The sequence below is a fragment of the Vreelandella zhanjiangensis DSM 21076 genome (genome assembly GCF_000377665.1).
Classification (GTDB): Bacteria; Pseudomonadota; Gammaproteobacteria; order Pseudomonadales; family Halomonadaceae; genus Vreelandella; species Vreelandella zhanjiangensis.
Window position 1 is genome coordinate 580,272 of record NZ_KB898647.1, and the last position, 49,148, is coordinate 629,419.

Consider the following 49,148-nt stretch of genomic DNA (forward strand, 5'->3'; position numbering starts at 1 on the left):
CACTTCTTTGATTGTTGTCGATGAGGCGGAATTTCTTTTCGAGGGTTTCAAAAGGCAGGCCGTCAAGCCGACCTTTTTCAATCAGCGAGAGCAGTTGGTGCTTGTCGAGTTGGTCAGCTCCTTGCTGCCAGTAAAGCAGCTTGAAGTACGCATCGATAGCTTCCAGCGCGAGCGGATCGTGGCTATGCTGGCGTAGCACTTCGCGGGTGGCTTGGGCAAACTGTTTTAGCTCGGGTGGCGGCGCCCACTCTTCATTGGCCGTTGCAAAAATACGCACTTCGCTTTCTTCGGCGCTTCGCTTATCTTCCCGATTACAGCGACCGGCGGCCTGAGCGATGGAGTCCAGGCCCGCTTCGGCGCGCAGCACTCTCGGAAAGTCTACATCGACGCCGGCTTCAATTAATGATGTAGAAACAACGCGGCAAGGCTTGCCTTCTTTAAGCGTTTCACGAATATGGTGTAATACCTGCCGTCGATGAGCAGCACACATGGCGGTAGTCAGATGAAAAGCGCCTGGCTGGTCGGCGATGGATTCATATAGGACTCTGGCATGACGGCGGTTATTGACAATGCACAGCACCTGTTCAACCGCTAACAGTTCGTCACGTAATTGCGCGTCATCCAGGCTGCCGATATGCCGCACCGTCACTCGCTGTAAGTCTCGGTAGAGTTCTTTGGGGTGGGGGGCTAGTTCCTCGACGTTTTTGAATCCACCTGCGAAGCTATGTTCTGGGTCATCGGTCTCAATAAGCGCGGGTTGGGTGGCAGTACACAGTACGATACTGGTGTGATAATTCAGCGCTAGTTCATCCAATGCAGCAACACTTGGTCGAAGCAAAGGCAGGGGCATTGTTTGGGCTTCATCTAAAATAACAACGCTGCGAGCAATATTGTGTAGCTTACGGCAGCGCGATGTTTTAGCGGCAAAAAGGCTTTCCAGAAATTGCACCGACGTCGTCACTATGATCGGTGCATCCCAGTTTTCGCTGTCGCGTTTGAGTTTGTCGAGACTCGTTTTATCGCCTTTAGTGGTTTTTTCAGCCTCGAAGGTGCTGTGGTGTTCGAGTACGGCTTCAGCGCCATATTGGCCTAACGCATGCCGAAAAACGGCAGCGTTCTGCTCAACGATACTGGTAAAGGGAATGACATAGATAATGCGATCCATGCCATGGGCGATGGCATGATCTAGCGCGAAGGCCAAGGAAGCTAGTGTTTTGCCGCCGCCTGTCGGTACGGTGAGAGTAAAACATCCTGGTTTGGTGTCAGCTTTTTGGCGCACCTCACGCAGAATATGCCCGCGTAATCGATTGATACCTTTTTCAGTATCGAAAGTTTCCAGGTGTTCATTAAGCGCTTTGCGAAGCTGCTTTAAAGACGCCCCCCCGCCGCGAGGATGCGTTAAGCCGGTTTCATGCCGTGCATAGAAAGTTTCGGTATCGATATAGTCCGCATCCACCAAACACGAGAAAAGCATTCTAGTGAGAAAAGAGAGCTGAAAGAAAGCGCGCTCTGGAAGTTGTGTGAATGTGCTTGGAGGGGCTGGTTCTGCTGGTAAAGTGAGCGCATGTTGCCAAGCGCTGTCTATGGCAGGAATCTCAGCGTTAAGGCGATCGTCAAGAGACGAGCGCTCGCCTGAGTCACGCCCATTGGCAAGCCCTGCATGATGACCAGCAATGCAGTAAGCCAGCAGGTCGCCCACTCCTTTACGAAATTGCTGTTTAGCAATAATCGCGCCCGCTGTAGAGTGATCAACTCGTTCCGGGAAGCCTTCCAGTCGTCGCTGGAAAGGTACGCTGTATTTGCCCAAATCATGCAAAAGGCCTGCCGCATAACCGGCATCGGCCATGCCGAAACGCTCAGCGCGTGTTGCGGCCATCTCTGCAACGCACTTTAAATGGTCATCTAAGGCTTGCCAGTTTTGCTTACCCACTTCTGGGAGTGAGTGGGCGTAAAAATGGACGGTCTCTGGTGGCATTCTAATGGCTCATTATGATTAATTGTTTTAGTTACCTTAGCTTTAAAGTAAGGGCTTTTGCTATGAAAAAATGCTTACGTTTTGGAAGTCTCCACTTCTCCCTAAGACCCCCATAGCCCCATGCCACGCTTTTGCCTACAATAGGTGGCTTTGATGCAGGCGTTTGGCGCCGTGTTTAACTGAATTCAGGCCAAGGGATAACTCATGCTCGATCCGAAACTGCTGCGCGGTGATCTGGACGCGGCTGCGCAACAACTAGCTCGTCGCGGTTTCATGCTGGATAAAGAAGGACTTCAGTCGCTGGAGTCGCGCCGCCGTGAATTGCAAACTCAGACCGAGCAGTTGCAGAGCGAGCGCAATACGCGTTCCAAAGCCATTGGCAAGGCCAAAGCGAATGGGGAAGATATCCAGCCGCTGTTAGATACCGTGAGCGATCTGGGCGAACGCCTCGATACTGCAAAGCGCGAGCTTGCTGAGGTGCAGGCCGAGTGGGATGACGCCGTCAGCGGAATTCCTAACCTACCCCATGAAAGCGTGCCGGAAGGCAAAAACGAAGATGATAACGTTGAGCTGCACCGCTGGGGCACGCCCCGCGAGTTTGATTTTGAAGTGCTCGACCATGTCGATTTAGGCAAGAAATCCGGCTATCTGGATTTCGAACTGGCGGCCAAACTCACCGGTGCCCGGTTTGCCGTCATGCGTGGGCCGATTGCTCGGCTGCACCGTGCACTGGCTCAGTTCATGCTCGATACCCAAACCGAGCAGCACGGTTATGAAGAGTGCTACGTGCCGTATATGGTCAACAGCGACTCGCTGATGGCAACTGGTCAGCTGCCGAAGTTTGGCGAAGACCTGTTCAAGCTTAATGATGAGCGCGAGTACTACCTGATTCCCACTTCAGAAGTACCGCTCACCAATTTTGTACGCGATGAAATCATCGATCAGGCGGCGCTACCGATGAAGCTTACCGCGCATACGCCATGTTTTCGTAGCGAGGCAGGCTCTCATGGTCGCGATACCCGCGGCATGATTCGCCAGCATCAGTTCGATAAAGTGGAAATGGTGCAGATCGTTGAACCTGAGAAGAGTTACGCGGCCCTTGAAGAAATGCGCGGCCACGCTGAGGCGATTTTGCAGGCTTTGGAGCTTCCGTATCGGGTCGTTACCCTGTGCACCGGTGATATGGGCTTTGGCGCAGCGAAAACCTACGATCTGGAAGTTTGGCTGCCCAGCCAGGAAACCTATCGGGAAATTTCATCGGTTTCTAACTGCGAGGACTTTCAGGCGCGGCGCATGCAGGCGCGTTTCCGCGATCCGGAAATGAAGAAGCCTCAGCTTCTGCATACGTTAAATGGTTCAGGCTTGGCCGTAGGCCGCTGCCTGCTGGCGGTTCTTGAAAACCACCAGCAGGCGGATGGCTCGGTGATTATTCCTGAGCCGCTACGTCCGTATCTGCGTGGTCAGGAGCGTCTGGCCCTTTAAGGGTCCACTCCACGTTTACCCCGGCATCAATACGAATGGTGCCGGGGCTGTAGTCACTTTGCGCACCGCTACTGGCAGCGTCGCTTTCCGCACGCATTGCCATCATGCGCGGCTGAAAAATCGGCGACTGCGTCTCTTCAATACGCTGAACATTACCCAGTTCGGCTTCCAGGGTACTCGCCATCAGGTCAGCTTTGTGGCGGGCCTTCTCGAGTGCTTTTACCAAGGCTTCATCGGTCGCGGCATCTCTATCCTGCAGATCGAACTGTACGCCGTCTAACGCGTTAACGCCTACTCCGATAAGCGCGTTGAGTACTTCACCCAGTTGATCAAGGTCGGTTAGCTCTACGCTGAACGGACGCTCAAGACGCGTGCGCTGGAGCATTTCCTGATCACCATTTTCGCTGCGCGGTGCCGCTACGTGGTCAGGGTAAACATTCAAAGAACCCGCGTTAATCGCACGCCGCTCAATACCTAATGCTTCGATGGCAGTGATCAATTCACTGGCACGGTTTTCAAGGCGCTCACGAGCTTCGCCTAACGCTTCGCTGTCCGTGTCTTCCATTGACGAGACGGCGGGAGTGTTTTCCCACAGTCTAGCGGTGAGCGTAGCTTGGTCTGGTTCAACTTCGACCCAGGACTGGGCCTGGACGCTCAGGCTTGGCGGAGTGGGTGGCGCGGCAAAGGCAAGTGGTGTGCTGAGTAACGCCAACAGCGCGCCACTTAATAGGCCATAGCGAAAACGCGGTAAACGTGCCGGTGTTGGGTTCATAGAATTTCCTTAATGAATAGCAAAGTAGGATGGTGTCATCACAGTGTAGACGTTGCTTGGAATAGTAGGAGAAGCGAAAGTTCCTCTTTAAAGAGACGACGTAAAACAGTTGCTTATTGCTTGCACGGTTTGTGCAATGTCCTGATTGCAGCCATTATGTACGGATAACTAGCTAAGGATGAGGCTATGGCAAATTTGTCGGATGAGGATTACCGAAGTATTCCCTTGCATGCCACGTTGGCGCTCGCCGCGCTGGTGATCATTATTGCGGGAATGAAAATGGGCGCGGATCTTTTAGTGCCTTTACTGCTGGCGGTGTTTATCGCCGTGGTGTGTACCTCTCCAGTGCAGTGGCTGCATCGCTGGGGCCTTAGCATGCGGATGTCAGCCTTCTTGACCCTGATGGTTTTACTGGTTTTTCTATCGCTTATAGGTGTGCTGGTGGTGAATAGCTTCAGCACGTTTGTGGCAGCGCTACCTGATATAGAAGAACGGCTATACGAACACTACTGGAATTTGCTCAATACCCTGGCCATGCACGGCTTTGCGGTTGACCCTGATCAGCTAAGCGCCGTTTTTCAAATGGATGAAGAGGGCTCGTGGATCGCTACTCTGCTGGGCGAGCTGGGCAACTTGATCATGCAAAGCATCATTGTAGGGCTGCTGGTCATTTTCATGCTGTTTGAGACGCTTAATTTTCGACAGAAAGTTTCCCGTGCCCTTGAGAATCCCGCGCCCAGCTTAAAACGTTTTAGTGAATTTAGTTTGACGCTTAAGCGCTATCTGGCGGTTAAAACGGTCATCAGCCTAGCGACCGGAGTGTTGGTATGGCTCTCCTGCATTATTGTAGGGGTCGATTTCCCTTTGCTTTGGGGAGTGTTGGCATTTGGGCTTAACTTTATACCCAATATCGGCTCAGCGCTGGCGGCTATTCCACCGGTACTGCTGTTGCTGGTTGCCCAGGATGGCGGGGTGTTCCAGGCGCTGTTACTCGCCTCAGCGTATCTGGTCATCAATTTTGTGCTAGGTAACTTGATTGAGCCGCGTGTCATGGGGCAAGCGCTGGGGCTTTCAACGTTTGTGGCGTTTCTGTCACTGGTGGTATGGGGATGGATTTTTGGTGCGGCGGGGATGCTGCTTTCGGTGGTATTGACCATGACGCTCAAGATTGCCTTGGATAGCCATCCGCAGACACGCTGGATCGCGCACTTTCTAGGCCCAGGCAAACATCGTACCGGCCGCTATCTGAGCCAGCGAGATGCAGGTCGCGCGCCGTGGAAACGAAAAAATAGTGATCAACACGAAGAGCATCTTAAAAAAGAAGGGGATAGCTAGTTAAATAAGTGGGAGCTAGCCAAAGAAGGTTAGTAGAAGATGGTTAGTAGAAGATGTTTAGTTGAAGAAAGGAAAGGCCGCGTGGCCACCGCCGGTGATAACGGCGGTGGCCAAATTCATCAAGCGTTCTGGTCGATGAATTGCGTTAGTTGAGACTTGGATTGAGCGCCTACCAGCGAAGCGACTTTGGTGCCAGACTTGAACAGCATAACGGTAGGTACACCGCGTACGCCTTGTTCAGCGGCGATTTCCGGCGCATCGTCAACGTTAACACTGACGACTTTCAAGTTGTCACCGCGCTCAGCAGCCACTTCGTCGACAACCGGTGCCATAACTTTACACGGGCCACACCAGGGCGCCCAGAATTTCAGCAGGACAGGCTGTTCGGCATTGAGGACTTCTTGCTCAAAATTGGCGTTGGTAACATCAACATTATTAGCCATTTGCTTCTCCCGTTTGCGTTGCTCATGCAGTTTCGTTGCCTCAAATGGAGCAACGGTCATTACGCGATAATCTGCTTACTTTCATCGCGCCAAGTCGGCAAATGGTAGCGGGCGCGGCGATTGCTGGCAAATATACTCGACTGATTTGTTAGTAATGTAAGAAATTAATAGATGCTAATAGACGCTTTCTTTTATAATATAAGTGAATTATAAAAATTTTTTTTATTCTAAATAATGCTTTATGGCGAGCGGAAAAGGCGGTATTTGCGTAAGAGAACCTGCCTGCGATCAGTATAGAAAATGAGGTGACGATATGAAGCTACAACAACTTCGCTATATTTGGGAAGTTAACCGGCACAATTTAAATGTTTCGGCCACCGCTCAAAGCTTGTTTACCTCGCAGCCTGGTATTTCCAAGCAGATACGGTTGCTAGAGGACGAGCTTGGTGTAGAAATCTTTGCGCGCAGCGGAAAGCACTTAACCCGCGTAACGCCTGCTGGCCAATCGATTATTGATCTGGCGGGCCAGATGCTCAAGCTCAGCGAAAATATTAAACAGGTGGCCCAGGAGCATAGCGACGAGCGGCGGGGCAGTTTGTCAATTGCCACGACTCATACTCAGGCACGCTATGCGCTACCACCTATCATCAGCGAGTTTACGCTGAAGTATCCGGAAGTTGCGTTGCACATGCAGCAGGGGACGCCCAAGCAGATTGCCCAGATGGTGAGCGAGGGCCAGGCGGATTTTGCTATCGCCACCGAATCACTGGAGCTATTCACGGACCTAGTGCTCTTGCCTTGTTATCGCTGGAACCGCTGCGCTTTAGTGCCTAAAGATCATCCGCTCGCCTCACTGGACGGACCTTTAACTCTGGAAGCATTGGCTGAGCATCCGCTAGTGACGTACGTGTTTGGATTTACCGGTCGCTCGCAGCTTGACGATGCGTTCAAGGCGCAGGGGCTGACTCCCAACGTGGTGCTTACCGCTGCCGACGCCGATGTAATTAAAACCTACGTGCGCCTCGGCATGGGCGTGGGTATTGTGGCGCATATGGCCGTCGACGATACGTTGGATGAAGATCTTGTGGCGCTGGATGCAAGCCACCTGTTTGCTAGTTCGACAACCAAGATCGGCATTCGGCGGGGCACCTTTATGCGCGGCTATATGTATGACTTCCTGGCGCGCTTTGCACCGCACCTAACCCGAGACCGGGTCGATGAGGCGTTAACCGCTGGCCCGCGTTTTGAGCAGGCGCTGTTTGAAGGGATCGATCTTCCCGAGCATTAACCTGGATAAGCCTGATTAATTAAAAAACTCACTTAGCCAGCGGCGCTTGTGTCTGCTAAATAGCAGATAAGTCGATAGCTAAGTGAGCGGCTTATATAGTGCTTAAGCTAGCGCTTTAGAATAGTCCTGAAGATTAGTTCTGAAAATTAGTTCTGAATATTAGTACTGTGATTGGTGCTATAGATTAGTGCTGTAAGTGAAGCCCGCACTCGCGTTTCTCTTCCACTTTGGTGGGGTCGAAATAGTCAAAGTTATTGGGCAAGTCATGGGCTTGCAGGTATTCGTACATCTCTTTGGCTGTCCAGTGTAGTAGCGGGGCCACCTTCACCAGGCCATCGCTATTGCGGCTAACCGGCTGCATCTTGGCACGTTCGGGCGTGTCTTCCGCACGCAGTGCCGTGAACCATGCGTCGGGGCGCATTTCGCTCAGCGCACGCTCAAACGGCTCGATTTTGACCTCTTGAGTAAAGGCTGCGTGGCGCGGGTCATCAATACCCGGCATAGGGCCTTCTAACGCTTCGCGGTGCGCCCGAGTGCGTTTGGGCAGAAAGCTCACCATGTTCAGATTCAGGCGCTTAATAACCGCGTCGGCAAACTGATAGGTTGCTTCGGTGTTATAGCCGCTGTCCATCCATACAATCGGCATATCTGGGCGTACCTGGGTGACCATATGCAGAATAACCGCTTCAAAAGGGCGGAAGTTAGTCGTGCAGATAGGGCGCTCGCCCTGAGTCAACGCCCACTCAATAAGTGCTTGTGGGTTATTGCTCAGATCGCGGTTGATCGCTTCAAGCGATGAAGACATGTCGCCTCCTTGTCATGTTAATGAGCCATACGGCTAGGCTATCAAACTGCACGCATATTCCCCCAATACCGTTTGGTTTGGCTTTTATATTCCTTTTTGATTTAAAAGCTGCGCTGTTTATGTCAGCGAATTAATAAGATGGCGGATCTTATCCAGCGTCTCGACATACTCTTCATCAAGTGTCGAGTCAGCCACCAGCCCGCCGCCGCCCCACACGTGAAGCCTCCCGGCATCCGCCGCCAACGTACGAATGGTAATAGAGGTGTCCATGCTGCCTCGTATATCAACGTATCCCATGCTTCCGCAGTACACGCTGCGCTGACAAGGCTCAAGCTCGGCGATAATCTGCATGGCGCGAACCTTGGGCGCACCGGTAATCGACCCGCCGGGAAAGGCCGCCGCTAATAAAGCAAGCGGTGAGGCGCCGGACGCGAGCTGTCCACGCACTACGCTCACCAGATGATGCACATTAGGGTAGCTTTCCAGCTTGCAGAGTTGGGGCACATTGATACTGCCCGGCTTACATACACGGCCCAGATCATTGCGCAGTAAATCAACAATCATGACGTTTTCAGCACGATCTTTAAGGCTGCTGGTTAGATCATTGGCCAGGGCAAGATCCTCATCAGCCGTAGCGCCCCGTGGTCGGGTGCCTTTTATAGGACGAGCCTCAACCGCGCCATTACTGCTTTTGATAAACCGCTCGGGTGAAAGAGAGAGAACGGCCTGCTGGCCCCAAGCCATGAAGCCTGAAAACGGTGTGGGCGTGGCTTTGCGTAAGCGTAAATAGGCTTGCCATTCATCGCCCTGATAGGCGGCAGAAAAGCGCTGGGCAAGATTAATCTGATAACAGTCGCCCGCCAGAATATAGCGCTGAACGGCCTTGAAGCGCTCAGCATAATCGCTGTGATTAAGCTCGGCTTGAAAGGGTTCGGTCAAGACAAAAGGCACCCGTTTGGGCGGTGCCTGGCCTAGCCACTCCAGAACCTGCTCTCGACGCTGCGCGGTGGCTACCAGCCACGCCTGCTTTGCTACGTGGTCAAGGGTGATGCACCAGTCATAAAGACCCAGGCGGGCCTGAGGAAGGTGAGTCACCTGAGGTTGTGGGTGGGTCGCTAGTGAGCGCCCAAGGTCATAGCCCCAGTAGCCTATCAGCCCGCCCATAAAGGGCAGCTCGCTATGTAAAGCGTGTTGATCAACCTCCGCAGCCTGTAGCGGTAGCTGATTTAACAGCCACTGCTGCTGAGCAAAGCAATCGCCTGGCGGCAGGGCTGCTATATTCAGCTGCTCACTCGCGAGCACTGACTTGCCCGCGGCGTCCACTTCCAGCGTCGCTAAGGGATCGCTGCTCAGAATATCATAGCGACCCTGAGCGATGGGGCGGCCACTATCCAAAAGTACCGCACCTGGGCGTTGGCGAAGCGCATCAAACAGCGCTAGCGGGTCAGAAGAATAGGGCAGAGTAAATATCGACAATGCCGTGGTCATGGAGCAAACGCCTCGCCGGTAAAAAGGCTGCTCATTTTAGAGGGCGTTGCAGGTCGACACCAGCAATGTAATCGACGTGCTTTTCACGGGTTTAGCGAGATTGTTGACACTGATGAAGAGGATAGACTTTTTGTGTACAACCAAAGAGGCATAAAATCGCCAGTATTCTATGGTTGACGCTAGAAAGACGCACAGCTAAAGTTTGGATACTTTCCTAATTGTCGACAATTTTCCATGAGCTCACCCATTAGCGCCCCATATTCTGTTGATTCGTCGCTTGAAATGGCGCCGCCTGAAGTGCGCACGCTAGCGGAGCGGGTATTTCATCAACTGCAAAGCGATATTGTCCGTGGTGTTCTAGCACCGGGGAGTAAAATTACCGAACCGGGGCTTTCCAAAACCTACGGTATCTCTCGCGGTCCGCTACGTGAAGCCATGCGGCGCTTGGAGTCTCACCGGCTAATTGAGCGTGTGCCGCATGTCGGCGCGCGCGTGGTCAAACTCTCAATGAAAGAGTTGATTGAGCTGTTTGATGTCCGTGAAGCGCTGGAGAGCATGGCGGCAAGGCTGGCCGCAGAACATATGTCTGCAGAAGAAATACAGGGCCTGCGCGATGTGCTGGCCCTGCATGAAGGCCAGGCCGATTTAAAGCGCGGCGAAGCTTACTACCAGCGCGAAGGCGATCTCGATTTTCATTACCGCATTGTACAAGGCAGCCATAACAAGATGCTTATGAGTCTGCTGTGCAACGACCTGTATTATCTGGTTCGCCTTTACCGCACGCAGTTCAGTGCCAGCGGCACGCGGCCCCAGCGTGCCTTTGTCGAGCACCACCGGATCGTGGATGCGATTGAAGCGGGTGATGCTGAACTTGCCGAGCTATTGATGCGTCGCCACGTCAGTGCTTCGCGTGCCAACGTTGCTGACCGCTATGCCGCGATCCTCAAACAGCAATCTTCAGAATCATCATCCAAGCCATCATCAGAGCCTGCTGAGTCATCCGGCACGCCATCCACTACCTGTCAGGAGTAACACTAATGCCAACCCTCTCCCCCGGCGCCCGTTTCAAAGCTGCTCTGGAAGCCAACCGTCCGCTTGCCATTCTGGGCACTATCAATGCCTATACGGCAATGATGGCAGAGCGCGTGGGCCACCAGGCTATCTATCTTTCCGGCGGCGGGGTCGCAAATGCCTCCTTCGGCCTGCCTGATCTAGGCATGACCACCATGAACGATGTGGTGGAGGATGCGCACCGGATTTGTGGTGCCACCGACTTGCCGCTGCTGGTGGATATCGATACTGGGTGGGGTGGGGCGTTTAATATTTCACGTGCCGTCAAAGAGATGCAGCGTGCTGGGGTTGCAGCTGTTCATCTGGAAGACCAGGTTGCGCAAAAGCGCTGCGGCCATCGGCCCAATAAGGCAATCGTTTCTCAAGAAGAGATGGTTGATCGTATCAAAGCCGCCGCAGATGCTCGCATAGACCCTGACTTTTATCTGATTGCCCGCACTGACGCGTTTCAGAAAGAGGGTCTTAATGCCGCTATTGAGCGCGCCAATGCCTGTGTCGACGCGGGGGCTGATGCCATCTTTGCCGAGGCCGTGCATACCCTTGCAGATTATCAGGCGTTTTGTGATCGAGTCGATGCGCCCATTTTGGCCAATATTACCGAGTTTGGCGCAACGCCACTGTTCACTCAGGCAGAGCTTGGCGATGTCGGCTGCCGCATGGTGCTTTACCCGCTCTCCGCGTTTAGGGCCATGAATGCAGCAGCGCTAAACGTTTACCAGAGCATACTGGATAACGGTCATCAAAAAGACGTGGTCAGCACAATGCAAACACGCGATGAACTTTACGATTTTCTTAACTACCACGATTTCGAGCAGAAGCTGGACGCTTTGTTTGCCGAGCGAGGCAGCGACCAGTAACCAAGCTGCTATTTGATTACAGACGTTAATACATACTTAAAATAAAAGTAGCGACAGGAGACACACCATGGCTGATAAACCCGTGACAGGTGCAGGACTGCGTGGCCAAAGCGCCGGTACCACCGCGCTATGTACAGTAGGTAAAACCGGTTCAGGTTTGACCTACCGTGGATTTGATATCAAAGAGCTTGCCGAAAAGGCTAAATTTGAAGAAGTCGCCTACCTGCTCTTGAAGGGAAAACTGCCCAATCAGTCAGAGCTGGATCATTACATCCGCAAGCTAAAAAGCCTGCGTGGGTTGCCCGAGGCACTCAAGACTGTGCTGGAGCAGATCCCCAAAGACGCCCACCCGATGGATGTCATGCGGACCGGCACGTCAATGCTGGGCAATCTTGAAACCGAAGAGAGTTTTGACGAGCAGCAGGACGTTGCCGATCGTCTTTTGGCCGTCTTGCCGTCGATTATCTGCTACTGGTACCGCTTCTCTCACGACGGCGTGCGTATTGATACTCAAACCGACGATAACTCGGTAGGCGGTCATTTCCTCAACATGCTGCGCGGCGAGCCGGCCTCCGAACTGCATGCACGGGTCATGAACGTTTCGCTGATTCTGTATGCCGAGCATGAGTTTAACGCCTCTACCTTTACCGCCCGGGTGTGTGCCTCCACGCTTTCCGATATGCACTCCTGTGTTACCGGGGCTATCGGCTCTCTGCGCGGGCCATTGCATGGTGGCGCGAACGAGGCGGCGATGGCGATGATCGAGGATTGGCAATCGCCTGAAGAAGCCGAAAGCAAGATCATGGGTATGCTTGAGCGCAAAGACAAAATCATGGGCTTTGGCCACGCGATCTATCGCGAGTCTGATCCACGTAATGAGATTATCAAGCACTGGTCTAAAAAGCTGGCCGACGATGTAGGCGATACGGTGCTTTATCCCGTATCTGAAAAAGTCGAAGAAGTGATGTGGCGCGAGAAGAAGCTGTTCTGTAACGCAGACTTCTTCCATGCCAGCGCCTATCACTTTATGGATATCCCCACCAAGCTGTTCACGCCGATTTTCGTGATGTCCCGGCTTACCGGGTGGGCTGCTCATGTGTTTGAGCAGCGGGCCAATAATCGGATTATCCGTCCCAGCGCCGACTACATCGGTCCTGAAAAAAGCGAATGGGTCCCCATTGAGGCGCGTGATTAATCAGCGTGCGGCCCGGCAGCTTGCTTGCCGGGCGTTTTTTTAGCTCCCTTTTCATGAGTTTGCTTGCTATGAATAGCCAATATCGTCAACCACTGCCAGGCACCGAGCTTGATTACTTTAATGCGCGCCAAGCCGTTGAGGATATTCAGCCAGGGGCCTACGCCACACTCCCTTACACGTCACGCGTGCTGGCAGAGCAATTGGTACGCCGCTGTGATCCTGCGCTGCTGACGGATGCGCTTAAGCAGCTTATCGAGCGCCGACGCGATCTCGATTTTCCGTGGTACCCGGCACGCGTGGTGTGTCACGATATTTTAGGCCAGACGGCGCTGGTTGACTTGGCCGGGCTGCGCGATGCTATCGCCGAGAAGGGCGGTGACCCGGCCAAGGTCAACCCCGTTGTGCCCACTCAGCTGATTGTTGATCATTCGTTGGCGGTAGAGCACCCAGGCTTTGAAGAGGGTGCTTTTGAGAAAAACCGTGCCATTGAAGATCGGCGCAACGATGACCGCTTTCACTTTATCAACTGGACCAAAACGGCCTTTGAAAATGTCGATGTCATCCCGCCTGGCAATGGCATTATGCATCAGATCAATCTGGAGAAAATGTCGCCGGTAGTGCAGAACCGGGACGGCATTGCTTACCCCGATACCTGTGTAGGCACCGATAGTCATACCCCCATGGTGGACGCGCTCGGGGTCATTTCAGTCGGCGTGGGTGGCCTGGAAGCTGAGAGCGTCATGCTTGGGCGCGCTTCCATGATGCGCTTGCCGGATATCGTCGGTGTAGAGCTGACCGGCAAGCTGCAGCCGGGAATCACGGGTACCGATATGGTGCTGGCGATCACCGAGTTTCTGCGTAAAGAGCGCGTGGTCGGTGCCTATCTGGAATTTTATGGCGAAGGCGCCGATGCGCTGACGGTCGGCGACCGTGCCACGATTTCAAACATGACGCCCGAGTACGGTGCGACGGCGGCGATGTTCTATATCGACAGTCAAACCATCGATTACCTGAAGCTCACCGGTCGTGAAGATGAGCAGGTGGCGCTGGTAGAAACCTATGCCAAGCACACCGGTCTCTGGGCCGACAGCCTGACGCAGGTTGAGTATGAGCGGGTGCTGAGCTTTGATCTTTCATCGGTCGCGCGGACGCTGGCAGGGCCTTCCAACCCGCATGCGCACCTGCCGACCTCCGAGCTTGTTCAGCGCGGTATCGCGGTAGGGCTTGAGGCTGCTCGCGAAGAAGAGAAAGCCGGTAAAATGCCCGATGGCGCGGTTATTATTGCGGCCATCACCAGCTGCACCAATACCTCTAACCCGCGCAATATGGTGGCGGCTGGGTTAATCGCGCGCAACGCCAACCGGCTTGGCCTGTTGCGTAAACCCTGGGTAAAGTCATCCCTGGCGCCCGGTTCTAAAACAGTCAAGATGTACCTGGAAGAAGCTGGCTTGATGAATGAGCTGGAGAACCTGGGATTTGGCGTAGTTGCCTATGCCTGCACCACCTGTAACGGCATGTCTGGCGCGCTGGATCCTGTTATTCAGCAGGAAATTATCGACCGGGACCTTTACGCCACGGCGGTGCTTTCCGGTAACCGCAACTTTGATGGGCGGATTCACCCCTATGCCCAGCAGGCCTTTTTGGCTTCGCCGCCGTTAGTGGTTGCTTACGCCATTGCGGGCACTATCCGCTTTGATATTGAAAAAGACGTGCTGGGAATCGACCAGGAGGGAAATCCCGTTACCTTGAAAGATATCTGGCCAGCGGATGAAGAGATTGATGCCATTGTAAAAGCATCGGTGAAGCCCGAGCAGTTCCGCCAGACCTATATCCCCATGTTCGATATTGATAAAAGCGCGCGTGCCCAGGTTAATCCGCTATACGACTGGCGCCCCCAGAGTACCTACATTCGTCGCCCACCTTACTGGGAAGGCAATATGGCGAAAGAGCGTACCTTGAAAGGCATGCGGCCGCTGGCAATCTTGCCGGACAATATCACCACCGATCATCTATCGCCTTCCAACGCCATTCAGCTTAATAGCGCGGCGGGTGAGTACCTGGCGAAAATGGGCCTGCCCGAGGAGGACTTCAACTCCTACGCCACTCACCGCGGGGACCATCTCACCGCTCAGCGCGCGACCTTCGCCAACCCCAAGCTGTTTAACGAGATGGTCCGCGATGCCGATGGCAGCGTAAAGCAGGGGTCTCTGGCACGGGTCGAGCCTGAAGGTGAAGTGACACGCATGTGGGAAGCTATCGAAACCTACATGGCGCGTAAGCAGCCGCTGATCATTATTGCTGGCGCCGATTATGGTCAAGGGTCCTCGCGGGACTGGGCTGCCAAAGGCGTGGCGCTTGCCGGCGTGGAAGCCATTGCGGCGGAAGGTTTTGAGCGTATCCACCGCACTAACCTGATTGGTATGGGCGTAATGCCGCTGGAGTTTGAGCCGGGAACCACGCGCACGACATTAGGCCTGGACGGCACCGAAACCTTTGATGTTGAGGGGGCTGTCTCGCCGGGCGCGATGCTGACGCTGGTGATCCATCGCCAAAACAAGGGTAGCGAGCGCGTAGCGGTCAAGTGCCGCCTGGATACCGCTGAGGAAGTATCAATTTACGCCGCCGGTGGTGTGCTGCAGCGCTTTGCCCAGGACTTTCTCGAGTCAACGGCTGCTTAAGTGCCGGGTTGTTTTTTTGGAGTGAACAGGATGACTGATGTAGCCAACGCCCGCCATGTGCCGCAAATAAAAATTCCCGCTACCTATATGCGCGGCGGCACCAGCAAAGGCGTGTTTTTTAAATTAAACGATTTACCCCAGGCCGCTCAGATGCCGGGCGAGGCGCGTGACAAGCTGCTGCTGCGTGTGATTGGAAGCCCCGACCCGTATGAAAAACAGATTGACGGTATGGGCGGCGCGACCTCAAGCACCAGTAAAACGGTCATTCTTTCTAAAAGCCACTCGCCTGATCACGATGTGGACTATGTGTTTGGCCAGGTGTCTATCGATAAGCCCTACGTTGATTGGAGCGGCAACTGCGGCAATCTTTCGGCGGCGGTAGGCCCATTTGCCATAGCGAATGGCCTGGTTGATCCGGCACGCGTGCCTGAAAACGGTGTGGTCGAAGTGAGAATCTGGCAGGTAAATATCCAGAAAACCATCGTATCGCAGGTGCCTATCGTGAATGGGGAGGTTCAGGAGACCGGCGATTTCGAGCTGGATGGCGTGACCTTTCCCGCCGCCGAGATTCCCGTGGCCTTTATGGACCCGGCTGACGGCGAGGGGGCGATTTTCCCCACCGGCAACCTGAAGGATGACCTGGATGTGCCGGGCGTGGGTATTCTGAAAGCTACCCTTATCAATGCAGGTATCCCCACGGTATTTATTAATGCCGCTGATATTGGTTATCGCGGTACCGAACTACAGGAAGCCATCAATGGCGACAGCCAAGCGCTAGGCATGTTCGAGACTATTCGTGCCCATGGCGCGGTGCGTATGGGGCTGATCAGTGATATCAGCGAAGCCGCCAGCCGACAGCATACGCCCAAGGTAGCGTTTGTTGGGCCGCCGGTTGATTACGTCGCATCGAGCGGTCAGGCCGTTAACGCTGACGATATCGATCTGGTGGTGCGGGCGCTTTCCATGGGTAAATTGCATCACGCCATGATGGGCACCGCCGCCGTGGCAATTGCCGCCGCCGCGGCCATAGAAGGTACGCTGGTTAACTTGGCGGCCGGGGGCGGCAAGCGTCAGTCGGTCACGTTTGGCCATCCTTCGGGCAGCTTGCGTGTGGGCGCTGAAGCCAATCTGATTGACGGGCGTTGGCAGATTGATCAGGCCATTATGAGCCGCAGCGCACGTGTACTGATGGAGGGTACGGTACGCGTGCCGGGCGACAGCTTCTAATCCAACGCATTGATCGGGAGGCGACTCCATGAACGTCATAGCAGAGATAAACGAGCGGCCAGAGTACGATGATGAGCTACAGCTAATCGCTGATTATGCGCTGAGCTTTGATACTCCCTCACCGGCAGCACTGTCCACGGCTCGCTACTGCCTGATGGATACGCTGGGCTGTGGGCTTCTGGCGCTGCGTTTTCCAGAATGCACCAAGCATCTTGGCCCGCTGGTAGAAGGCACCCAGGTTCCATTTGGGTCGCGTGTGCCGGGCACTTCACTACGCCTTGACCCGGTAAAAGCAGCCTGGGATATCGGCGCAACTATCCGCTGGCTGGATTATAACGATACCTGGCTTGCTGCCGAGTGGGGGCATCCTTCTGACAACCTGGGCGGTATTTTGGCGGTTGCCGATCATCTGTCGCAAAAGCGGGTTGCCCAAGGGGATGCGCCTCTGACGATGCGTGATGTGTTGCACGCCATGATCATGGCGCATGAAATTCAGGGGGTGCTGGCCCTGGAAAACAGCTTCAACAGAGTAGGGCTTGATCATGTACTGTTGGTGAAAGTGGCTTCAACGGCGGTAGTTGCCAAGCTAATGGGCGCCACGCGTGAGCAGCTGCTGGCCGCGCTTTCCCATGCGTGGGTAGACGGACAGAGCCTGCGCACCTACCGGCATGCGCCGAATGCCGGGTCACGCAAAAGCTGGGCGGCTGGCGATGCCACTTCCCGGGCCGTTCGCCTGGCGGATATGGCGTTACGCGGTGAGATGGGCATCCCCAGCGCGCTCAGCGCCCCGCAATGGGGGTTTTACGATGTGTCCTTTAGTCATAGCAATAAAGACCTGAGCCTTAAACCTGAAGCAGAGCGGCGCCTGCGTTTTCAGCGTGAGTTTGGGTGCTATGTTATGGAAAATATTCTATTCAAAATCGCTTTCCCGGCCGAGTTTCATGCCCAAACTGCCTGCGAAGCGGCCGTGCTTTTACACGCTCAGGTAAAAGAGCGCTTGGCTGATATTGAGCGCATCGTGGTTACCACGCATGACTCAGCGCTTCGGATAATTTCCAAAACCGGGCCGTTGGCTAACCCCGCTGACCGCGATCACTGCCTGCAGTACATGACGGCCGTACCACTTATTTTCGGTACGCTGACCGCTGAACATTATGAAGACAGCTTTCATGCGGCTCATCCGCTAATTGATGTACTGCGCGACAAAATGGTGGTCGAGGAGGATAGCGGCTATTCTGCGGATTACCACGACCCGCAAAAGCGCTCTATTGCGAATGCTGTGCAGGTATTTTTCAGTGATGGCAGCTCAACCGACAAGGTCGCAGTGGAGTATCCAATAGGGCATCAGCGCCGTCGTGAAGAAGGTATGCCGCTCTTGGTCGAGAAATTTGAGCGGCATTTAGCCACACGATTCCCAGCCTCTCGCTGCGAGATAATCAATCGGCTGTGTAACGATCAAGAGGCGCTTGAAGCGACGTCGGTGGATCAGTTTATGACACTTTGGATGATTTAAAGCGTCATGTGGCGGATGGCCCATCATAAAAACACCCGGTGCGGCTAGGCGCTACCGGGCTGTTCTGGTCACTCGGACTAATTACTCATCTAAAGTGATTTGGTCACGCATTCGGTCCACTGTGGCTTCGCCTAGACCGCTAACCCGGGTGAGGTCATCAATACTTTCAAATTCACCGTTCGCCTCACGCTCTTTAATGATCGCTTCGGCCCTGCTTGGGCCAATGCCGGGAAGCTCAGCGAGTAGTTCGGCATCAGCGGTATTAACGTTAATGGGCGCAACTGACTGAGCCAGTGCTGCACCCGCGAAACTTAAGCTCAGGCTAAGTGCTGCTGCGGTTAACAGGCTTTTTAATGTCATATTCATTAAGTGAAATGTCCCTTGATTTATATAAGATGAATGGCAATGCCGAACATTGTTTTTAGCTATGTTTTAGCGATGCGCCTTCACTAACCTATCGCGTTAGGGGGTGTCTTGATGTAAGTAATGTACGACGCTGTTTGTAAGATTTTGACTAGCTAAATGTAGTAAATAGCTTACAAGCAGCGTCTGCGTGGCTGGTATAATGTAAGAAAATGAGTCTGGAGTAGTGTTGTGTCTGAGTCCCCGTTGATTATCGCGCTTGATTATCCCTCCCTGGATGCCGCCCTTTGTATGGCCGACCAGCTTGACCCCAAGCGGTGCCGCTTGAAAGTCGGCAAAGAGCTATTTACCCGCAGCGGCCCGGCGGTACTTGAAGCGCTTCACGGACGCGGCTTCGATGTGTTTCTGGATCTTAAATTTCACGATATTCCCAACACTGTGGCGGGGGCGGTTCAGGCTGCGGCAGAGCAGGGTGTCTGGATGGTTAACCTGCATGCCAGCGGCGGTCGGAAGATGATGGAGGCCGCTGCAGAAAGGCTTAGCCAGCACGGTTTAAAAACCCATCTTATTGCGGTGACCGTTTTGACCAGTCAGCAAGAGAGCGACTTGCAGGATATCGGCTTGAGCGTTTCGCCGGCAGTGCAGGTCGAACGCTTGGCGCGTTTGACACAGCAAAGTGGCTTGCAGGGGGTAGTGTGCTCAGCACAGGAGGCTTCGCGCCTGAAGGAGCTTTGCGGGGAATCATTTTTGAAAGTCACGCCAGGCATTCGGCCAAGCTTTGCCGCAGCCAACGATCAGCAGCGCATCATGACGCCCAGTGAAGCCATGCAGGCAGGCAGCACGCACTTGGTGATTGGTCGCCCCGTCACTCAGGCATCTGACCCAATGGCAGCCCTGGCGGCTATAGAAGCCGAGCTTCAGATTCAGTAGTCCTTACTCGCCTTCAACACCGGTAATCGGCTTGATAGTGCCCCAGCGACGGCAGCTGGGGCATTGCCAGGAAAGGGCGTCGCTGGCAAAGCCGCAGCGCCTGCATTGATGGCGCGGGCGATCTTTTAACAGCGCGTCCGTGTGATATTTAAGCAGCAGCAGACGCGTGTCAGGTGAAGTTCTTCCGCTTAGCCGCTGGCTTTCAAGGTAAAGATCCAACAAGTAGTCCAGCCCGCCTAAGCTTGGCGCATCACGCAGCCACTCGCCGGTCCGCTCAATGGCACTGTCCACACCGTCGCGTTGGTGGATAAGTTCACCCAGCATAATTATGACGCTGGTGTAGGGGGCTTGACCCAGCAGACGATATAAGTGTTTTTCAAGGCCGGCGATATCATCGTTGCGGACATACGCCCGCTGAAGAGCAGGGAGCATGGTCGGGATATGGGCAGCGTCCTGCTGAGGAATATGGTCTAGACGCTCTATTGCACGCCCATAATGACCGTTATCCATTTCAAGCTCGGCGAGTAGCAGCGTGGCGCGAATACAGCGCTCATCAAGCTGTAACGCCTTCTTAAGATGCTTTTTGGCTAGGGCGCGGCTGGACTGCTCAATTTCTTCCAGCGCCAGTTCGCAAAGCCAGTGTGATGCCGGACGTCGCATGCCCGGATGCTGCTTCAATATGGGCTGGATCACATCAAAGGCGTTTTGCCACTCTTTTTCGCGCTCCAGCAAATCTACTAAAAGCTGTTTAGCCGCATAGCGATACGCCTCATCGGAGGACTGCTCAAGCAATGAGCGCAGCAGGCGCTGAGCACGGTCATGCACGCCCAAGGCAATAAAGTCGCGGGCAAGTTCAAGCTGAATGTGTTCATTAGTGCTGCGAGATAGCGCCGGGCGGGCTAACAGGTTCTGGTGAATACTCACCGCTTTGTCGGCCTCGCCGCGGGTGCGGAAAAGCTTGCCCAGCGCAATATGGGTATCCACGGTATCGCTGTTAACGTCGAGAGCATTGATAAACGTATTGATGGCTTCATCGGGCTGCTCGTTGAGCAGGTAATTTAACCCGACGAAATATTCGCGTGACAGGTTCGAGGAGGGGGCTGCTGGCGCTTTATGGTGTCGGCGGGTGGTGTGGCGAATACCCAGCCCAAAACCGATAGCAATCGCTGCCAACAGCAACCCCAGCAGCATGAAATCATGCATTTACGCTATTTCCTTGAACTCCTGAGTGCGTAAACGATCAAGCTCTTTGCGCTGCTGCTTGTTGTGACGCTCACTGCGCGCAAGCTTGGCTTTTAGCCGTACATATACGCCCATCATGGCGAGCATGCCAATGATCACACCAAACGTTAAAGTTGCCAGCAGCCATACAGAGAGCGAGACGGGCGGTAGTTCAACCCAGATCAGATTCAAGGCAATCGTTTGCTGGTTATTGACGGCAAATAAAATGCCTACCAGTAGCACCACCAGCAAAATAATGGCAAGAATCAGCCCTTTAATCCAACGCATGAGAGTTTCCTAGTCAGTGACGTTCGCAGAATAGCCCTATTGTGTATGAGTCTTGGCGCGACGTCATCCCACAGACACAGATTGTCTTTTCATGGGCAGTCATGCTCGGCGTTAGTAGCCTAGCGCTCGGCTGGCATCCACCTGCTCACGTAGCTCCTTGCCTGGCTTGAAGTGCGGTACATATTTGCCGTCTAGATCAACTGGATCACCGGTTTTAGGATTACGTCCGGTGCGTGGCTCGCGGAAATGGAGTGAGAAACTCCCAAAGCCACGTATTTCTACACGTCCGCCACTTGAAAGCGCATCGGTCATGTCATCCAGGATGATTCTTACCGCCGTTTCTACCTCTTTGGCGGATAGCTCCGGTTGACGCATCGCGATTTGTTCGATTAGTTCAGATTTTGTCATCGGTTGGCTCCCTGCAAACGGTGAAGGCTGTAGATGGCTACTAACCTCGATAACCTCAGATTCAGCATACTGTGCAAATCGATATTAAACAATTCAGATAAAACAAGGTACTAGATTGAATAACAGCATAGGCGAAGCTTGGCGCTGGCGCGACCCTTTAGCTTAGGTATACTGGCGTTTCATTTACACCAATCAAAGAGGCTGACCTTGAACGACGATGCATCCCCAGCAGCCGTGATGCGTAAACGGCTTTACTGGCATTCACGCCGCGGCATGTGGGAACTGGATCTCTTGTTGATCCCGTTTTTAGAAAAATGCTTTGATACACTGAGCGAAGAAGATCGGCTCACCTATGAACGGCTAATCGCAGAAGAAGATCAGGATCTGTTTGTTTGGCTGATGCACCGTGAGTGGCCGGAAGATCCCGCGTTGCGTCGCCTTGTCAAAATGATCGTTGAACATGCAGAAAACACCAATAACTCTGCCTATCGCACCCTCTAAAGTTGCCGCGTTACTCCAGTTTGGCTTGGCACTCGGGCTCTGTTCACTGTGTTACTGGGTATTGAGTGGATGGGGGCTGGGATTATGGATAAGCAGCGGCGCTACTCTTCTGGCAGGCTTTTTACTTTGGCGCGCCTTTTATGCCCAGGTAAGCGGCGTGCTTTATCTGGCCAAGCGTGATGATCACTTATACGGCCATTGGCAGCAGCCGTATGGCGAATTAAGCGATGAGTTGGTAGTGCGCTGTGATTACCTGGGGCCTTGGCTGATCGGTTTGTGGGTTGGCCCCGAGCGGCTTTGGCTGTGGCCGGATAGTTTACCGCGCCACAGCCATCGGATGCTGCGCCGCTTATGCCACCGTGCCGGGCGTTAAGTCTTCAAGCGTAAGGCGTGAGGCCGCCGGAGCAGCGTGATGCGACGGCCAGTCGGTTGAGTAGTGTAGACCGCGTGATTCGCGCCGTCTTAGGGCGGCGATTACGGTTAGGCGCGCCAGCGTAAGAGCCTGACGCAGCCGTACGCATTCTTCTTGTTCCTGACTCTGGCCATTTTCCAGGTTTTCCAGGCGCGTCGATAGCAAGGTTAACTGCTCGTAGGCAGCGGTTAATCCGGCATTGCTGCGTACAATCGAGACGTACTGGCTCATCGTGGCACGCAGCTCGTGACGCCATTGAACCATAAGATGCTTTTCGTCAGCGGTTAATGGGCGAGTGGGCGGCTGTGCTGGCGCAAAAGCCGGTGCTTGCCACGCATCAAGGCTTCGTTCGCGCAGTGCGCCTGCACAGCTGCGCGCATATACCAGGCATTCCAACAATGAATTGCTCGCCATACGATTGGCGCCATGCAGGCCGGTGCAGGCAATTTCCCCCACGGCGTACAGCCCCGGCACGCTTGTTGCCCCATCGCAATCCGTGACGACTCCTCCGCAGCTATAGTGCGCTGCTGGTACCACTGGAATCGGTTGCTGAGTGATATCGATGCCTCTTGAGGCGCAGTGGGCGAGAATAGTGGGGAAGTGGTGGCGGATGGCTTTCTCCCCAAGATGGCGGATATCCAGCCATACATGACCTTGGGTGCCTTGCTGAATCTGAGTGTCAATCGCTCGGGCGACCACATCGCGTGGGGCCAGCTCTGCGCGCTCATCTAAAGCAGGCATAAACCGTTCGCCGGCTTCGTTGATTAAGTAACCACCTTCACCACGTACCGCCTCGCTGATCAAAAAAGCCGGACCCTCGGGGTCATACAGGCTGGTCGGATGAAACTGCTGAAACTCCAGATTCATTAAGTCGGCGCCAAGTTCGGCTGCCATCACCATGCCTTCGCCACTGCTTGGGGCTGGCGTGGTGGTATGACGGTAAAGCCCGCTGGCACCCCCTGTGGCTAGCACCGTGTAATGCGCCGTTAGCGTTTGAGGCTGGTGGTGATCATCGAGCCCGTAGGCGCCCGCGCAGTGCCCCTGACTATTTTTTAATAATCCTAAAATAGTCACATCGCGTCGCTGGGTAATATTGGGATGAGTTGCGACTTTGTGGAGGAGCGTATCTACTACCGCGCGTCCGGTCGCGTCATCGGCATGAATGATCCGTCGTGCGTTATGCCCGCCTTCACGGGTCAAATGATACGGGTAGCGGGCGTTGGGGGCAGGGTCGGGCGTAAAAGGCACGCCCTTATCGATCAGCCATTGAATGGCGGCAGGGCCGTGGGTAACGGTAAAACGGACGGCCTGCTCATCGCATAAGCCGTCACCGGCTACCAGCGTATCGTGTATATGCGCCTGGAAGTCGTCATCAGGGGAGAGTACCGCGGCAATGCCGCCCTGAGCCCACCGGCTTGCGCCTCTATCATCTTGGCTTGGGTTTACCAGAATGACCGATAAATGGTCGGCAACTTCCAGGGCGAGGGTTAATCCTGCGACCCCGCCGCCAATAATTAATACGTTGGGTGTTGGCGTGCTCATGCGGCCCGCTCCTTATTCTTTATCTGGCGCTGCGCAGCATAAAGGCAGGCATCATAGCGTGGCCATTAGCCGTTGACGATGTATAGACGCAAAAAAATCCGCGTCGATCTAAGTGATCTCGCAGACAATAAATTCATTGAGGACATATAAACAGTGGTGCCCGGAGCCGGACTTGAACCGGCACGGAGTTACCTCCGAGAGATTTTAAGTCTCTTGCGTCTACCAATTTCGCCATCCGGGCAGTGCAGTTGGTGCATCTTGCACTTAACACAAAAGTGGAGGCTGGAGTCGGAATCGAACCGGCGTACACGGAGTTGCAGTCCGCTGCATAACCACTCTGCCATCCAGCCTAAAGAGTCGATGGAGCGAGAAAAGAGATTTGACCGGGCTGGCGATCCAGCTCTCGACCCTACCTGCTTTGCCACACTATCCAAGTTGGAGCGGGAAAAGAGATTCGAACTCTCGACCCTCGCCTTGGCAAGGCGATGCTCTACCACTGAGCTATTCCCGCTCGACTCGAGGGCGAATTATACGCATCGTTGCGAGCTTGTCAATCAACAATGTCTTAAACATCACGCCCAAGTAATCAATTGCTTACATGGAGCGGCTAAGGTGTGGCCAGGCAGCTTTGAGATATTGAATCATAGACCAGAGTGTCAAGGCCGCAGCGACATACAACACCACCACACCCAGTGGGGCGATTTCATGTGTGGGCGGCAACGCCAGAAGAATCAGCAAGGCCACCATCTGTAGCGTGGTTTTAAGCTTGCCGATCCAGGAGACCGCGACCAGGCCGCGCTTACCCATTTCTGCCATCCATTCGCGTAGGGCGGATATAACGATTTCACGGCCAATGATGACGAGTGCAGGTAAGGTCAGCACAAGCGTATCGTAGCGCTCAATCAGTAGCGCTAGCGCCACCACCACCATCAATTTATCGGCCACTGGATCTAGAAAAGCCCCAAAGGGCGTTGACTGATTCCAGCGGCGGGCAAGGTAGCCGTCCAGCCAGTCTGTCACTGAGGCCGCTGCAAACAGGCCCGCAGCAAGTGGCATACTCCAGTTGTACGGCAGGTAGAACAGCACTACTAAGAGTGGAATAAAGGCAACTCTTGCCAGTGTAAGTATGTTGGGAATATTCATCGCGGGCGGCGATCCTTACCGGAGAGTCATTAAATTCGAAATGTAGGGTAGGGACATTCTATCCCCCTTGGCGAGCAGCATCTATGCCCAAAGCGGGTTTATCCATTAAGGGCCAGATAAATACTCTCTGCCAGCGCGGCGCTGATCCCTGGAACGCGCGATAGCTCGGCACGGCTGGCCTTCTGGACGCCCTGTAACCCGCCGAAGAAGCGCAGCAGTTCGCGGCGCCGTTTAGGGCCGATGCCGGGAATGTCCTGCAGGGTAGACGTACGTCTGGCTTTATCGCGCTGGGCGCGGTGTCCTGCAATGGCGAAGCGGTGTGACTCATCGCGAATATGCTGAATAAGGTGCAGGGCCGGGGAGGCGGGATCCAGCGGCAGAGGGTTATCCGGTGTTTCCAGAAATAGCGTTTCAAGCCCCGCTTTGCGCGTTGTGCCTTTGGCCACACCTAACAAAATAATATTGCTGATAGCGAGCTCATTAAGTACCTCGCGAGCCATGTTGAGCTGACCTTTACCGCCATCGACAATTAAAATATCCGGAGCTATGGCTTCGCCGCTCTGAACACGTTTCAAACGGCGGGTAAGCGCCTGCTGCATGGCGGCATAATCATCGCCAGCCGCCACCCCTTCAATACGGAAATGGCGATAGTCGCTCTTGCGCGGGCCCTGATGATCGAACACCACGCAGGAGGCCACGGTCGCTTCGCCCTGACTATGGCTGATATCGAAGCACTCAAGCCGCTCGGGCATCGATTCAAGCTTCAGAGCTTTCTGAAGGGCGGCAAAGCGCTGGGTCAGCTGGGTATGGTTAGCCAGTTGAGATGCCAACTGCTGTTCGGCATTGGTCATGGCGAGCTGCTGCCATTGGGCACGATGCCCACGCACCTGGCTGGTGACGCGAATGCGTTTGCCTGCCTGTTCCGTTAGAGCGTCGGCAATCAGCTCGCTATCGTCCAGCGTGTGACTGGTAATGACTTCGCTGGGAACATTATGCGGCTGGCCAAAATAGTACTGGCTGACGACTTCGGTCAGCAGGGCTTCTGGAGTAAGGTCCAGGCCATTCTTAGGCGCATGATGGCGCGCGCCCAGCATGCGGCCATCGCGCACGCTTAATACGGATACTCCCATGGCGCCAGGGCGCTGGGCGAGGGCGAAAATATCCGCATCGCCGCTCTCGTTATCGACAAACTGGCGCTGCTGGAGCTGACGCAACTGCTGTATCTGGTCACGAAGACGTGCCGCCTCTTCAAAATCCAGTGCCTGGCTGGCCGCTTCCATCGCCTCGGTGAGCGCTTGTGTGACATGCTCGCTTTTGCCTTCCAGACACATGACGGCGTGCTCGACATCGCGCCGGTAATCCTCTTCGGCGATATAGTCCACGCACGGAGCGCTACAGCGCTGAATCTGGTGCTGAAGACACGGCCGCGAGCGGTGTGCAAATACGCTATCTTCGCAGTTGCGGATGCGGAAGATCTTCTGCATTAACGAAAGGCTTTCGCGCACCGCGCCACTGCTTGGGTATGGCCCCAGGTAGCGGCCATCATCGCGACGCTGGCGGGCGCGTTTATATTCAAGCTTGGGGTAGGGGTGGCGGTCGGTCACGAAAACAAACGGGTAGGATTTGTCGTCCCGCAATAAAATATTGTAGGGCGGGCGCAGCTCCTTGATAAGCGTTTGCTCAAGCAGCAGGGCCTCGGTTTCGCTGCGGGTTACGGTGATCTGTACATCCGCAATCCGCGCGACCATTGCCTGTGTTTTGGTATTTAGCTGGCCACGAAAATAGCTGGCAAGGCGCGCTTTTAGGCGTTTTGCTTTGCCGACATAAAGAGTATTGCCGCTTTCATCAAGCATCCGGTAAACGCCGGGTGAGGTGCTTACCGAGCTTAAAAACTGCTTTGCGTTAAATGTCATTGCACCGTATCGAACACCGAGGAGTGGCTAGGGATGTTAGGTTTATCCCTGGCTGCCGTCAAAGCCTTCCACCAAGCCGTGGCGCAATGCTAAATGGGTCAGCTCCACGTCGGTGGCTACCTGAAGTTTATCAAACAACCGGTAGCGATACGTATTAACCGTTTTCGGGCTCAAGTGCAGGCGATCAGAGATGTCCTGAACACGCTGACAGTTGACAATCATCAAGGCAATTTGCAGCTCGCGATGCGATAGATGACTAAACGGGTTGTCTTCATTGGTAAAGTGCGCCAGTGCCAGGCGCTGGGCAATTTCCTGGCTGACATATCGACGACCATGGAACACCTGGCGGATCGCGTCGGTCATTTCCGCTGCATCAGCGCCTTTGCTCAAAAAGCCTGACGCGCCGGCTTCCAGCATGCGTCGCAGCACGCTGTCTTCCATATGTGCGGTTAAAATCAGTACCTTGATATCTTCCATCGTGCGGTGAATGCGGCGCGTGGCTTCCAGCCCGCCGATGCCAGGCATGCGTATATCCATCAGCACTATGTCCGGTTTTAAATGGCGGCACTGAGTGACTGCGCTTTCGCCATCGTCGACCTCGCCTACAATTTTAATATCACTTTCTTCGTTTAGCAGGTGAGCAATACTGGTTCTCACCAGGTGGTGATCATCGGCGATTAGAACGTTGATCAAGGGGCTAGCTCCTGCATAAAAACATAGTGGGCTCAGAAAAACATAGTGGGCTCAGGCGATGGCCTTTGACGCTGACCCATAGAGTGCCACAGCTAACTATAAAGGAGAATTAGTAAGCACTTATTTGCGTGGAAGATTGACCTGGATTCATTTTCATAATAGTATTCGCTCGCTGTCCGACAGGATGGATGAAGGGGCCTTAGCTCAGCTGGGAGAGCGCAACACTGGCAGTGTTGAGGTCAGCGGTTCGATCCCGCTAGGCTCCACCAGGATACAATCAAAAAGCCTCGCTATTCGTAGCGAGGCTTTTTGTATGTGCCTACTTTATGCCATAAGTTCGCCATAAGTCATCTTGATTAGCCGCCAGTATGGTGTAGCCAGCGGCCAATCGATAAAAAAGGCTTAGTCGTCGATGCGGCCCAGCAGCAGAAACTCAATCAGCGCTTTTTGGGCATGCAGGCGGTTGCCAGCCTCTTGCCATACCACGGCGCGCGGGTCTTCCAGCAGCGTTTGACTAATTTCTTCACCGCGATGAGCGGGCAGGCAGTGCAGGAAGAGCGCATCGCTTTTTGCCTGATCCAGCATGGCTTCCGTTACCTGGAAGCCGGCGAAATCTGCTTCACGCTTGGCCTGCTCTTCTTCCTGGCCCATGGAAGCCCAGACATCCGTGGTAATCAGATCAACGCCCTGAACGGCTGCCTGTGGGTCGTGCATCAGCGTGACGTGATCTCCGGCCGCTTGCATAATGTCTGCGCGCGGCTCATAGCCTTTCGGGCAGCAAACGCGCAGCTGAAAATCAAACTGGCGGGCCGCATTAATCCATGAGTGGCACATATTGTTGCCATCGCCAATCCAGACTGCCGTGCGGCCTTTTACGCTGCCGCGCAGCTCGGTCCAGGTCATCACGTCGGCGAGCAGCTGGCAGGGGTGGTAGTCGTCGCTTAACGCGTTGATAACGGGAACGCTGCTGGCGCTGGCGTATGTTTCGAGCCCGGCATGAGAGAAGGTGCGGATCATGACGGCATCGACCATTTCGGAAAGTACCCGCGCGGTATCTTCGATAGGCTCACCGCGACCCAACTGAGTGTCACGCGGAGACAGAAACAGCGCGTGTCCGCCAAACTGCGCCATGCCAGTTTCAAACGAGACACGTGTGCGCGTGGATGATTTCTCAAAAATCATCGCCAGCGTGCGGTTAGGCAGCGGAGTGTAAACCGGCCCGTTAGCTTTAAGGTCGGTTTTAATTTTAATAGCACGCTGAATCAGATAATCCAGTTCGTCGGGCGTCAAATCCAGCAGGGTAAGGAAATGGCGTGTCGCCATGGTTGCTTCTCTCCGCGCAAAAACACCATCCTAGCGAGGCGGCGGGGGATGCGCAACGCGAACGGCACGCGTAGAATGACGTCCAAAGATTAAGGCCGAGTGTCGCACTCAGGTATTAAAGCGGGTGTTAGACACCTGAGTGAACTGCGATTTATTTCGTGCGTATACTTATCCTTCGTCGCGCAAGTTCTTTACTTAAGGAGTACTCACATGAGCACAACAGCCGAAAACATTCAGCGCCAAATTAGCGAAAATCCCATTTTGATTTACATGAAAGGCTCGCCCCAGCTGCCTCAGTGTGGCTTTTCAGCTCAGACTGTCCAGGCGCTAATGAGCTGTGGTGAACGCTTTGCCTTCGTTAACATTCTGGATAATCCCGATATCCGTGCAGAGCTGCCCAAAATTGCCAACTGGCCTACTTTTCCGCAGCTGTGGGTAGAAGGTGAGCTGGTGGGTGGATGCGATATCGTGATGGAAATGCACCAAAACGGTGAGCTGGAAACGCTGGTTAAAGCAGCCGCTCAGCGCGCTAACGCCGAAGGCGGCGAGCAGAACGCCTGATAACGATGCCCGGGTTACATACTCGGGCGGTTGGCGGGCTGAGGCGTAGCCGCTAGAATGGCGTTTTATCACGCATTGTGGCACCTGCTGTATTGAAATAATGCACCATCAGGACAGCCCGCCGAAGGAAGCATCGCTCAATGAGCTATCAGGTTCTGGCCCGTAAATGGCGGCCGCGTACATTCCACGAGCTCGTGGGCCAGGCCCATGTTCAACGTGCCTTGGTCAATGCGCTTGACCAAGGCCGTCTTCACCATGCCTATTTATTTACCGGCACCCGTGGGGTGGGTAAAACCACCTTGGCCCGTATATTGGCAAAGTGCCTGAACTGCACGGCCAACGGGCGTGGTGATGAAGGCATTACTTCAACTCCTTGCGGTCAATGCGATAGCTGTCAGGCGATTGATGAAGGACGGTTTGTCGACCTGATCGAAGTCGATGCTGCTTCACGCACCAAGGTTGAAGATACGCGTGAGCTGCTGGACAACGTCCAGTACGCGCCTACCCAGGGGCGTTACAAGGTGTACCTGATCGATGAGGTACACATGCTCTCCACCAGCAGTTTCAATGCGCTATTGAAAACGCTGGAAGAGCCGCCGCCTCACGTTAAATTCCTGTTAGCGACTACCGATCCCCAAAAACTCCCGGCAACGGTGCTTTCGCGCTGCCTGCAGTTCACGCTTAAACATATGCCCCCCGAGCGCGTTGTCGAGCATTTGACCTATGTGCTGGGTGAAGAGGGCGTGGCGTTTGATGAAAGTGCACTATGGCTGTTGGGCAAGGCGGCCGAAGGCTCCATGCGTGATGCCATGAGCCTGACCGACCAAGCGATTGCGTTTGGCCAGGGCGCCGTGCGCCATGCCGATGTTGCGGCCATGCTGGGCACGCTCGACCACCGGCATATTTTAGCCTTGGTGGGGGCGTTAGCCGATGTGGACGTACAGCAGCTCTTGGCCGAAATCGCCCAGCTTGCTGAGCAAGGCCCTGACTTTGCCGCCGTGCTGGACGAGCTTTCCGCCATTTTGCACCGGCTTGCCGTTGCCCAAATGGTGCCGGACGCTGTTGATAACAGCCACGGTGATCGGGAGTCTATTTTACAGCTGGCCAACCGCTTCACCGCCGAAGATATTCAGCTTTACTACCAGATTGGTATTCAGGGGCGAGGCGATATGGTGCACGCCCCCGATTTGCGCAGCGCGCTGGAAATGACCCTGTTGCGCATGCTGGCGTTTCGGCCTCAAGGCGTTCCCAAACCGCCGCGTACGCCGCTACCGCTGCGTGCTGAGCCGGCAAGCTCAGGTTCTGCACAAGCGGGTACGCCGGCTCAACCGTCTGCTCCGCTTCCGGCCAGTAATAACGTTCAAGCGGAGCATAAAGCTGAACCTGAAGCGCCGGTTAACCCGGACGTAAACGCGGCACGTGATGCAGGCAGCTTGGGCAACACCGACGCTGCCAGTGCCAGCCCAGACCCGGCTGATCTCGAAAAAAAACATACTCAACAGCCGGGCCTTGATGAACGGGCCGGCTTGAAAGAAAGCTTGAAAGAGACAAGCGCTGAGCCTGATGTCCGGATCGAGCCGCCCGATCTTGCAGCGCCTGACGCTGCCAGCCAAATGCCGCCGCCATGGTCGCTTGATGACGTCGCCCAGGCGGCAGCCATGGAGCAGGAATCTGCGGTTGAACCTGATGTTGTTCCAGCTCCAGCTCCAGTGCCTGAGTCCGCACCACAAACGAATTTAGCGCCGCCGCTCGAGCAAGAGACTCGCGTCGAGCCTGAGCAGGAAGTGGCGATGGCGTCTGGCGAGGTGCTCGCCGCGCCCGCGTCAGAGGTAAAAGCTACTGCGCCGACAGAAGAGCAACCTCTAACGATCGCAGACGTAGCGGATGAATTGCTTGATCATGCGAAATGGCTGCTATGCTTTGATTCTCTGGGGTTGGGCGGATTAACGCGTAGCCTTGCCGCAAACTGCCTTTTAGAGAGCGACGATGGTAAAACCCTGACGCTGCGCCTGGATCCAAGCCAGGAAGCCATGCAGGCAGAGGTTCATCAGACGCGTATTGAGCGGGCATTGAGCGAACAGGGAATGCCGCGTCGGATAGTGTTTGTGGTCGCGGAGCTTTCCACGCAAAGCGAAACGCCTCGTCAGCGTGAGGGTCGGCTTAATCAGGAGCGGCATGTGCAGGCCGTTGATCTCTTGAACCACGATCCCAATATACAGAAATTACAGCAGGCGTTTGGCGCAACGCTCATTGAATCGACCGTCAAGCCAGCGACTGCAAAGCGTTAGCATTTAATCCAATACCTGTTTTAACAGGTCAGTATTTAACCCGCTAGGAGAGCGCGCCATGTTTAAAGGTGGAATGGGCAACTTGATGAAGCAAGCCCAAGAAATGCAGGACAAAATGCAGCGCGTCCAGGAAGAGGTTGCCCAGTCAGAAGTACACGGCGAGGCAGGCGCAGGCATGGTCAAAATTATCATGAACGGTCGTCATGACGTAAGCCAGGTGACGATTGATCCAAGCGTCATGGAAGAAGATAAAGAGCTGCTTGAAGATCTGCTGGCAGCCGCTGTCAACGATGCGGTACGTAAAGTCGAAGCAAACTCTAAAGCAAAAATGGAAGAAGCCACGGTAGGCCTGAACCTACCGCCCGGTTTTAAGATGCCGTTCTAAATAATGAGATTCTCTCCTCTTATTGAACAGCTAATGGATGCTTTTCGTGTGTTGCCTGGCGTTGGGCCTAAAACGGCCCAGCGTATGGCAATGCATCTGCTTGAGCGTGAACGGGCAGGCGGTCAGCGGCTTTCATCGATCATCCAGAAGGCTATCGATGAAGTCGGTTATTGCCAACGCTGCCGTACGCTGACGGAAGCGGATATTTGCGCCATATGCGAAACGCCGCGTCGCGATGATGCGCTGCTTTGCGTGGTTGAGTCGCCGGCGGACCAGCTGGCGATCGAAGAAGCGGGCGGCTTTCATGGGCGTTATTTTGTGCTGCATGGCCATCTATCGCCGCTGGATGGTATCGGCCCCGACGCCATTGGCCTTGAACAGTTGGAAGCGCGAGTGGCGGAAGGCCATATCGAAGAAATCGTTCTGGCGACCAACCCGACCGTTGAAGGCGAGGCTACGGCGCACTATATCGCCGCCCAGCTGTCTGACTACGGTGTACGGTTTTCACGTTTGGCTTATGGTGTTCCCATGGGGGGAGAGCTTGAGTATGTCGATGGCGGCACGCTAAGCCGAGCGTTTAATGGGCGTCAGCCTTTTACCAGCGATTAACCCCACCCCACACTGCAAGCGCAGTCGCGGTTGTAGCAACCTGGAAGTATGCTTTGTCTTCTCTAGCCTCCCCCTTATACCAATGGATTGACAGCCCCGAGGCGCTTGATGCGGCTTGCGAGCAAGTGGCCAATGCCACTGTTATCGCCCTGGATACCGAGTTTTTCCGTGAAAATACGTTTTTCCCGGTACCGGCATTGATCCAGTTTGCGGCCGGTGAGCTTGCGTATTTGATTGATCCGCTGGCGACGCCCTGCACGCCTGCTTTTCGAAAGCTCCTGCAAAACAGTGCGATCAAGCTGCTGCATGCCTGTAGTGAAGATCTGGAAGTATTCCAGCACTGGGCAGGTGTATTGCCCACGCCGCTGGTCGACACCCAGGTAGCTCAAGGGTTTCTCGGCGAAATGCCTTCAATGGGGTACCAGAAGCTGGTTGAATTCTGGATGGGCGAAACTTTGCCCAAGGAGGAGACGCGTTCAAACTGGTTGGAGCGGCCTTTAACGCCTGCACAGTGCGAGTACGCGGCGCTGGACGTTATCTATCTGCTTCAAGTCTGGGCGCTTCAGGCTGAGCGATTGGAAGAGTTAGGGCGCTACCGCTGGTTGAGTGAAGAGTGTACTGGCTTGATAGATCAGGCTGGACGCAGCGTCGAGGCTGACGGCCAGTGGTATATGCGTAACCGTCAGCTATGGCGGCTGAATGCACGCCAAGTAGAAGCTTACCGCCTAATGACCATCTGGCGTGAAGGGGAGACGCGGCGCCGCAACTTACCTCGCAATTGGCTGATCAGTGACAAGCTGCTGTTCGCGACCGCTGAAGCGATGCCTAAAAGCCGTTATGACCTGGCCAACGTGGAAGGCTTTAAGCCGATGCTGATCAAGAAAGAGGGCGATACGCTGTTAGGGCTGGTTAAACAGGCGCAGCACGGCGAAGAGAGTGCCTTGCCAGAACGTTGGCCTGACCCGATGCAGCCGGCGTTTAAGCAGCGCTTCAAAGCGCTCAAAAGTGTTATTAACGCCAAGGCGGGCGAGCTGGGAATGGCTTCAGAAATGCTGATGCGTCGGCGTGATATCGAAGCGCTGGTAATGCAGGATATGGCTGGGCAGCCATTGCTGCTACCCGAAGGGTGGCGGGGAGAGTGTCTGGCGGATGCGTTGGGCCACGCGCTTGAGGAGTTGTCAAAATGAGTGACAAGCTGCTTTGCGAGATTTTCAAAAGCTCGCGTAAAGAAGAGATGTACCTATACGTTGATAAGCGCCAGGGGGTAAAGCCCGTACCTGAAGCGTTAATGGCAACGTTCGGTAAGCCAATTGCGGTATTAACGATGATTTTAACGGCGGATAAAAAGCTTGCACGCGTTAACACCGAAGACGTGATCAGCGCGATTGAGACCCAGGGGTTCTATCTGCAGATGCCGCCCGCTAAAGAGGACTATCTACTCGACGTGCATCGGGCGCAGCAGAGCGCGCGCGGCTCGGCGCAGTAGCGGTTTGCCGTGAATTTTCTTGCCCATGCGTGGTTGGCATCAAGCGGCAACGATGATTTCCTGTACGGAAATCTTGTTGCCGACGGCGTCAAAGGCAGTGATCTAAGCGCCTGGACGTCTGACGTGGCATACGGTATTCGTCATCACCGCAAGGTTGATGCCTGGGTGGATCAGCACCCCAGCGTGCTGGGTGCCAAACAGCGGGCGCCCGAAGGCAAGCGCCGCTATGCGGGCATTGCCCTGGATATCGTTTGGGATCATTTTTTGGCACGCGATAAAGCTGGGCGTGACGAGCAGCAAAAGCTTGTGACTCGCTGTTATGACCTGCTGTCGTCAAGGTCTGCGCCCAATCGCCTGGAGGCCATGGTGCCCTATTTGGTCGAACACGACTGGTTAAGAAACTACGCTGATTTTGAGTTCACCTGTAATGCGGTAGAAGGTCTTGGTCGGCGGCTTACAGGCCCTAACCGATTGGCAGAGCTCATTCCCTGGCTGCACCGCGACTACGCTTTATTGGAAGCGGATTTTCAGAGCTTATGGCCAGCGCTAAGTGCCACGTTAAGCAGTTCAGGGCGTAATGCCCAGTGCGATAAGTCGCAACGAGAGGAGTCATGATGGAAACCACAATGCGCGAGCGCTTTTGGGAGCGTTACACGCTGGAAGAGCTAACCCCACAAGAGTGGGAGGCGCTGTGCGATGGCTGTGGCCAGTGCTGCCTGTTAAAGCTGCACGATGATGAAACCCAGGAGCTTGCGGTATTAAACGTTGCCTGTCGGCTTTTGGATATTCAAAGCTGCCAGTGCAGTGATTACGAGAATCGCTTTAAAAGCGTACCGGACTGCACCCAATTGACCCCCGCGCTGGTTAAAGAGTTTACCTGGCTGCCTGCCTCGTGCGCTTATCGGCGGGTTGAAGAGGGCAGAAAGCTCGCCGGTTGGCACCCGCTGTTGAGCAACGATGCAGAGCGCGTACACCGTAAAGGGGTTAGCGTGCGTGGCTTTGCCGTGTCTCAGGATGACGTGCCCGAACGGGCGCTGGAGTCTCACATTATCGCTGTACTGCCGATGTAAGCGAGCATTTGATAAATGTCTTAAATAACGCCCTCCCTGGCCCGACAGTTAGGCAGCTGACTTACGCTTAGCGCTATCCCAGATAGTTAAAAATACCTCCTTAAACGATGCGGGAGGCTGAGCGGCTGTGTTTTTAGCTGGTTTGACTTGCTTAAGCGGCGTATCCCAAATGGTGGGAAAGTTATCCTGATACTTCATGCTCTACTCCAGTGCTAGACGTAAGTTTATGCTACTAATGTTTTATGCTACTAAGGTATAGTATGGCGCAGGAATATTTTTATGGAAAGTATTTTCAAAAAAATAAAAAGGCAGCACAAGGACCGCCTAAAGCGATTGTTCTTTTGATAGGCGGCTCAACTCCCTGAGCCGCAACGTGATTGAATGCTTACGCCTTGAAGCTTTTGCTTAGAGAGTGCTTAAACCCAATGCCCAAAGAATAAACGCGTCCTGGCGGGCGGTGTCGCGCCACGCTTTAAATCGGCCGGACGCCCCGCCGTGGCCGCTGCTCATATCGGTATGCAGCAGAATGGGCGCACTGCCTTGCTGCTGTTGCGTTACCTGCGCGTAATATTTGGCCGGCTCCCAGTAGCTCACCCGTGTGTCAAACCAGCTGCCTTCGATCCATAGGGCCGGGTAGTGCTGGGCGGTGATATTGTCCATCGGTGAGTAGCGTCGAATGCGCTCGGCTACCTCGGGTTCTTCTGGGTTACCCCACTCGCTGTATTCTGCGGTGGTCAGCGAAAGGTCAGGGTTTTGCATGGTGCGCAAAACATCCAGAAAGGGTACATCCAGCAAGGCCGCACAAAAGGCCTTGGGTGCTCGATTAATGCAGGTGCCCACTAGCAAACCACCTGCACTGGCGCCATAGGCCGCTATCCGGTCAGGATCGCTAATACCGGTTTCCACCAGCGCATCTCGGGCCGCTAAAAAGTCATTAAAGCTGTTCTCTTTATGGGCCATTTTACCCTTCAGGTACCAGGGCTCACCCCGTTCGCCGCCCCCGCGCACGTGGGCCACGGCAAAGGCAGCGCCACGTTCCAGTAATTCAAGGCGGGCAATCGAGAACCACGGGTCAAGTGCCTCACCATAGGCGCCATAGCCATATAGCAGGGTGGGTAGCGGCTGATCAGCCAGGTCCGCGCGCATTACAATGGATACCGGCACCTGTTCGCCATCAGAGCTGGTTGCCCAGATTCGACGGCTTACCAGCTGTTCAGGTGTCAGGGCGCCATAAACCGGTGCGCGCTTTAGAAGCGTCCGCTCGCCGCTGGTAAGGTCCAGTGCAAACCAGCTGGGCGGTTGCGTAAACGACTCCTCACGCAGGCGCAGTATCTGGGTATCAAAATGCGGCGCATCTTCGAGTAGTTGGGAGCAGGGTTGCTCGGGAAGGCCGATGTACTCATCAATCAGGCGATGCTGGTGCGCATCCAGCACCCAGCGACGCAGAACGACCTGTGCCTGAGTATGATCGCGCTCAGCGATAATAAGCCCCCAGGAGAAGGCGTCGATGCCTTCCAGGGTCACGTCGTCACGCGGCTCGATAAGTGGCTGCCACTGCGCTTTGGCGTCACCCAGCGCGGATTCAGGCAGATAATCAAGCTGAAAATGCGTGCTTGCCTGGTTATGTACTTGGTAAAAGGCGCCGGGGCGATGGTCAATGCTGTACTCAACGCCTGCCTGGCGGGGCTGAACGCAGAGCGGCGCCGCCGCAGGCTGTTGGGCCGGCAGGGCGTAGACTTCGCTGGTATCTTTGGAGCCGCTTTCAATTAACAGCCACTGGCGTGAGCGAGTTTTACCGATGCCCAGCCAGAATTCAGTATCGTCTTCACGCAGGACAAGCGCGGGCTCGGCGTGCTTTTCAGGCGCCTCGAAAGGAAGCGACACCCGCCATATGCTGTCGGGTCGCTGAGTTGCGTCAAAGCGAGTAAAAAACAGCGTGGCCGAGGCAGCAGTTTGATCCTCAGCCCAGCACAGGCCCGCGCCTATATCGCTGATCAGTGCCTGCGGTTGGCCATTCGGCAGCGATTTGATCCACAGCGTATAGCGTTCGTCGCCCTGGGTATCTTCCGTCCAAGCGAGCCACTGCTCATCCGGTGAAAGGGCCATATCGCCCATTTCATAAAATTCTTCATCGGCGGCGCGAGCCTGAACGTCAAAAAAGCATTCACGCTGTTCTGGGTGTCCATTGAGATAACGCCACCAGCGAGGGTAGTCGTCTTCAGAACCGGTTTCGCTCCAGAACGTATAGTGGTCAAGCGGTGTCTCAAGGCTTGTGACGGAAAGCTCGCGACGCGCCAGGTGGCCTTTGTATAATGCCTCGGCCAACGGCGCCAGTGGGGCAAACCATTTTTCCTGCTGCTGATTAGCGCTTTCCAAAAAAGCGCTGACATCAGGCGTCTCGCGTGCTTCCAGCCAGTGCCATTTGGGGTCATTAGCGCGATAATAGCGCGCGACGGGAGAACCTGAGAGCGTGTCTGGCTGTGCTTTCATAAATTGATAGGTACCATAGCGGGAAATCAACGTCGGGTGCGTACACCCATATGAGAGGTATTATGCTGCTTGTAAATTCAATGTCACTGTTGTGGCTAAGTTATTACGGTATTTCGCTGCTGGTGTTAGTGGCTGTCTATTTTGCCCTGGCGTTCCTACCGCGTTTGCCACGCTTAGTGATCACATGGGGCGTGGGAGGGGCCATGTGGGCGCCAGCGTTTTTCCGCTTACCCCTGATAGAAGAAGGTGAATTCTATACCGGATGGGCGCCAGCGGCGATGGTCGCCGCGGTAGGTTTTTTAGAGCATAACGCCAGCGCAGTGACCGGTGGCCTGCTCTGCCTGATCGCCGGCGTGGCAATTGGTGCGGTGATCGGTATTGCTCTTTGGTGGTGGCGCAGACCAGCCAGCACGCCGCCCGCCAAGCGCGTCAAGCAGGACGTGGAAGATGACCCTCAGCCCACGCGTCGGCGCGAACCGGTTATCGGTTAATGTTGATGGTCACCGAGAAGGAGCGTTGCTATGTGTGAGCTGCTGGGGATGAGCGCCAACGTTCCGACCGATATCTGTTTTAGCTTTTCAGGCTTTTTGCATCGTGGTGGCGGTACCGGTCCGCACCGCGATGGCTGGGGGATCGCCTTCTATGAAGAGGGCGGGTACCGGGAGTTTCGCGATCCCCACCCGTCGGTTGATTCCCCTATCGCCCGCTTGATCTGCGACTATCCGATTAAGTCCAACGTAGTGATTAGCCATATCCGACAGGCTAACGTCGGTGGCGTGCGCCTGGCCAATACACATCCTTTCACCCGTGAAATGTGGGGACGCCCCTGGTGCTATGCGCATAACGGCCAGCTAAGCGACTGGCAGGGTTTGCCTCTGGGGGTATATACGCCGGTTGGCAATACCGACAGCGAGCATGCCTTTTGCTGGTTGATGGGCCAGCTGCGTGATGCTTTTCCGAACCCGCCAGCATCCCTCAATGCCTTATGGACAACGCTGCATGGCCTTTGCGAGCAGCTACGAGCATTGGGGGTGTTTAATTTACTGCTTTCCGATGGTCAGTATCTCTACACCTACTGCTCCACGAAGCTTGCGCATATCACCCGGCGAGCCCCGTTTGGTGATGCCGAACTCTCTGATGCGGAAATAACGGTTAACTTTGCCGAGCATACAACGCCCAACGACGTGGTGTCAGTGATTGCCACCGAACCGTTAACCCATAACGAAGCGTGGGGGCGAATGGTTCCCGGCGAGCTATTAGTCTGGCATGAAGGAGAAATTAAGGCGCAATACTGTCCTTAAGGCCAATAGTCGCTACATTACTAAGTAGACATTGAGAGGGTGGCGTACGACTCGATCACTATGGCTAAAGTTTAAACACAAGTTTCAAGCGATCGTTTTACAGCATGCTGCGCGTCGTATATCGTTGGCTCTCTCACCTCACGACAATAACAAGGTCGGTAATATCATCGACATGGATAGCGGAGATTGCCCATGAGCGAACACGCCACAGCTCCTATATTACGCGGCCCTGAGCTTGAAGGGTTGGATCAGTACGACTCCATTACAGACGTTTTTAATGCTGCTGTCAGCCGTCATAAGGAACGGCCTGCGTTTAGCTGCATGGGCAAAACGCTCACCTTTGCCGACCTTGACCGCCTGTCCGCCGACTTTGCGGCCTGGCTTCAGCACGAGACTGACCTAAAGCCTGGCGATCGGATCGCCATTCAACTGCCTAACGTTTTACAGTTTCCGGTCGCCGTATTCGGAGCTATGCGCGCAGGCCTGGTAGTGGTAAATACCAACCCGCTTTACACCGAGCGGGAAATGACCCACCAGTTTAAGGACTCAGGTGCCAAGGCCGTGCTGATTTTAGCCAATATGGCTAAAAAGCTTGAAAACGTGGTTGATAAGACCGACATCAAACATGTGCTGGTGACCGAGCTTGGTGATCTTCACGGCTTACCCAAGCGGTGGTTGATAAACGCTGTGGTCAAGCACGTGAAAAAAATGGTGCCGGCCTACTCGCTGCCCAAAGCGATCAGTTTTCGCGATGCCATGAACAAGGGCGCCTCGTTAAATTATACCGAGGTAAGCCGAAGCCAGGATGACCTGGCTGCACTGCAGTACACCGGCGGTACTACCGGCCTGCCCAAAGGGGCGATGCTCACGCACTGCAACCTGATTGCCAATATGCTGCAAGCACGGCTGGCGATCGGTACACACTTAAAAGAAGGTCAGGAGCTGGTGGTTGCGCCGCTACCGGTTTATCACATTTATACGTTTACGGTTAACTGCCTGTTCTTGATGGAGTCGGGTAATCATTCGCTGCTGATTACCAATCCACGTGATATCGATGGATTTGTCAAAGAACTCAAAAAGGTTAAGTTCACCGCGTTTATCGGTTTGAACACGCTGTTTAACGCACTATGTAACCGGGACGATTTCAAGCAACTTGATTTTTCTCATCTCAAACTGACCATTTCCGGTGGGATGGCCCTGACCAAAGCTGCCGCTCAGCGCTGGGAGGAGACCACCGGCTGCCCAATTGCGGAAGGGTATGGATTAACAGAAACCTCGCCCATTGTGAGCTTTAACCCAACCGATGCCATTCAGCTTGGTACTATTGGCAAGCCCGTCGCGGGTACCGCTGTTAAAGTCATTGATGCTGAAGGCAATGACGTGGCGCTAGGCGAGCCGGGCGAGCTCTGCGTACAGGGGCCTCAGGTAATGAAGGGCTACTGGCAGCGTGAAGATGAAACTCATAAATCCATTGATAGCGATGGCTGGTTTTTTACCGGCGATATTGCGGTACTTCAGGACGATGGCTATATCCGCATTGTGGATCGCAAGAAAGACATGATCCTGGTGTCAGGGTTTAACGTTTACCCCAATGAAGTCGAAGATATCGTCGCCTCTCATCCGGATATTATTGAAGCCGCAGTGGTTGGCGTGCCGGATGAAGATGCCGGAGAAGTCATCAAGCTGTTTGTCGTGTCCAAAAATAGCCAGCTAGATGCTGCAACGCTGCGTAGCTGGTGTAAGGAGCAGTTAACGGGCTATAAAGTGCCCAAGTACATTGAGTTTCGTGACGAACTGCCTAAAACGAATGTCGGCAAGGTATTACGCCGCGAACTACGTGATGAAAAGCCAGCGTCTAGCGACAGCCATTAACGCCCCCAGCCTCGGTTAGGCGTCACGTTGATGGAAGCGTTACAATATCCGGCCCGCTCACTAAAGCGGGCCGGATGTTTATTTGCCCTGTCGCTACACGGCTGGCAACCCCGCTTTTGAGTAACGAATGGAAACTGAGCCTAACGTGACCACCGATATGCCCTCCGATCTAACCGATAACCAACGCCTTGCTGTGCTCAAAAAAGCCATAAGCAACGTTATGCTGCGTGATGCACAGCGTCTGGAGCGCCGTGTAGCAGGGCTGGCGCGTCGTGTACGTGACCACAAGCCAATCGATCATGGTTTAAACGAGGTGCAGCGCGAGATTGAGCGGTCACAGCAATTATTCAACCAGCGTGAGGCACTGAAAGTAGCCTTTAACTACCCCGCTGAGCTGCCGGTAGTCGAGCGTAGGGAAGATATTTTAAACGCCATTCGAGATCATCAGGTGGTGGTGGTCGCTGGAGAAACAGGGTCGGGTAAAACCACCCAGCTACCCAAAATGTGCCTGGAACTAGGCCGTGGGCGGCGCGGGCTAATTGGTCATACTCAGCCGCGCCGGTTAGCGGCGCGTAGCGTTGCCGGGCGGCTGGCGGAGGAGATTGAGGTACCGCTGGGCGAGCAGGTGGGTTACCAGGTGCGATTTACCGACCAGAGTAGCCCTACAACGTTGGTTAAGCTGATGACCGACGGTATCTTGCTGGCTGAAACCCAGCACGACCCCTTACTCATGCGTTACGACACCATCATTATTGATGAAGCGCATGAACGCAGCCTGAATATCGACTTTCTGCTCGGATACCTGAAAAGGCTGTTGCCCAAGCGTCCCGATCTTAAAGTTATCATCACCTCGGCCACTATTGATGTGGACCGCTTCTCGGCCCATTTCGGCACACCTGATGCGCCCGCGCCCGTGATTGAGGTATCGGGGCGTACGTACCCGGTCGATGTGCACTACCGCCCTTTGGCACGTGATGAAGAAGACGAAGAAGACCGCACGCTCCAGGAGGGTATTTTGCATGCGGTCAACGAAATCGAAATCATTGAGCGTGAAAAGGGCTGGCTACATGGCCCGCGGGATGTGCTGGTGTTTCTGCCCGGCGAGCGGGAAATTCGCGAAACGGCCGATACTCTGCGACGTGCCGATTTAAAGGGCACGGAAATTCTGCCGCTCTATGCGCGCCTTTCCAATGAGGAGCAGAATCGGGTGTTTTCGGCGCATCGTGGTCGGCGGATTGTGCTCTCCACCAACGTTGCGGAAACCTCGCTGACGGTGCCGGGCATTCGCTACGTGATTGACCCTGGGTTGGTGCGCATTAGCCGCTATAGCTACCGGGCAAAAATTCAGCGCCTGCCGATCGAACCGGTAAGCCAGGCCAGCGCCAATCAGCGTAAGGGGCGTTGTGGTCGGGTAGCGGAAGGCGTGTGTATTCGTCTTTATGATGAAGAGGATTTTCTTTCCCGCCCGGCGTTTACCGACCCGGAAATTCAGCGCACCAATCTGGCCTCGGTAATCCTTTCCATGCTGGCGCTGAAGCTGGGTGATATCGAAGCGTTTCCGTTTGTGGATCCACCCGATAGCCGGTTCGTCAAAGATGGCTTCCGGCTGCTCTTTGAATTGGGCGCGGTCGATGAAGGTCAGCGCTTAAGCCCGTTGGGCCGCAAGCTAGCCAAGCTCCCCATTGACCCGCGGCTGGCACGCATGGTGCTGGCGGGTGCCGAGCGCGGCAGCCTGCGCGATGTGCTGGTCGTGGTATCCGCTCTGGCCATTCAGGACCCGCGTGATCGCCCGGCCGATAAGCGCCAGGCCGCCGACCAGGCGCATCAGCGGTGGCATGATCCAGATTCCGGTTTCGTGGCTCTGCTCAATCTGTGGCACGGCATTGAAAATGCCCGTGAAGCCCTGTCGGGTAATCAGCTACGCCGCTGGTGCCGCGAACACTACATTAACTACCTGCGTATGCGCGAATGGCACGATACGTTCCGCCAGCTCCGACAGCTGCTGCGTGATATGCAGATCGACGTGCCCGCACCGCTACCGCGGGATGAAGATGAAAGCGAAGAGCAGGCCCGTCAGGCGCGGCGCAAAACATCCGGCAAGCTGCACCAGGCCCTTCTATCCGGCTTATTGTCGAACCTGGGCACGCTGCTCGAAAATCGTGAATACCTGGGCGCACGTAACCGCAAGTTCATGATTCACCCAGGCTCGGGACTTGCCAAGAAGTCGCCTAAATGGGTCATGGCGTTTGAGCTGATTGAAACCACCAAGCTCTATGCGCGTACCGTGGCCAAAATTGATCCTCAATGGATCGAGCCGCAGGCCGAACATCTGGTCAAACGCAGCTATAGTGAACCGCACTGGGAGCAAAAGCGCGCTCAGGTTGTAGCGTTTGAGCAAGTGACGCTGTTTGGGTTGCCGATTGTGGCGCGCCGTCGCGTGCATTACGGACCAATTGACCCTGAAGAGTCACGGAAGCTGTTTATTCGTCGCGCGCTGGTAGAGGGCGAGTTCAATACAAAAGGTGCGTTTTTCGCCCATAACCGTGCGTTAATTGATGAAGTCGAGGCGCTCGAAGACCGTGCCCGTCGACGTGATATTCTCGTCGATGAAGACACGCTGTTTGGGTTTTACGATGAGCATATTCCTGCTGACGTTATCAACGGCAAAGGCTTCGAGCACTGGCGTAAAGAGGTGGAACGTCAGGCGCCCAAGCTGCTGCACTTTGATATAGACGCGTTAAAAGCACGTGATGCAGCCGATGTCACCCAGGCGCAGTATCCCGACCATTTAACGCTTGGCGGGGTGGCCTACCCTGTTAGCTATCATTTCGAACCCCACGCCGAGGATGACGGCGTTACCCTGACGGTGCCAGCTGCCATGTTGCCGCAACTGCCGGTACATGCTCTGGAGTGGCTGGTGCCGGGGTTATTGCGTGAGAAGTGCATTGCGCTCTTGAAATCGCTGCCCAAAAGCATTCGTCGCCAGGTGGTGCCTATTCCTGATTGGGTAGACGCTGCTTTGGAGACGCTGGCACCTGACCAACGTCCGCTAACGGAAGCGCTGGGCGAGTTTATCCGCCGCCGGACGGGCACGCGGGTGCATCCAGATGATTGGCGTTTGGACCTGCTTGAGCCGCATCTGATGATGAATGTTCGTGTGGTCGATCATGCGGGGAAACAGCTGGGTCAAGGACGCAATGTAAGGGCGCTTGAGCAGCGCTTTGAGGCGGCTGCAAGCGCCGGTGCTCAGGCATTAGCCGAGCAGGCAAGCCATGCCCCTGCGCTTGAAGGACTGCCAGACGAGCCGTTGCCCGAGTCGCGAGTTACCACACAGGCGGGCATTCGTGTTGAAGCCTATCCTGCGTTAGTTGCCGAGGTGGGAGAGTTTAAGGTTGCGCTGTTTGATCATCCGGCAAAAGCGCAGGCCGCGCATCAGGAAGGCGTTGCCCGTCTGGCCATTGCCCGCCAGCCTGACCAGGTTAAGGCCATCAAACGCTTACCCGATGTTGAAAAATGCGCGCTGCTGTTTGCCAAGGTAGGCAGCAAGCAGGCATTGGTGGATGATCTCTTGCTTGCGGTATTTACCCAGGTAGTTGCCCAGCATCCTCTGCCGCGTTCATCTGCTGAGTTGGTCGCGCGTCTGGACGCCACTAAAGCAGAACTTGTTGAACATGCCGCCACGCTACTCAAACAGGTTGAAGCCGCATTGAAAGGCCATTTGGCGGTGACTAAAGTGCTTAGAGGTAAGCTCAATTTTGCACTGGCTTTGACCTATAGCGATATCAGCGCACAGATGCAGCGCTTGGTCTATCCTGGCTTCATTCGTGATGCGGGGCAGTGGCTTGCCGAATACCCCCGCTATACTGAAGCGGCGCTGATTCGCCTTGAAAAGGCAGCCCGTGAACGCGGACGCGATCACATGATGATGCACGATATTCAAGCACTGGAAACACGCTTTGATGCCCGGCGTAAAAGCGAGCGGCGCGGGCAGGTTGAAGACCCTGAGTTAGTGGCGTTTGGCTGGTGGATACAGGAGCTTCGCGTGTCGCTTTTTGCTCAGCAGTTGGGAACGCTAATACCGGTATCGAGCAAGCGGCTGGAAAAACGCTGGCAAGAGATAATTAGCGTTTAGAGGACGACTGGTAAAATCGACCAATAACGCACACAGTAATGTTAAGCGCGAGCCGTAGGCCTACGCCAACGATGGATGGCAAACCGCTTAAAGGAGAACAAGCATGACAAATGTGGTGATAACCGGTACGGGGCTTTATACGCCGGAACACGCCATTGATAATGCGGCTCTGGTGAGCGCATTTAATACGTGGGTCGACAATGAGAATGCACGCTTTGCTGAAGAGATAGCGCGCGGTGAGCGTGAGCCGTTAGCCCATTCCAGCAGCGAGTTCATTGAAAAAGCATCGGGTATCAAGAGTCGTTATGTATTGGATGCCGCGGGTATCCTTGATCCTGAACGTATGCGCCCTCAGCTTCCTGCGCGGCAAAATGATGAGCCGTCCATTCAGTGTGTAATGGCGACAGCTGCCGCCCGGCAGGCGCTGGAAAATGCCCAGGTAGCGCCAGAAGATATTGAACTCGTGATTGTGGCGTGTTCAAACCTGGAACGTGCCTATCCGGCCGTGGCGGTTGAAGTACAGCAAGCTCTGGGGGCAGGCGGCTATGGGTTCGATATGAACGTTGCCTGCAGTTCCGCAACGTTTGCTCTGGAAACCGCCGCTAACGCCATTGCATCGGGTAGCGTAAAACGTGCCTTGGTGGTTAATCCTGAGATATGCTCAGCACATTTAAATTTCCAGGATCGTGACAGCCACTTTATTTTCGGCGATGCTTGTACGGCTGTAGTATTAGAAAATAGTGCGGTGGCCGTTGCCAGAGAGCGCTTTGAGATATTGGGCACGCGCCTGGTTACTCAGTTTTCCAATGCGATTCGTAATAATGCAGGTTTTTTGAACCGTGTGACGGACAGTGATCCACTGGCGATTGATAAACTGTTTGTGCAGGAAGGGCGGCGGGTTTTCAAGGAAGTATGTCCGCTGGTAGCCAAGCTTATTTCTGAGCATTTAGCGTCGCTTGAGCTATCGGGTAGCGATCTTAAGAAAATGTGGCTGCATCAGGCCAATCGCCATATGAATGACCTTATCGCCCGTAAAGTATTAGGTTTTGAGCCCAGCGAAACGCAGGCGCCTATCATTTTAGACCGTTACGCCAATACCAGCTCGGCAGGCTCCATTATCGCTTTCCATCTGCATCATGATGGTTTGGAAGAGGGCGATATCGGGGTGATCTGCTCGTTTGGGGCGGGCTACAGCGCAGGTAGCGTTGTGGTGCGGCGTCAGTAATAGCATTTAAGTTCTACAAGAGGAAAGATCATGCTGCGGTTTTTAGCCAAGCAGAATTCCGTCGTCACCGTGCGTAATGCAGCGCTGCCAATAGTGCTGTTTGCCACGCTTGCGGTAAGCGGTTGTGCCAGCACCGGTACTCAAACGGCCGCCGAAGCGCACCCAGACGACCCTTGGGAAGGCTTTAACCGCCGCGTCTTTGTATTTAACGACGTGCTGGATCGCTATGCGTTGAAACCGGTAGCAACTGGGTATCGCACGATTACGCCTGACCCTGTGCAGACCGGGGTGGGTAATTTTTTCTCCAACCTTGGAGAAATACGCACGGCTATTAACAGTTTGCTTCAGGGCAAGCCAGCCAATGCTGGTTTGGCAACGTCGCGTTTTTTGATCAACTCAACCGTGGGTATTGGCGGGCTGCTTGATTACGCGACATTGATGGAAATCAACGCAAGCGATGAGGATTTTGGGCAAACCCTGGCCGTTTGGGGATGGGAAGAATCGCGGTATTTAGTCTTACCCCTCCTGGGACCCAGCACCTTGCGAGATACGACAGGGTTGCCAGCGGATATGGCGGCATACCCAGTCACTTATGTAGAAGACGATGCAACTAAAATAGGCCTGACGGCGCTTAATATTGTCGATATTCGTGCTGGCTTGCTCGACCAGGAAAATCTGATTAGCGGTGATCGTTATCGGTTTATACGCGATGCTTTTTTACAGCGCCGCCAGTTTGAAATTAATGATGGCGAGTTAGGCGATGATCCTTTTGCAATGGATGACTTTGATTTCCAGGACAGCGATTTCGACGACAGCGACGTTAGTGACGACGATTTCGCCGATTGAGGCTTAACATGGATCATTCCAAGCAGCTGATTGCGGTGATCGCCGAGCCGGGTCCTGAGCGTAATGCACTGGCAGAAGCTATCACGTGTGATGGCATGTGGGTGTTTGCAGCCGATAATATCAGCTATCTGCCCGCAGAAACGGCGCTGATTGTTGCCCATGCACATGCAGTGCCTCATCAGCATTGGTCGCAGTTAGCCGGACGTCTGCCGACCTTGGTGGTGAGCGATTCACGTCAGGATGCTGATCTGATTAAAGCGGTGGATATTGGGTTGGTGGACTATATTGTTCATCCGCTGCGCCACGCTGAGCTGCTACGGCGAATGATCCGTAAGGCCATTGAGCTGCATGCGCTTGCCAGTGAGCGCGACCGGGACCGCGCGCGGCTTGCCGAGCTAAACGAGAGTTTAGAGACGCACCTGGCGTTACTGCGTATGGATCAGCAAAGCGGCGGGCATATTCAGCGCCGATTGTTGCCTGCCCGGCCCAAGGTCATTAACAGCGTTTATTTTGACTACTGGTTTGCTCCTTCGCTGTATCTGTCCGGTGACTTTCTCGATTACCAGCGTTATAACGAGCGCTACAGTGCGTTCTACTTCGCCGATGTCTCTGGCCATGGGGCATCATCGGCGTTTGTGACAGTACTTTTGAAGTATCTGTGCAACCGGTGGCTCAATGAGTGGGATGGCCTGCAACCAGAGCGCCTGGCACCGGACTGGCTGGCGGCCATGAACCGCGAGTTGCAGGGCACCGATATCGGTAAACATGCCACCTTGTTCGTCGGGGTTATTGACCATTGCTCGCATACCCTTCACTATTCGCTCGGCGCTCAGCTGCCAATGCCTTTATTGGTTGCTGATGGTCAGCTCGTTCGGCTTGAAGGAGAGGGAATGCCGGTAGGTCTTTTCCCCGATATAGAGTATCCTTCGCTGAGCTGTGCTTTACCGGCTGAATTTCGTTTATGGCTGTGTTCAGACGGTGTATTGGAATGCTTGCCGGGTAAAACGCTCGACACGCGGCTCAAGGAACTTGAGCAATTAATAAGCGAAAGTGTCACGCTTGAGCAGTTGCGCGACCGGCTAGCCCAAACAAATGCACTCCTTGCAGAAGGCGATGCAATTGATGAGGCAAACCCAGACCGCGATGCTTTACCCGATGATCTAACAATCATGATGGTGAGCGGATTTGGTCATGCTGATTGATGAAGGCCGTATTAAGGCGGCGTTCGACTCCGGTGTTTTTGTATTAAAACTCTGTGGCGATGTGCGTTTAACGCTTTGTGCCACGCTTGATACCCAAGCGCAGCGCCTTGCTGAAACGCCAGGCTTACAGACCGTAATGATAGATTTACGCGAAGCAACGAATGTTGATTCGACGGCGTTGGGCTTTTTAGCAAAAGTCGCGATGGCGGTGAAAGGGCGTCTGGCGCACCCGCCTACCATTATTGCCGATAATCCTGATGTTCGAAAAATGCTCGACGTAATGGGGTTTGCGCGTTTTTTTACGCTGATGGAAGCGCCGCTTCAGCAGGCGTCCGTGCTTAATAGTGCGCTGATTGATCTGCCTGAAGAACCCGCGGATGAAGAGGGGCTGCGCGAGCGTATTCTTGAGGCACACCGTATTTTGATGCACATGAATGAGCATAACCGGGAACAGTTTCAGCCGCTGGTTGATATGCTGGAAGCGCAAAATACCGAAGCTCAGCACTAAAAAAAGCCTCCGCTCTGAACTGACCCCATAAATTTGGACAGTAAAAAAACTAAGCGGCCAAGGCCTGATTTCGGTACTGTACCGGACTCAGGCCTTTTAGCTTGGTCTTAATGCGCTCGTAGTTGTAGTAATGGATATAGCGTCGGATGCCCGCCTGTAACTGTTCAATATTGTCGAACCGGTTCAGGTAGAAATATTCAGACTTCAGCGTTCCAAAGAAGCTCTCTATGGCGGCATTATCGAGACAATTTCCCTTGCGTGACATGCTCTGGATCACACCATACTCCGCGAGTTTGCGCCGGTAAGC

Annotated in this window: 44 protein-coding genes and 4 tRNA genes (1 of these 48 only partly in view); 29 read left to right on the plus strand and 19 right to left on the minus strand. The window is 54.5% G+C overall.

Going from position 1 to position 49,148, the window contains the following annotated elements:
• Positions 1–1,975, minus strand: the 5' portion of a protein-coding gene (locus tag D467_RS0106880; RefSeq protein WP_018916771.1) for a CRISPR-associated helicase/endonuclease Cas3. The gene continues 278 nt to the left of window position 1, outside the view; the window shows 1,975 of its 2,253 coding nt (coding positions 1–1,975); the start codon lies at positions 1,973–1,975; the stop codon falls past the left edge of the window.
• 204 nt (positions 1,976–2,179) lie between these two features.
• Here D467_RS0106880 and serS point away from each other — a divergent pair, with 204 nt between their 5' ends.
• Positions 2,180–3,457, plus strand: a complete 1,278-nt coding sequence (gene serS, locus D467_RS0106885) for a serine--tRNA ligase (protein WP_018916772.1) — start codon at positions 2,180–2,182, stop codon at positions 3,455–3,457.
• On the opposite strand, the gene D467_RS0106890 is transcribed toward serS, so the two are convergent.
• On the minus strand, positions 3,402–4,229 hold the full coding sequence (locus D467_RS0106890; protein ID WP_018916773.1) for an SIMPL domain-containing protein: 828 nt from the start codon (positions 4,227–4,229) through the stop codon (positions 3,402–3,404). The two genes, serS and D467_RS0106890, sit on opposite strands and share 56 nt — an antisense overlap.
• A 186-nt stretch (positions 4,230–4,415) precedes the next feature.
• On the opposite strand from D467_RS0106890, the gene D467_RS0106895 reads away from it, so the two are divergent.
• Complete coding sequence (locus D467_RS0106895) at positions 4,416–5,564, plus strand: AI-2E family transporter (protein WP_018916774.1); 1,149 nt, start codon at positions 4,416–4,418, stop codon at positions 5,562–5,564.
• Positions 5,565–5,683: 119 nt separating this feature from the next.
• Here the strand turns inward: D467_RS0106895 and trxA are convergent, their stop codons facing one another.
• On the minus strand, positions 5,684–6,007 hold the full coding sequence (gene trxA, locus D467_RS0106900) for a thioredoxin (RefSeq protein WP_016914369.1): 324 nt from the start codon (positions 6,005–6,007) through the stop codon (positions 5,684–5,686).
• 313 nt (positions 6,008–6,320) lie between these two features.
• On the opposite strand from trxA, the gene cysB reads away from it, so the two are divergent.
• Positions 6,321–7,295 (plus strand): HTH-type transcriptional regulator CysB, encoded by a 975-nt coding sequence (gene cysB / locus D467_RS0106905; protein WP_018916775.1) that lies wholly within the window; start codon positions 6,321–6,323, stop codon positions 7,293–7,295.
• Positions 7,296–7,479: 184 nt separating this feature from the next.
• Here cysB and D467_RS0106910 read toward each other — a convergent pair whose 3' ends face one another.
• Both D467_RS0106910 and pabB read right to left on the minus strand, forming a co-directional pair.
• On the minus strand, positions 7,480–8,100 hold the full coding sequence (locus tag D467_RS0106910; protein WP_018916776.1) for a phosphoadenosine phosphosulfate reductase domain-containing protein: 621 nt from the start codon (positions 8,098–8,100) through the stop codon (positions 7,480–7,482).
• 117 nt (positions 8,101–8,217) lie between these two features.
• Positions 8,218–9,588: an aminodeoxychorismate synthase component I gene (pabB, locus tag D467_RS0106915; protein ID WP_018916777.1), complete on the minus strand. Its 1,371-nt coding sequence runs from the start codon at positions 9,586–9,588 to the stop codon at positions 8,218–8,220.
• Between the two features lie 234 nt (positions 9,589–9,822).
• On the opposite strand from pabB, the gene D467_RS0106920 reads away from it, so the two are divergent.
• The 6 genes from D467_RS0106920 (at position 9,823) to prpD (ending at position 18,129) form a co-directional block, all read left to right on the plus strand.
• Complete coding sequence (locus tag D467_RS0106920) at positions 9,823–10,620, plus strand: GntR family transcriptional regulator (protein WP_018916778.1); 798 nt, start codon at positions 9,823–9,825, stop codon at positions 10,618–10,620.
• A gap of 5 nt (positions 10,621–10,625) precedes the next feature.
• Positions 10,626–11,516 carry a methylisocitrate lyase gene (gene prpB, locus D467_RS0106925; RefSeq protein WP_018916779.1) on the plus strand — a complete coding sequence of 297 codons (891 nt, stop codon included), beginning with the start codon at positions 10,626–10,628 and terminating at the stop codon, positions 11,514–11,516.
• A gap of 67 nt (positions 11,517–11,583) precedes the next feature.
• Positions 11,584–12,711 (plus strand): bifunctional 2-methylcitrate synthase/citrate synthase, encoded by a 1,128-nt coding sequence (gene prpC, locus D467_RS0106930; RefSeq protein ID WP_018916780.1) that lies wholly within the window; start codon positions 11,584–11,586, stop codon positions 12,709–12,711.
• 68 nt (positions 12,712–12,779) lie between these two features.
• The gene (gene acnD, locus D467_RS0106935) at positions 12,780–15,389 is read left to right on the plus strand and encodes a Fe/S-dependent 2-methylisocitrate dehydratase AcnD (protein WP_018916781.1); all 2,610 of its coding nucleotides are present in this window, start codon (positions 12,780–12,782) and stop codon (positions 15,387–15,389) included.
• A 30-nt stretch (positions 15,390–15,419) separates the two neighbouring features.
• The gene (prpF, locus tag D467_RS0106940; protein WP_018916782.1) at positions 15,420–16,616 is read left to right on the plus strand and encodes a 2-methylaconitate cis-trans isomerase PrpF; all 1,197 of its coding nucleotides are present in this window, start codon (positions 15,420–15,422) and stop codon (positions 16,614–16,616) included.
• 28 nt (positions 16,617–16,644) lie between these two features.
• Positions 16,645–18,129 carry a 2-methylcitrate dehydratase gene (gene prpD, locus D467_RS0106945; RefSeq protein ID WP_018916783.1) on the plus strand — a complete coding sequence of 495 codons (1,485 nt, stop codon included), beginning with the start codon at positions 16,645–16,647 and terminating at the stop codon, positions 18,127–18,129.
• Between the two features lie 81 nt (positions 18,130–18,210).
• Here prpD and D467_RS0106950 read toward each other — a convergent pair whose 3' ends face one another.
• Positions 18,211–18,495: a ComEA family DNA-binding protein gene (locus tag D467_RS0106950; RefSeq protein WP_018916784.1), complete on the minus strand. Its 285-nt coding sequence runs from the start codon at positions 18,493–18,495 to the stop codon at positions 18,211–18,213.
• 228 nt (positions 18,496–18,723) lie between these two features.
• Here D467_RS0106950 and pyrF point away from each other — a divergent pair, with 228 nt between their 5' ends.
• Entirely contained in the window at positions 18,724–19,422 is a 699-nt protein-coding gene (pyrF, locus tag D467_RS0106955) for an orotidine-5'-phosphate decarboxylase (RefSeq protein ID WP_018916785.1), read from the plus strand.
• 3 nt (positions 19,423–19,425) lie between these two features.
• Here pyrF and lapB read toward each other — a convergent pair whose 3' ends face one another.
• The 3 genes from lapB to D467_RS0106970 form a co-directional block, all read right to left on the minus strand.
• Positions 19,426–20,625, minus strand: coding sequence for a lipopolysaccharide assembly protein LapB (gene lapB / locus D467_RS0106960; RefSeq protein WP_018916786.1), 1,200 nt, complete (start codon positions 20,623–20,625; stop codon positions 19,426–19,428).
• Positions 20,626–20,931: a lipopolysaccharide assembly protein LapA domain-containing protein gene (locus tag D467_RS0106965; protein ID WP_018916787.1), complete on the minus strand. Its 306-nt coding sequence runs from the start codon at positions 20,929–20,931 to the stop codon at positions 20,626–20,628.
• Positions 20,932–21,042: 111 nt separating this feature from the next.
• On the minus strand, positions 21,043–21,339 hold the full coding sequence (locus tag D467_RS0106970; protein WP_018916788.1) for an integration host factor subunit beta: 297 nt from the start codon (positions 21,337–21,339) through the stop codon (positions 21,043–21,045).
• A 207-nt stretch (positions 21,340–21,546) separates the two neighbouring features.
• Between D467_RS0106970 and D467_RS0106975 the strand changes: the two genes are divergently transcribed.
• Positions 21,547–21,840: an FAD assembly factor SdhE gene (locus tag D467_RS0106975; protein WP_018916789.1), complete on the plus strand. Its 294-nt coding sequence runs from the start codon at positions 21,547–21,549 to the stop codon at positions 21,838–21,840.
• Positions 21,800–22,213, plus strand: coding sequence for a protein YgfX (locus D467_RS0106980; RefSeq protein WP_244147808.1), 414 nt, complete (start codon positions 21,800–21,802; stop codon positions 22,211–22,213). Before D467_RS0106975 ends, D467_RS0106980 begins: the two co-directional genes overlap by 41 nt.
• Here the strand turns inward: D467_RS0106980 and nadB are convergent.
• From nadB to uvrY, 7 genes are all read right to left on the minus strand, one after another.
• The gene (gene nadB, locus D467_RS0106985) at positions 22,190–23,794 is read right to left on the minus strand and encodes an L-aspartate oxidase (protein WP_018916791.1); all 1,605 of its coding nucleotides are present in this window, start codon (positions 23,792–23,794) and stop codon (positions 22,190–22,192) included. The two genes, D467_RS0106980 and nadB, sit on opposite strands and share 24 nt — an antisense overlap.
• A gap of 154 nt (positions 23,795–23,948) precedes the next feature.
• Positions 23,949–24,035: transfer RNA gene (locus D467_RS0106990), tRNA-Leu, on the minus strand.
• A 35-nt stretch (positions 24,036–24,070) separates the two neighbouring features.
• Positions 24,071–24,144, minus strand: a tRNA-Cys gene (locus D467_RS0106995).
• A gap of 86 nt (positions 24,145–24,230) precedes the next feature.
• A tRNA-Gly gene (locus D467_RS0107000) sits at positions 24,231–24,305 on the minus strand.
• 83 nt (positions 24,306–24,388) lie between these two features.
• Complete coding sequence (gene pgsA / locus D467_RS0107005; RefSeq protein ID WP_018916792.1) at positions 24,389–24,937, minus strand: CDP-diacylglycerol--glycerol-3-phosphate 3-phosphatidyltransferase; 549 nt, start codon at positions 24,935–24,937, stop codon at positions 24,389–24,391.
• A gap of 98 nt (positions 24,938–25,035) precedes the next feature.
• Positions 25,036–26,850 carry an excinuclease ABC subunit UvrC gene (gene uvrC / locus D467_RS0107010; protein WP_018916793.1) on the minus strand — a complete coding sequence of 605 codons (1,815 nt, stop codon included), beginning with the start codon at positions 26,848–26,850 and terminating at the stop codon, positions 25,036–25,038.
• 42 nt (positions 26,851–26,892) lie between these two features.
• Positions 26,893–27,543, minus strand: a complete 651-nt coding sequence (gene uvrY / locus D467_RS0107015; RefSeq protein ID WP_018916794.1) for a UvrY/SirA/GacA family response regulator transcription factor — start codon at positions 27,541–27,543, stop codon at positions 26,893–26,895.
• A gap of 193 nt (positions 27,544–27,736) precedes the next feature.
• Here uvrY and D467_RS0107020 point away from each other — a divergent pair.
• Positions 27,737–27,812 (plus strand) — tRNA-Ala (locus D467_RS0107020).
• Between the two features lie 133 nt (positions 27,813–27,945).
• On the opposite strand, the gene argF is transcribed toward D467_RS0107020, so the two are convergent.
• Entirely contained in the window at positions 27,946–28,866 is a 921-nt protein-coding gene (gene argF, locus D467_RS0107025; RefSeq protein ID WP_018916795.1) for an ornithine carbamoyltransferase, read from the minus strand.
• Positions 28,867–29,076: 210 nt separating this feature from the next.
• Here argF and grxD point away from each other — a divergent pair, with 210 nt between their 5' ends.
• The 8 genes from grxD (at position 29,077) to D467_RS0107065 (ending at position 35,265) form a co-directional block, all read left to right on the plus strand.
• Positions 29,077–29,427 (plus strand): Grx4 family monothiol glutaredoxin, encoded by a 351-nt coding sequence (grxD, locus tag D467_RS0107030; RefSeq protein ID WP_018916796.1) that lies wholly within the window; start codon positions 29,077–29,079, stop codon positions 29,425–29,427.
• Positions 29,428–29,567: 140 nt separating this feature from the next.
• Positions 29,568–31,715 (plus strand): DNA polymerase III subunit gamma/tau, encoded by a 2,148-nt coding sequence (gene dnaX / locus D467_RS0107035; protein ID WP_018916797.1) that lies wholly within the window; start codon positions 29,568–29,570, stop codon positions 31,713–31,715.
• Between the two features lie 58 nt (positions 31,716–31,773).
• Entirely contained in the window at positions 31,774–32,100 is a 327-nt protein-coding gene (locus D467_RS0107040; RefSeq protein ID WP_018916798.1) for a YbaB/EbfC family nucleoid-associated protein, read from the plus strand.
• A gap of 3 nt (positions 32,101–32,103) precedes the next feature.
• On the plus strand, positions 32,104–32,709 hold the full coding sequence (recR, locus tag D467_RS0107045) for a recombination mediator RecR (protein WP_026285646.1): 606 nt from the start codon (positions 32,104–32,106) through the stop codon (positions 32,707–32,709).
• A 53-nt stretch (positions 32,710–32,762) separates the two neighbouring features.
• Positions 32,763–33,896 (plus strand): ribonuclease D, encoded by a 1,134-nt coding sequence (rnd, locus tag D467_RS0107050; RefSeq protein WP_018916800.1) that lies wholly within the window; start codon positions 32,763–32,765, stop codon positions 33,894–33,896.
• Positions 33,893–34,195, plus strand: a complete 303-nt coding sequence (locus D467_RS0107055) for a YcgL domain-containing protein (protein WP_018916801.1) — start codon at positions 33,893–33,895, stop codon at positions 34,193–34,195. The genes rnd and D467_RS0107055 overlap by 4 nt, the downstream gene beginning before the upstream one ends.
• Positions 34,196–34,204: 9 nt before the next feature.
• Positions 34,205–34,810: an acyl carrier protein phosphodiesterase gene (locus D467_RS0107060; protein WP_018916802.1), complete on the plus strand. Its 606-nt coding sequence runs from the start codon at positions 34,205–34,207 to the stop codon at positions 34,808–34,810.
• Positions 34,810–35,265, plus strand: coding sequence for a YcgN family cysteine cluster protein (locus D467_RS0107065; RefSeq protein WP_018916803.1), 456 nt, complete (start codon positions 34,810–34,812; stop codon positions 35,263–35,265). The genes D467_RS0107060 and D467_RS0107065 overlap by 1 nt, the downstream gene beginning before the upstream one ends.
• 405 nt (positions 35,266–35,670) lie before the next feature.
• Here the strand turns inward: D467_RS0107065 and D467_RS0107075 are convergent, their stop codons facing one another.
• Complete coding sequence (locus tag D467_RS0107075) at positions 35,671–37,755, minus strand: S9 family peptidase (RefSeq protein WP_018916805.1); 2,085 nt, start codon at positions 37,753–37,755, stop codon at positions 35,671–35,673.
• A 62-nt stretch (positions 37,756–37,817) separates the two neighbouring features.
• On the opposite strand from D467_RS0107075, the gene D467_RS0107080 reads away from it, so the two are divergent.
• The 8 genes from D467_RS0107080 (at position 37,818) to D467_RS0107115 (ending at position 48,841) form a co-directional block, all read left to right on the plus strand.
• A complete protein-coding gene (locus tag D467_RS0107080; RefSeq protein WP_018916806.1) occupies positions 37,818–38,246 on the plus strand; it encodes a hypothetical protein in 429 nt (142 codons plus the stop codon).
• Between the two features lie 30 nt (positions 38,247–38,276).
• Entirely contained in the window at positions 38,277–39,056 is a 780-nt protein-coding gene (locus D467_RS0107085; protein WP_018916807.1) for a class II glutamine amidotransferase, read from the plus strand.
• Positions 39,057–39,248: 192 nt separating this feature from the next.
• Positions 39,249–40,928 (plus strand): AMP-binding protein, encoded by a 1,680-nt coding sequence (locus D467_RS0107090; protein WP_018916808.1) that lies wholly within the window; start codon positions 39,249–39,251, stop codon positions 40,926–40,928.
• A gap of 127 nt (positions 40,929–41,055) precedes the next feature.
• On the plus strand, positions 41,056–45,060 hold the full coding sequence (gene hrpA / locus D467_RS0107095) for an ATP-dependent RNA helicase HrpA (RefSeq protein WP_018916809.1): 4,005 nt from the start codon (positions 41,056–41,058) through the stop codon (positions 45,058–45,060).
• Between the two features lie 103 nt (positions 45,061–45,163).
• Positions 45,164–46,285 carry a beta-ketoacyl-ACP synthase III gene (locus tag D467_RS0107100; RefSeq protein ID WP_018916810.1) on the plus strand — a complete coding sequence of 374 codons (1,122 nt, stop codon included), beginning with the start codon at positions 45,164–45,166 and terminating at the stop codon, positions 46,283–46,285.
• 30 nt (positions 46,286–46,315) lie between these two features.
• Positions 46,316–47,131, plus strand: coding sequence for an MlaA family lipoprotein (locus tag D467_RS0107105; RefSeq protein WP_018916811.1), 816 nt, complete (start codon positions 46,316–46,318; stop codon positions 47,129–47,131).
• 8 nt (positions 47,132–47,139) lie between these two features.
• Positions 47,140–48,333 (plus strand): PP2C family protein-serine/threonine phosphatase, encoded by a 1,194-nt coding sequence (locus tag D467_RS0107110; protein ID WP_018916812.1) that lies wholly within the window; start codon positions 47,140–47,142, stop codon positions 48,331–48,333.
• Complete coding sequence (locus D467_RS0107115) at positions 48,323–48,841, plus strand: STAS domain-containing protein (RefSeq protein ID WP_018916813.1); 519 nt, start codon at positions 48,323–48,325, stop codon at positions 48,839–48,841. The genes D467_RS0107110 and D467_RS0107115 overlap by 11 nt, the downstream gene beginning before the upstream one ends.
• A gap of 49 nt (positions 48,842–48,890) precedes the next feature.
• Here the strand turns inward: D467_RS0107115 and D467_RS0107120 are convergent.
• Positions 48,891–49,148: IS3 family transposase (locus tag D467_RS0107120; protein ID WP_018916814.1), on the minus strand; the 258-nt coding region annotated here is incomplete at its 5' end.

Coding starts and splice junctions, on each gene's coding strand:
- nadB (WP_018916791.1), bottom strand. CDS start 23,794: ATGAGCACGCCAACACCCAACGTATTAATTATTGGCGGCGGGGTCGCA.
- D467_RS0106890 (WP_018916773.1), bottom strand. CDS start 4,229: ATGAACCCAACACCGGCACGTTTACCGCGTTTTCGCTATGGCCTATTA.
- D467_RS0106920 (WP_018916778.1), top strand. CDS start 9,823: ATGAGCTCACCCATTAGCGCCCCATATTCTGTTGATTCGTCGCTTGAA.
- D467_RS0107080 (WP_018916806.1), top strand. CDS start 37,818: ATGCTGCTTGTAAATTCAATGTCACTGTTGTGGCTAAGTTATTACGGT.
- cysB (WP_018916775.1), top strand. CDS start 6,321: ATGAAGCTACAACAACTTCGCTATATTTGGGAAGTTAACCGGCACAAT.
- D467_RS0106910 (WP_018916776.1), bottom strand. CDS start 8,100: ATGTCTTCATCGCTTGAAGCGATCAACCGCGATCTGAGCAATAACCCA.
- D467_RS0106965 (WP_018916787.1), bottom strand. CDS start 20,931: ATGCGTTGGATTAAAGGGCTGATTCTTGCCATTATTTTGCTGGTGGTG.
- D467_RS0106895 (WP_018916774.1), top strand. CDS start 4,416: ATGGCAAATTTGTCGGATGAGGATTACCGAAGTATTCCCTTGCATGCC.
- D467_RS0106950 (WP_018916784.1), bottom strand. CDS start 18,495: ATGAATATGACATTAAAAAGCCTGTTAACCGCAGCAGCACTTAGCCTG.
- D467_RS0107085 (WP_018916807.1), top strand. CDS start 38,277: ATGTGTGAGCTGCTGGGGATGAGCGCCAACGTTCCGACCGATATCTGT.
- D467_RS0107065 (WP_018916803.1), top strand. CDS start 34,810: ATGGAAACCACAATGCGCGAGCGCTTTTGGGAGCGTTACACGCTGGAA.
- recR (WP_026285646.1), top strand. CDS start 32,104: ATGAGATTCTCTCCTCTTATTGAACAGCTAATGGATGCTTTTCGTGTG.
- prpC (WP_018916780.1), top strand. CDS start 11,584: ATGGCTGATAAACCCGTGACAGGTGCAGGACTGCGTGGCCAAAGCGCC.
- hrpA (WP_018916809.1), top strand. CDS start 41,056: ATGGAAACTGAGCCTAACGTGACCACCGATATGCCCTCCGATCTAACC.
- D467_RS0107090 (WP_018916808.1), top strand. CDS start 39,249: ATGAGCGAACACGCCACAGCTCCTATATTACGCGGCCCTGAGCTTGAA.
- pgsA (WP_018916792.1), bottom strand. CDS start 24,937: ATGAATATTCCCAACATACTTACACTGGCAAGAGTTGCCTTTATTCCA.
- grxD (WP_018916796.1), top strand. CDS start 29,077: ATGAGCACAACAGCCGAAAACATTCAGCGCCAAATTAGCGAAAATCCC.
- D467_RS0107115 (WP_018916813.1), top strand. CDS start 48,323: ATGCTGATTGATGAAGGCCGTATTAAGGCGGCGTTCGACTCCGGTGTT.
- D467_RS0107055 (WP_018916801.1), top strand. CDS start 33,893: ATGAGTGACAAGCTGCTTTGCGAGATTTTCAAAAGCTCGCGTAAAGAA.
- D467_RS0107040 (WP_018916798.1), top strand. CDS start 31,774: ATGTTTAAAGGTGGAATGGGCAACTTGATGAAGCAAGCCCAAGAAATG.
- serS (WP_018916772.1), top strand. CDS start 2,180: ATGCTCGATCCGAAACTGCTGCGCGGTGATCTGGACGCGGCTGCGCAA.
- D467_RS0107100 (WP_018916810.1), top strand. CDS start 45,164: ATGACAAATGTGGTGATAACCGGTACGGGGCTTTATACGCCGGAACAC.
- argF (WP_018916795.1), bottom strand. CDS start 28,866: ATGGCGACACGCCATTTCCTTACCCTGCTGGATTTGACGCCCGACGAA.
- lapB (WP_018916786.1), bottom strand. CDS start 20,625: ATGCATGATTTCATGCTGCTGGGGTTGCTGTTGGCAGCGATTGCTATC.
- D467_RS0106970 (WP_018916788.1), bottom strand. CDS start 21,339: ATGACAAAATCTGAACTAATCGAACAAATCGCGATGCGTCAACCGGAG.
- prpD (WP_018916783.1), top strand. CDS start 16,645: ATGAACGTCATAGCAGAGATAAACGAGCGGCCAGAGTACGATGATGAG.
- dnaX (WP_018916797.1), top strand. CDS start 29,568: ATGAGCTATCAGGTTCTGGCCCGTAAATGGCGGCCGCGTACATTCCAC.
- D467_RS0107075 (WP_018916805.1), bottom strand. CDS start 37,755: ATGAAAGCACAGCCAGACACGCTCTCAGGTTCTCCCGTCGCGCGCTAT.
- prpF (WP_018916782.1), top strand. CDS start 15,420: ATGACTGATGTAGCCAACGCCCGCCATGTGCCGCAAATAAAAATTCCC.
- pabB (WP_018916777.1), bottom strand. CDS start 9,588: ATGACCACGGCATTGTCGATATTTACTCTGCCCTATTCTTCTGACCCG.
- acnD (WP_018916781.1), top strand. CDS start 12,780: ATGAATAGCCAATATCGTCAACCACTGCCAGGCACCGAGCTTGATTAC.
- D467_RS0107105 (WP_018916811.1), top strand. CDS start 46,316: ATGCTGCGGTTTTTAGCCAAGCAGAATTCCGTCGTCACCGTGCGTAAT.
- D467_RS0107110 (WP_018916812.1), top strand. CDS start 47,140: ATGGATCATTCCAAGCAGCTGATTGCGGTGATCGCCGAGCCGGGTCCT.
- uvrC (WP_018916793.1), bottom strand. CDS start 26,850: ATGACATTTAACGCAAAGCAGTTTTTAAGCTCGGTAAGCACCTCACCC.
- D467_RS0106980 (WP_244147808.1), top strand. CDS start 21,800: ATGCAGAAAACACCAATAACTCTGCCTATCGCACCCTCTAAAGTTGCC.
- trxA (WP_016914369.1), bottom strand. CDS start 6,007: ATGGCTAATAATGTTGATGTTACCAACGCCAATTTTGAGCAAGAAGTC.
- prpB (WP_018916779.1), top strand. CDS start 10,626: ATGCCAACCCTCTCCCCCGGCGCCCGTTTCAAAGCTGCTCTGGAAGCC.